The following is a 57,671-nucleotide window of genomic DNA, read 5'->3' on the forward strand; positions in this document are numbered from 1 at the left end:
GCAGACCTACATTTATTTTAGCACAGGAGTAACTTATATCTAAAGATCAGCCCTCCCCCTGCATAGCAGGGGGTTTATTTTTTACTGTCACACAATTATAATCCATGGATTTCTATTGCGGTGTTTACAGAAATCCATGGATTTTCCTTTATCACACGTAATGTCTGTGATACGATTTGATTAATAAACTTGTTTTGCATCCCCAGGAAGTTCTCTGACATGTTTTAAATATCCCATGCAGTTAGACGCCTCCGTCATGTCATAGAAAAAGCCAAGCTCACCTGACACAAATCCTGCCACCTCATGAAACAGGTTACACATTATTTCTACTGCTTCCCAGATATGTTCTGCCTCTGCATCCGCATATGTCTTTAAAAATCTCTCCCATTCTCCCTCTGACAACCACCGGTACATATCCTTACCGGCCTTTCCGATACTGCATGAAAAACCGGTCATAATTCCGATCTTCCAGGATAACAGTGTCACCAGCTGGGGCCGTATGTAATGATTGAGCATATCCTGCACATATGGGATCTCATTTCTCCATAATCCCTTGGCTACGTTATCAAGGCACCACCAGAATTCATTACAGGTACATAAAAATTCTGTCTGCGAGGGCTTTTTCACCCAATGGCTCTGGTCTGATGATTCCGGGATTACAGGCAGAATGTTATCTTTGTCCAATAAAATTTTGCAGAGCCGGTCGGCAGATATATCTTTTTGGGCACGATCCGGAATCATCACATGAAGATCCAGCCTGTTACCGTCTGAAAACTGTATTAACCACCCATAGCTTTCGTCCTTCTTATGGGGAAAAGCCGGGTTTTCATCTGGATACTGCATAAAAAGCCGTTCTCCAAAACGGTCGATCCATGGTGTATCTTTGATAAAAGACTCCGTCTCATTTACTATGTAAACCACATCATAATCCTGAAACAGATCCCGCACTGCATTTGGATTTGTTCTGGATCCGCCCATGTAAACTCCTCTGATTCTGTCATCAGCCTGAGCGATACCAAGAATCAGATCATACATTTCTTTTTCGGTTCTCATCATTTACCCCTCCTAAAATTACATCCCCATTCTGCTTTCAGACAATCAATCAGACCAGAGAATTTATTAATATGGTAATCTGCATATTCTAAAATCTTTATTCTTTCCGCCTCCGGTTTTACATCTAAATATTCGGAAAGAACCGTTTTCATTCCAGCTAATTTTGCCCCCTGCAGCTCATCAGAACCGCCATCGCCTGCAAATACGCTCCTATCCGGCGTAGTGCCCATTTGTTCCATGGCATATTGGTATATTCTGATGTCCGGCTTTAGCATTTTTACATTACATGAAAATATGGATAAATCAAACAATCCATAAAGCGGTGAATCTTTCCAATATTTACAGTCAATTACATCTGCATTACTGATCAGACATGTTTTAATACCCAGATCCCTAATAGCTTTTAACGTTTTCAGAATCTCCTGATCCACATTGACCAGGGCCCACCTCATTCGCTTCTCCCGTCTGTCCAAAAGCAATTCTTCCTGCTCTTTTGTTACAGAAAACGGGAGTGTTACCACGATACCCTCAATAATCTTCTGTTCTGTATGAACCTCCCCCAGAGCCCGTTTTTTGTAAAGAGCTGCCTCTTCTGAATAATGCTCCCATTCAGACGGACTAAGGTTTAAAACATCACATTCCATTGGTCTTTGATTATGTGGGACAATCAGTGTAAAAAACAAATCACAAAAAAGTACTTTGATCATTTGTCGCCTCCTAGTGTCTGCACAGGCAGGAGGGCAGACCTTCGTACTGTCCTCCTGAAATTATTACTTATTCTCCTCCAGCAGCTTTCTCACATTACCAGAAGTAATTGCTTCCACATTCCGTTTTACTTTCTCTTCGGGCCAGTCCCACCATCTTAAAGTAAGAAGTGCGTCAATTACTGGCTGATCAAAGCGGGGACGAATTGTTTTTGCAGGAACTCCTCCAACAATTGAATATGGTTCCACATCCTTTGTTACAACCGCTCTGGTTCCAATCACTGCACCATCACCAATATGTACTCCCTGCATAATAACCGCTTCATAACCAATCCACACATCGTTTCCGATTACAATATCACCTTTGTTGTCCCATGTATCCGTAATGCGTTCCACAGGGAGATCCCACTCATCAAAAAAGATACCAAAAGGATAAGATGACAGAGATCTCTGGGTGTGATTGGCGGAAGTAAATATAAATTTCGCTCCGCAGGCAATGGAACAGTACCTGCCAATAACCAAATGCTCATTGTTAACCGGATAATGATAAAGTACATTATTTTTTTCAAAATTCACAGGATTGTTTACATAATCATTATATATCGTGTAATCCCCAATTGTAATTGCCGGATCTTTTACTACATTCTTTAAGTATACCGTTTCTTTATCATGTTTTCTTGGATAAATTAAACCGCTATTCATACTTCTCCTTCCAGAATAACTTCCTGGCATTTTTATAAAATACCTTCTCTGCTCCATCCCTGCCGAAGATTTCAAGAACTGTGTCATAAAAGCCTTCATAGCGTTTATAGCTGTCCCTTCCAAACACAGACGCGTCCGTTCCGAACAGAATTTTTTCCGGTCCGCATTTTTTAATGGCTTTTATCATCTCTTCTTTGGAAACTAAAGTAGTATCCCCATAAAGGTTTGGACAGCTTGCGATTAATTCACTGGCTCTTTCCCTGTCACCGCCTAAATCCATATGTACAGCCACAAATGTGACATCAGGATTATCAGCTGCTGCTTCATACACATACTCTATATTGCTGTATCCATCCCTCTGGGTATGAATACAAAACGGTATGTTATGCTTTCTGCAGATCTCTATATATGGCTTATAATCAGCAGAAGAAAAAGGTACGCCTGCAGTTTTCGGGTGAACCTTCATTCCTCCCATACGCCCTTTATTTTCCAGCAGAAAACTGGAAATCCGTTCTTTATTCCGGTCAAATAGGGGACGAACCCAAAAAAGCAGCAAAAACCTGTCTCCATATGCGTTTATGTGCTTAAGGGCACAGCTGTTAAGAGCAATCGTATCCTTATCCGGAAATCTCTCACTTCCCTGTTCATCAAGAGAATTGAGACCGATATCAGAGATTACCGCCTGATCCACACCAAATCGGTTCATATCATTTAAAAGTTCTTCTAATCTGATTTCATAAGAACCATAGATCCCCATATGCACATGGGAATCTATGATCCTGTCAGTATTGTCCGACATCACGTTATGTTACGGCTAAATAAATCCGTCTCCTCTAAAAGGCTCTCGATCGTATCAAGATTTAAACGGTGTAGAAGCTCAATTACATAGGGATTTTCAGCCGGATGCTGATAGGTTGCTTTCTCTCCATATTCATTCACCAGCTCAGTTCCTTCCTCTTTCCCCAGAATCGATCTTGGTCCGCCTACGCAGCCGCCCACACAGCCCATTCCTTCATAAAAGTTGGCATCAATCTTTCCGTCCATAATATCCTGAATCATCTTTTTGCAGGCAGGTACTCCATCCGCCTGCTTTGTGCGGATCTGAATTTCCTTTTGAGGGCTGATTGCCTTCACGGTATGTTCCACTGCTTCGCTTACTCCGCCCTTTCTTGCATAGATTCGGCCTGCTTTAGAGGAATGATCCTTTTCACTTTCTTCCATCACTGCGGGATCAATTCCCAGAGCGTCAAAAATATTCTTTACTTCCTGGAACGTAAGAACATAATCCACTGCACCAGCTAAATCCTTTTCCCTTGCTTCAGCCTTTTTCGCAAGACAGGGACCAATAAATACAGTCAGCGCATCTGGATGAAGTGCCTTTACCACTTTGGCACAGGCAACCATGGGAGACACGGAACCAGGTACATGGGGAACCAGCTGATGATAAACCTTGCGGATCATACCGATCCACATGGGACAGCAGCAGCTTGTCAGCTGATAATCTCCGCTTCCCTTAATATTTTTATCAAATTCCAACGCTTCTTTTAGCGTCAGGATATCCGCAAATAAGGCAACTTCAAGCATTCCGTCAAATCCCACTTCTTTCAATGCACTTCTTAACTTTCCAGGTGTAACATCACTGGAAAACTGTCCTAAAAATGCCGGAGCTATCATGGCATAAACAGGCCCCTCTGCGCTCCTTACCGCTTTGAGAGCAGGAATGATATCGGTACTGGCCGCCAGCTTTTCTCTGACACAGCCGTCAATACATTTTTCGCAGCCCAGACATAATTCCGGTTCTACCACTATTCCATCTTTCTCAGCCTTAATCGCTCCAAACGGGCATCTTTTGACACATTCCTTTTGTTCCCCTTCTCCACAATCACAGTCACCTGTACGAATTACAATGGGATGCTTTTCGGGATTCAGCAGGCAATCCAGATGATAGGGATCATAAGTATTGCCGTTTTCTGTTTCCGCCGGATCAAAATTTCCTGACAGTGCCTCACTTACTGTACGCTCGTAAAGTTCTTTAAATGTCTTCATGAATTACCTCCCGCATGTATGCTTTCTGTTCTGTATCACATAATCTATTATCATTCCTTATTTCTTTCTTACTATTCCAGTAAACTCCTAATTACAATGGATGATTGAAATATAAATCTTTTGTGATTGCAAATAAAGAGTAATCACAGATTCCCATATTATTCTTGCCTGCCTGCCGCATGGTTCCCTCATACAACATTCCCGCTGCTTTCATAACTCTGCCGGAATTAGGATTATTGGTATCATGTCTTGCACATACCCGGTTGAGGCCAGCTTCTTCAAACAGAAATCCCATCACCGCCTTTAATGCTTCCGTCATAATACCTTTTTTCCAATACTCTTCGCCAATGCAGTATCCGATCTCTGCCTCTTCAATCTCTTCATTCATATGTACCACACTGATACTGCCAATGGCCTGATGGTTCTCCTTCCATTCAATACACCAGTTAAAATTCTTCGGATTTTCATAATCCTTCACCCATGCGTTAAGAATTTCCTCTGAATCCGCTACTGTCTCATGAACCGGCCATGTTAAAAATCTGGTGACATGACTGCTGTTTGCCCAGTTATAAAACATATCATGGGCATCCGCTCCGCAAAACGGGCGTATAACCAACCTTTCTGTTTCCAAAACAACCGTACCTGGGAAATTCATCGCAATTCCTCCTGACTGATTTCTTTCACTGGAAAAGTAATCCAAATATAGCTTTATCATATCATATTTATCAATAAGGGAAAACAAAAAAATCAGGGCAACATCTGCTGTCCTGATTCATTTCTGTTAAATAAAATACTCAATGGTATCTGCCGGTTTTCTCTGGGTTTCCCTGTTAAACAGGATGGTCGCCTCCCTTGTTTCCACCGGACCAAGTGCATAAGGTTCTTTTCCCGTACCATTCATCAATTCCCATGGAACCTTCCGGTTTCTGAGGCATGGCATATCGGTAATCAGCTCCAGGTTCTTCTGCTTAAACGGCTTTTTCCTGTAATAGGGATCAAACAGATAAACATAATCCTGATCAGAACCTGTTATCAGCACATAATGCCAGCAGCCATACATGACTCTGGCGACCACAGCACCACCCTGCTGAAGTCCATATATTATTTTACTGTTTTCTCCCAGATACACATCGCTCCCGGTTAAGTATTCACTTTGGACGGGAAACTTCTTTACTTTTCCAAACTGGTTAAACCAGTTGCTCATGAACATCATTGCCATCTGGGAAGTTCCATTTTTGCCGAATTCCCCTTTTGTATTGTAAGAATCCAGACAGAATAACATGATATGCTTGATAATATCAGGCGGTATTTCCTCCCTGCGGAAAAGAAAACTCATGGCATTCAGTAGTGTAGTGGGTCCGCAATCAAATTCTGTCACCTGATAGCTTAATGGGTTTTTCATAATTTCAGCCCTTTCCTGCAGCAATAAAAAGCATTATATTTAAAATCGTTAAGATCACACCTATGGCAACGAGAAGAATCTTATCCCGAAGTCCATTTTTATATTTACCCATGACACGTTCTGAGGACGTGAGATAAATCTGCAAAAATACGGTAATGGGGAGCTGCACACTTAAAAGCATCTGGCTGTATACCAGTCCCTTAAAAGGATCACGGATAAGGAAGATTACAAACGCAGCAATCACTAAAATCCACGTTACTCCAAACCTGGTATGAAGATCATCGGGATCATAAGGTTCCCCAAACATTCCAGCAAATATGGACCCTCCTGCCATACCTGCAGTGGTGGTAGATGCTATTCCTGAAAACAGCAGCGCAACCGCGAAAATAATACTTGCACCTGGTCCCACCAGTGGTTTTAGCATCTGTGCTGCCTGACCCAGCTCTGAGACATGCTCGCCTTTCGTGAAAAATGTGGTGGCTGCCAGTATAATCATCGCGCTGTTAATTGCCCAACCGATTATCATGGATAGTAACGTATCAGCAAATTCATATTTCAATTGAAGCTTCTGAATGGATTCATCCTCTAAATTCCACTGTCTGCTCTGAATAATTTCCGAATGAAGGAATAAATTATGAGGCATAACCACTGCCCCCAGCACTGACATGATAATCAGCATGGAACCTTTGGGAAACTCAATGGTAGTCCATCCCCTTACTGCCTGATTCCAGTCTACATTTACCAGACTAAGTTCATAAATAAATGACAATCCAATGATGGAAACAAAGCCAATGATCCATTTTTCCAGCTTCTGATAGGAATTGGTGAACAGCATCCATAAAATCAAAGCCAGTATGAGTACAGAGGCCAGCTTTACCGGAATCCGAAACAGCAGATTAAGGGCTATGGCCGCTCCAAGAATTTCCGCCATAGCGGTCGAAACGGCTGCCAGAACTGCAGTTGATAAAACAATCTTTGAAAGCCAGGGCTTTAAATGCTTGTGGGCTGCCTCAGCCAGGCAGTCTCCTGTTACAATTCCAAGGTGTGCCACATTGTGCTGGAGTATAATCAGCATAATGGTTGAAAGAGTGACCATCCAAAGCAGTGTGTATCCATAATCCGATCCTGCCGCGATATTGGAAGCCCAATTTCCCGGATCAATAAATCCAACCGTGACCAAAAGCCCCGGTCCCACATAATGAAGCAATTCCTTAAGTCCAAACTTTGGTTTGTGATGTTTTGTGTTTTCCTTTTTTAAAAAATCAAACATGCCAATTACCTCCCTTCTTTATCTCTGACTATATTTCTTTTTCATGTATCCGTATGGCATCTCTTGTAATTTTAGCCTGATATAATGCCTGATCAGCACTCATAAACAATCTGGCGGCATTCATCCCGCTCCCATATTGTGCAAGCCCAAAGCTGGCAGTCATCTGTAATTCCGGGTACTCCTTAAATTCTACTTTCTTTAACTGATCCTGAATTAAAACTGCCGTCTCATATGCTTCATTTATATCAGTATGATGAAAGATGATGCAGAATTCATCCCCGCCATACCGGTATACATTTGCCTTGATACAGTTGCTTTTTAACAGCTGCGCAAAAGCGATCAGGCATTTATCACCGGTCTGATGCCCCCAGCTGTCATTGATGTTTTTAAATTTATCAATATCCGTAATCCCAAATATATAATTATCCTGGGGATTGCAGTCTTCTAAATCTCTCATTGCATCATGGAGTGCTTTCCGGTTATAGATGCCTGTCAGCTCGTCCATCTTCAGCCGCTTTGTCAAAGTGATCCGTTCCTCTTCAATGCGGATACTGGCCCGGTTTTTCCGCTTCTCATAGTGAATTACCACCATACAGATCATGGATACGGAAAACATAATAAACAGCGCAATCAGAAAATTTCCCAGTCTGAGCGTACTTTGAAAAATGGTAGGCTTGTCCACATCCCAGGTGATAAACAGCTCAGATATCACCAGTAACGCCAGTCCACTGACAGAAGTAGAGAGTGTAACCAGATAGCTTGCATAAACTGTAGTTAAAATTATGGCTGTCACAAACACATAATACGTAACAGTGAATGCACTGTGGGCCGTAAACAGAGAAAAGCAGATAACTGTGTTAATTATGGATACTGTATAAATCTTAGCGGTCTGAGAAATTTTTTCTGATTTTACCACCATATGGTCTATCACTGCACACAATCCATTCACGCCGCTTGGTACCAGTATAAATTTGAAAACAAATTTGGGAACGGTTGTATTCAGCATGTCTGTATTCACCAGTATGAGACCCATAATGCATTCTACTGCCAGGGCAAATAGTACCATTCCGATGGATATCTTATAATGAAGGCTGAGCCAGTCTTTATCGATTCTGGTATATTCCTTTTGTATCTCATTTACTTGGGCGGTTTCATTGGGTTCGGCTGCCATAGGTTTCTCCTGCTAGTTTCGTTCCTTATATTCTGAAATTGTAACACCAGTCAGTAAAACCGTCAATTTCTTTCATGGCAGCCGGTTAAAAATTAGTTACGTATGAGCCAGCTCTGGAATCCGTAAGAAATCCCCTTCAACTTTGTCTAACGCGGATCCTTTTACATGCAGTACCGTATCGTTGTCTTTTATCTTTGAGCAGGTAAAACCCTGTTTATCAATTGGAGAAAATCCCAGAACCAGACTCTTTACCTCTCTGCCAAAGGCTGCTGCTATCCGGTCCAAATCCACCTTTTCCGGGGCAAAAACCTGCTGCAGATGCAGCTGGCCTTTCTTAAGCACGGCAAATACATAAGCCCCCTGCTCCGGAATAAAATAAATATCTTTACTCAAATAGTCCAGTGCATAAAACATGGTAAGTTCTTCATTGGTTTCCAACCACAGACTGCTCTGAGGGCAGCTTTCTTTCATCCCCCGCTTAAGCCTGAGAAGCTGATCATTTTCTCCGATCTGTATTTTTACAGCAGTTGCCTCCTGATCAATGGTCACGTCCTTTTCATATTCAAATTCATCTGACCTCCTGAAACCAAACTTAGGATAAAAATCCAGTACACTTTCATTGGCAAATAAAAACCAGCCTTCCGTCTTTCCTTCATAATCACGCTGAATTTCCTCCATCAGCTGCCTGATCAGCCCTTGATTGCGGCAGGCTTTGCTGGTCATAACCGTCCCCAGCTGAATGTAATGCCGCTGCACTCCATTTTCCCGGAACACCATGGGACTTACAGAAACATTTGCCAGGACCTCATCTTCCTTAAGAATGGAATAAGGGATATAATTATTCTTCCAGTAACCGTTCTGATACCAGTTTTCGAAATCCAGACCAAATATCTGCCCAGCCAGCCGGTTAAAACTATTTCTTGCCCTTTCGTCCTCCTGATATCCTTTTCTTAACACGTAACCATCTCTCATCTTATTTTTCTCCTTTTATGAACTTGCACTATTATAATGCCGTATTCCCTGCTTCCACACAAAAGCCGTCAATAGGGTAAAGCCTGCTGCAATCAGGATTCCCCAAACAGCTCCGGCAAACGTCAGCTCCCCTGTGAGAAACTGAACCGGTATGGTCGCCATGATCCCATAGGGCAGAATCACATAAAAAATCACTTTGTAGACTCCGTAGAACACAATTCCCGGCAGCTGCATACATAAGGTAAGCCCTGCTTCCTCCAGAATGATTGTGTTTCCACTAGTCAATATAAAAAACGTAAAAGACCGGATCAGTACCTCAACCAGATAATACAATACCGTCATAATCGCTACCCAGAACACATACCCCAGTACCAGGATGGGAGTAATCTTAATTCCTCCCTCTTTAATCCCGTAGGCAATAATCACTCCACTTAAAAACAGCAGTGGAACAGACCCCGGATTGACCCGTTCAAATGTCAGCCGCAGCAAAGGGCTCCCTGGTTTCGTCAGGTACAAATCCATATCTCCATTTTTAATCTTATCCGGAATGCTGTTAATCCCGAAAAAATAGATTATCATATTAATGGCATTAATCATGGAAAATGTTCCGATATAAAGAATCATCTGACCCTTCCCCCATGTGCCGATCCGGTTCACATTGGAATAAATCACCTCAAACACACAAAGCTGGACGAGAAAAACGCAGCTGTCCACAAAGAATGGACCAAAAAATCCCAGCCGGAACATCATTAAATTCTGCAGCCGCAAATTAATTAAGACTCTTACCATCCGTAAATTTCTTTTTATTCTGCTCCTCATATTCCCACCCCGTCATATTTAATCCTGTAATTTTGCCATGTAACATGAATGATTGCCTGAAGAACCACGCACCAGCAAAAAAGAACCAGAAGACCCATTCCCAGTTCCCCCTTAAGCCGCCCGATCAGCAGCATGGAGGGAAGATAGGTCACATAATAGAAAGGAAATGCTTTCATTATCCAAAGGAAATGCTCTGGCAGCAGCGTAAGCGGAATAATACTGCCTGTGACAAACGCCACCAGATTATCTTTTATCATAAGAAATAACCCGATTTCCTCATATTTTAAAGTCAGCAGCCCCAAATAGTAATTAAGCTGAGCCATGAAAAACAGCCCCAGCAGGATTAAAATACCTATCCCTGCCACAATCGCCGGATCTGGTGCAAAAACAAATCTGATCCGGAATATAAAAACCCAGATAACAGACGTAATGAAGTAAATAATAAGATGAAACAGCACCATCCCCATTTCCATGGCAACAAAATACCCCTGAATATTTACCGGAAGAACCATATATTTTGAAAAGGTCCCATTCCTGATTCTCTGGCTGATCTCCATGCTCACTTTAGAAGACATATCCAGCTGAGTGAGGAAAGAACTGATAATATAATAAGACATCATGCTGCTTAAGGTAAACCCCGCCACCTCATCTCTGCCTGCAAATATGGTTCCCCATAGCAAAGAGGCAAACAGAATCCTAGTTAATGAAAATAAAATCTGAATGACCGAGTCTCCCCGCCAGGCAAGCTGGGTCTTAATAAAAATTTTAAGTATTTCCAGATATTTACGCAAGCCCATCTCCCCCCTCCCGATAGATTCTCTCTACTATGGTTCCGATTTCCTCTTCTTCAACCGTTATGTCAGTGGGAAGCAGATTCATTAGTTCTCTCAGCAAACCTGCTGCATTTTCTTTTGGCACCATAATCACCTTTTTATAAGGTGTCTGTTCCAGAATCCGCGCTTCAAACTCCAGATTAGGCAGCAGCGTCGGTTCAGAAAAGGTAAAGGTTATTTTTTTAAATTTCTGAAACCGTTCAAACAGCTTTTCCGTGTCTCCATCATAGATCTTACAGCCATGATTGATGACGATTGACCGTTTGCACAAAGCCTTTATATCCTCCATGTAGTGGGAAGTGAGAATAATGGTGGTTCCCCGTCTTTCATTAATTTCTGCCAAAAATCCCCGGATCTGTTTTGACGCAACTGCATCCAGCCCTATAGTAGGCTCATCTAAGAATATAATCTTTGGATTGTGAAGCAGTGCAGCAATGAGTTCCATCTTCATCCTCTCTCCAAGAGACAGCGTCCTGACCTGAACATGCATCAGATCCTGTACCTGAAACAGTTTCACAAAATAATCCCTGGAACTCACATACTCCTCTTCCGGTAATCCATAGATTTCTTTAAACAGGCGAAGTGTATCTTCCACGGTCAGTTCAAAGAACAGCTGACTCTTCTGACCCATTACGACTGCATACTGCTGCTTAAATTCATGCTCCAGATCATTGGGATAATACCCCAGTACACTTACAGAACCACTGGTGGGTGCAATAATACCGGTGAGCATCTTCACAAGCGTTGTCTTGCCCGCTCCGTTTGGTCCAATCAGGCCTACAAATTCCCCTTCCCGGATGGTAAGATCCAGATTACCAACCGCCTGTTTTTCTTCATACTCCCGTCTGATCAGCCCCTTAATACTTCCAAGCATACCTGCCTGTTTCTTAAATCTTTTAAAATTTTTGGTTAACCCAGCCGTTTTAATAATTTCCATGTGTTTTCCCCTTCAATCAATAAAAAATGACCGCCGGTTCATCTGCCCCACAGGCATAATGCTTTAGCGATCTCAAATAAGACCTGCTTCCAGACAGATTAGGAAAAAAAGACAAAAAAAAGCATAACTTTACCGTTATGCTTTCAAAATGTCAGTCTGGTACAGACAAATATTTGGAAGGTATGCGCTTTTGCAGTGCAAAAGTCAAGCATTCAGTAAGGCAGATTTATCGGCATGACAGCCGAAAAAGGGCAGACTAATCACGTAAATCGTCTTCGTCTTTCCTTTTCAACTATTTAGTTAGTTGCGATCTCCAATACTGACACACGTAACATACACTTACCTCTCTTTTCTTTATAATAATCTGATATTACCTTATAATGTAATATATGTCAATCTTTATCAGGAATCACTTGTTTACTGGCTAGAAGAATGGTGGTATTACCAATGCGGAATTCCATTTCTACCCTCTCAAATCCGCCTTTTTTTAGCATGGCAATCTGATTTGTGACCGTACATGGTGTGTCATAATGGTAAAACTCCCCTTCTGGAATGCCCATCTCATCTCTGAGCCTTTTATACTCTGCAAAATGAAGATCTTCCTCTTCCTGATCTTCTACCATGTAATCGCATTCAATGTAGCATCCGTCACCTTTTAAGGCTTCAAAAATTTTCTGATATAACCCGATCTTTGCTTCATGCTTAAAATGATGCATTGTCTGAAATGAAATGGCACAATCAAATGTATTCCTTTTCAGATCAACATCAAAATAATTTCCGCATATTAAATTCAGTTTCCTGTCTGGAAAATTTTGTTTTAATTGATCAAGCATTTCACGGGTTATATCAATTCCTGTGACAGAAAGATCCGGAAATCTTTTAAAAATCTCATTCAACTCCAAACCTGTTCCACAGCCCAGATCCAGCAAATCTCTGCATGACTCAGTAAGAAGAGAAGGAATCAGTGCATAAGCCTGTTCACATCCTTCCACCCCAGAAAGCATATGCTCTTCATATTCATCAACCCGAGCTGCGAAAAAATCCTCCATCCGTTCCATATTAACCTCTCCTATCAACGTTTCAATTCCCTTACCATAAGAGTATCGCGGATGGGGGACTCACGCAACCTCAATCTTTTTTCTGAATCATTCAGCTCCTTATCATAACCTTCTTCGCTCCGGTACAAGCCTGTATATCCAGCTTTGTCGCTTTAAAAAATTCCCGGAATCTTTTGGAACTTGTAATAATCAGTTCAGGAATCTCATCTTTCATGGACAGCTGCTTTTCCGTCTTCTCCTTCCGAACTGTTCCGATCAGCTCCTTCACCTGTTCCCCAAATTCCAGATAAATCTTGTTGGCTTCTCTCCGTTCCCAAATCGTCTGGTGGATGGACAACATTTCTTCATGACTCCGGTAAAAGTCCTGATATATATACTCTGTTATGAACGGGGTATAAACTGCATACAGCTTCAATATACCAAGCAGACTGTAATACAGCCCATATTGTCCTGAATATCGTTCTCTTACGCCATGCTTTTCCGGCTGATAAAGACGCTCCTTTACAATTTCAATATAGTAATCACAAAAATCCCGCCAGAACAGATCATCAATTTCATGCCTTGCCTGACCAATTTCAAAATCGTCTAGAAGTTTTTTTACAACACCGGTAGTTTCACTAACCCGTTCCAACATCCACCGGTCAATCGGCAGCAGGGTCTCAGGATCAAATTCTTCCTTTTGTTCATAATCATTCAACTGCATAATTGTGAATTTCGCCGCATTATAAAGCTTCGTCAAAAATCTTCTGGAACCCTTCATTTCATCTTCACTGAAAAATGTATCTGTACCCAGTTTGTTGCTGGCTGCCCAATACCGGATTGCATCCGCCGAATAGGTTTCAATCAGTGCCAGGGGCGAATTAGATGAATTATTTTTTGATTTACTGATCTTCTCTCCGGGTTTTGCCAGTACAAACCCGCTGATCATAATGTCCTTCCAGGGGATTTCACCAGTGTGGTAGAGACTTTTTACAATGGTATAAAACGCCCAGGTACGAATGATTTCATGTGCCTGATTTCTCATTCCCATGGGCAGAATCTCTTTGCTTCTGTCAAAATCCTCACCATATCCGGCATTGATAAAAGGGGTTACGGAAGACGTTGCCCAGGTATCAAATACCGCTTCCTCCGGAAGAAACTGTGTGCATCCGCAGCTGCATGCTTTCCCTGGCATTTCTTCCAGTGGATTTACAGGGAGCTGGTCTTCTTCTGCAAATATAGGTTCTTTGCATTCCTTACAATACCAGACCGGAAATGGAACTCCGAAATACCTCTGTCTGGAAATACACCAGTCCCATTTTAAATTCTCAACCCATATCTGATATCGCTTTTTCATATGGGCGGGATGCCAGCTGATCTCATCCGCTGCCTTTAAAAATCTGTCTTTTTCCGTCAATACATCAATATACCACTGATTGGAAGGAATGATTTCCACTGCCTGGCCGCACCGCTCATGAACAGCCACGCTGTGAGAAACTGCCTCCTGCCTTACAAGCAGATCTCTGCTTTTTAATTCTTCCACCATTCTTTGCCTTGCCCGGTTGACTTCCAATCCCCCAATATAAGGAACCTCCCCGCTTATGGTTCCGTCCGGCAGAATTATTTTTTTATAAGGAAGCTGATGGGTCTGATACCAGGAAACATCTGTTGAATCACCAAAGGTTGCACACATAACAGCGCCCGTTCCTTTTTCCATGGATACCATCTCGTCTGCCATAATGGGTATTTCAAAATCATACAGGGGAACTGTGGCCATTTTCCCGATGAATTTGTGATATCTCTCATCCTGTGGATGAACGAAAATGCATACGCAGCCATACAGCAGTTCCGGTCTGGTAGTTGCAATCAGTAAATCTCCCAGAGAAGTTTTAAAATTCAGATAGTGAAAGCTGGATTCCAATTCCAGAGTATCAAGCTCTGCCTGTGCGATGGACGTCTGGCACTGGGTGCACCATAAAACAGGCGACTCTTTCCTGTAAGCCTTTTTCATCTTTACCAGATTAAGAAATGATCTCTGGGATATTTTCTGAGACAGAGAGGACACCGTCTGATAGCTTAAATCCCAGTCCACACTGAATCCCAGTTTCTGAAACAACCCCCTAAAATCAGTTTCATACGTTTCAATAGTCTCCACACAAATATTCCGGAACTGGCTTCTTGGCAGCTGTCCTGCCCGGATCTTCTTATCTCGTTCCACCAGCCGCTCCGTTGGAAGGCCGTTGTCATCAAATCCCAGGGGATAGAATACATCATACCCCTGCATGCGTTTAAACCTGGCTATTATTTCAGCCTGTGTATAGGAAAACACATGACCAATATGAAGCGTTCCGCTGACAGTGGGAGGTGGCGTGTCAATGGAATAAACCGGCCGTTCCTTTCCCTGTCCATACTTGTAAATTTGGTTTTCTTCCCAGAAAATCCTTAACTGTTTCTCTGATTTTTGAAAATCATACTTCTTATCCATGATGGATACCTCCTGTAATATTTACTACAAAACAGACAAAAAAATACGCCCCAAGCTATGCTTAGGGCGAATTAACGTGTCCGCGGTACCACCTAAATTCAGAAATAATTTTCTGCTCTCAATACAATACGGGAAGATTAAAGAACTTCTTCTGATATTGCTTCCCCTGATAACGGTGGGAATCTCCGTTGGAGTCTACTGAGATAAAATCTGTTCAATCCAAAGCTCAAAGGCTACTTCCATGCTTCCATCACGAAGATTTTCACCAGCCATCTTCTCTCTGTTCATCCGGAATCGCATGTACTCCTCCTCGTCAACGCTTTTGTCTGTGTTTGTTATTCTAATTTTAGCACAATTTTTTTTGGTGTCAACGGGAAAATAACTGTTTTTTTATATAATCAGAAAATATTTTCTCACAAACAGTTCAAATTACAATTAATGGATTTGCTTTTTTTCGCTCTCTATGGTATACTTATGTCAATTGGATATAAAAGAACCGTCTATTAGAGAAGGGCTTTTGCTGGTTTCACAGGATTTTGAAACCATTAAAAGCCCTTCTTTTTCAATAACGGCCCAATATATTCAAAAAATTTTACGAGGAGGATCACAATGAATACTATTACAGTGGAAAAACGTAATGAACAATTAAAAGCAAAACAATTGCGGAGAAAAGGCATTGTGCCTTGCTGCATTTTTGGTGGCAGTCTTCCCAACTCCATCTCAATTCAAATGGAGGAAAAAACTGCAGAAAAGCTGCTTCGCAAGCAGAGACTTGGAAGTAAAGTTCAGCTTAAATTAGAAGATCAGACAATCGTAACACAGATTAAGGACAGCAGCAGATGCTTTACAGATAGTAAAATCGAGCACATTAACTTTCAGGCTCTTGATCCAAAGACAAAGGTAAACAGCCTGGCACATGTTATCTTAGAAAATGCCGAATTTGTTACCGGAGTCTTAGATAAGATGCTGATGGAAGTCCCATATGCTTCTTTACCAGAAGACATGATTGATACCGTTACTGTAGACTTAGAGGGCAAGCCAATTGGTACCATCATAACAGTGGCTGATATTCCTGAATTTTTAAGTGACCGCATTGAGCTTCAGGTGGAAAAAGACAGCATTATTATCAGAATTTCTGAAAAGAAATATGCTGCTGCAAGAGATGCAGAGCAGGCAGCCCAATAACGGATACATAGAATAAGGGTGCTTCTATTAAGAGCCTTGATTGTCAATTTGCAATAAGACAAGAGAGGCTCTGTGTTTTATTTAAAAAAAGAGGTGTTAAAGGTGCCATATATAAATCAGTATTCCTCTTATCTGCAGGAAATAAATATTTTCTCCATTATAGTGAGACTGGGAATGTCTCTGATTGTCGGTGGTATATTGGGAACAGAGCGGGGGCTGCGAAATCGTCCTGCCGGTTTTATGACTTATGTACTGGTGTGTATCGGCTCCACAATGGTCATGCTTACCAATCAATATATTGCTGTCACTAATCCTGGAACTGACCCCACCCGGTTAGCCGCACAGGTCGTGAGCGGAATCGGCTTCCTGGGCGCCGGTACTATCATTGTTACCAGAAATGATGAAGTTCGGGGTCTTACCACTGCTGCCGGACTTTGGCTGGCGGCCGGACTTGGAATTGCCATTGGAACGGGCTTTTACTCCGGGGCTGTTATCGGTATGTTCTTTTCGGTCTTCGCATTGATTGTATTGAAAAAAGTAGATGTCTATATCAAACAGCACGCAAAAAGCATGGAGGTTTATCTGGAACATAATTCTCAATTTTCTCTGCGGAAACTATCCGATTTTGCATGTGAAAACCACTTTGTTCTGTATGACATGCAGCGGGGAAAAGTAAAAACATTGGAGGAAGAATTCGGAACACTTATTTTTACAGTTGGCACTTCCCAAAAGTTCAATCATTCTGATGTATTGGAAAAAATATATACATTAGAGGGAATTGAATACGTACGGGAGATTTCATAGATACAGGGAGGATCAGATGTCGGAAACAGAACAGCAGAATGTGGATGCAGCAGTTTTAGAAAAACAACTTGATTCAAATATAGACGATTCCATAAAATTGTATTTATTACAGGCAGGGGAAGCGCCTTTGCTGACCAGGGAAGAAGAATATAATCTTGCCAGGCTCTGCGCACAGGGCGATCAAAAGGCGAAAGAAACTCTTATTTGTTCGAATCTAAGGCTAGTAGTCAGTATTGCAAAAAAGCATGAAGCATATGTTCAGTCCCTAACCCTGCTTGACCTCATTCAGGAGGGCAATATCGGCCTTATGAAAGCTGTGGAACGTTATGATTATAAACTGGGATACCGTTTTTCCACCTACGCCACATGGTGGATTCGTCAGGCTGTCACCCGGGGAATCGCGGAACAGGACAGGACCATACGACTGCCGGTGCATTACAAAGAAGATGTTAACATGATCAATCAACTCCTGCGCCGGCTTGATCAGGAACAGGAATCTTTTACAACCAAGGATCTATCCGATATCACTGGACTTTCGGTTGATAAAATAGAGCGTATTATGATGGATTCTGCATCGATCGTATCGCTGGATACCCCCATTGGCGATGATAACGCAAGTTTTTTAGGTGATTTTATTGAGGACAAAACTATACTATCTCCGGAAGAACGTGTATCTGATATTATGTTGAGAGAAGAAATCAATAAGCAGTTACAATCTCTAAAACCAAGAGAGCAGATTGTGGTAAATATGAGATTTGGTCTTAACGGACATATGCCCCATACTCTGGAAGAGGTAGGAGACCATATCGGTGTTACAAGAGAACGAATCAGGCAGATTGAGGCCCGGGCCTTACGCACCCTTCGTCTCCCTAACCGCAGAAAATTTCTGGTTGATTTTATATAGACCTGATTATAAGGGCAGACAGTTTAGTGCTGTCTGCCCTTATATTATTATCTTTTATTAAACTTCCAACAGATAATTATTTTCTTCATTGGCCACTTCCAATGTCCTGACTTCAAATGTTTTACATCCCGATGAAATAAAGGGATCTGACTTTGCAATACTTGTGGCTTCTTCCAGATTATCAGCTAAGTATACAACCATCCCACCCGGATAGTCGCTGAACGGTCCGCAAAGCACTAGTTTCCCCTGGCTTTTCAGGCTTTTTAAATGCTCTACGTGTTCCTTAATTAATTCTTCATTTAAAGGCTTTTGATTTTTCATGAAATAAACGTACATGGCCTGTCTCCTTTCATTTACCGTTCCATTACAAAGTGTGCCAGCTGGACGTTCCCATCCATCTGAGTCCCATCAATTTTAAATGGAAATTTTTTTGTATAAAAATTAACGTTTTCTTCTTTATCCGCTGGTGTGATTAAAGTAATCTTTTTCCAGTCCGAATAATGATCTAGCATAAATTCAAGTGCCCGCGAGCCGATTCCCTTCCCCTGATATTGTGGAATCACACAAAGGCAGCCAAGATAATATTCACCGTTTCCCAAAACTTCTAAAGCAATGACACCAACAGCCTGATCATCACAGTAAATAATCTCTTTCGGGTACTTTTCCAGGGAATTCTCCATACTTTCTCTGGATCTTCCATAAGCGGGGCATTCCCCATATCTGACATAATCGTCGTAGAATGCTTCATTATAAATCTGAACTAATAAATCAGCATCTTCCTTTTCTGCTTTCCTATACGATAAATTCATAGGTTATGCCTCCTTTTACAAAAACTCTTTTTCATACTTTTTAAAAAATTGATAGTAAGCCTGTACATTAGACAGTTCCGTCCATTTTTTAATATCAACCGGATTCTCATCCATATCGTAAATCTTCGCCCCTCTCATAGAGAGAAGAAATGGAGAATGAGTCGCGATAATAAACTGGCAGTGGAAAAAACGCGCTGAATCTTCTAAGAATTTCAACAGTTCCTGCTGCCGTTCTGGTGATAAACTATTTTCCGGCTCGTCCAGTAAATACAGCCCATCTTCCTTAATCTTTTCACAAAAATACAGATAAGCACTTTCTCCATTGGAATGCTCCCTTACATTCCCCATCAGGTTCTTTCTGACATAACGGGACTGGGTATTACTCCGGGACATATTAACCTTCTTAAGCTTTTCATAATCATCCAAAGATTTCATCTGGAAACTGGAATACTTTGAGTCCAGATATTCATCAAACAGCTTTTCCCGTTTTTGATGTATCCCCTCATTTAGAGACCTTATATTAAGCATAAAGTCAAAAACATCATCACTGGTAATAATCCGGCTGTCTCTTGTGATTGGTTCTTCCACTTCATAAGAGCAAAGATCCGTATAGTCCTTAAAAAAATTCGACCGGTTGTAAAGGGCTTCCCGGGTAAGGCAAAGCTTTTCTGCAATCACATTTAAAGCTGTTGTCTTACCCGACCCATTGCCACCATATAAAATCGTAACCGGCTCAAAATCCAGCCTGGTCAGCTGATTTTTTGACAGAATCTGAAATGGATAAAAGGTATCATAACAAGTTCGTTTCAATCCCATAGTGAAGCTGTATTCTCTTTCTATACTGGGAAATGAAAATTGTGACAGATAAATCATTTGTAAACTCCCCCCTATGTTAGCTTTATCCACTATTGTACTATTTTACAGGTTAGATATCCACTCTTTTCTCAGATAAGATTCATAACCAATGACCCGTTCATCAATTCTGCGATGATAGCTGTAAGTGTAATTTTTAAAATGTTTCCCCCAGAAGCGGAGTGCGTTTGGATTTAATGTCTCGCAATCCACCCCCAGGTAACGGATCCCTTCCTTTTTGCACACATTGCAGACATAAGACAGCAGATCATCTGCCACATGGGTTCCCCGATATTCTTTTTTTACAAATGCACCGCAAATATTTTTCATGGATTCCGTTTCGCTGATAAATGTTTCTCCTTCATCTTGTATTGACATATATCCGATTACCGCTTCCTCTTTCAGGGCTGCAAATATACGGGATTGTTCTTCTGGAAAATGCATCTGATATTTCCGGATATCTGTTGGAAAAAAAATGGGAGAATCAGACATATGCTTTACTAATCCATATCTTAAATCAAGAATGCGTCTCTTATCCTCTCCAAACAGCTCTGTAAAAGTAAAATCATTCTGAAAAATATCCCTTATCTCAAATTCCTCCAAATCCATAACAGCATCGCTGCACCGGATACCAAAACCATTTAAAACCAGAGACCGGTCTACAAATGGATCATCCGCATACCTGCTCAGGGCAACACTGGTAACTTCCGCCTCTTTTAATAATAGCTCCATTGCCGCTTCCATCAGCATCGAGCAAAGCCTGCCCCTGTCATGACCGGAAAAGGCATTTCCGCCCAGTGGAGAATAGGCTCCCCTGCATGTTCCAAAGTACCCATCTATGGGTCCTGTAAATGCAAGGTACCCGGCCATTTCCCCTTCACACATAGCAACGACTCCGTAGTTTTTACGGAATAAACCGGCGATCAGGCCCCGTAACTGTTCCGTTACGTCAATTACCGGCAATTGCTTTATCTGTCTGCACTGATTTTCATATTCTCCTATTGCTAACCTCAATGCTTCTTCCACATGAACTTCTTCTGCTCTGATAATCTTCATTTACCATTCTCCCCTGCTTTTTTTATTCGATTTCTTTTTTATAACAGCTTGCTTCCGGCTTTCCTTAGCTGCCTGAAACTCAGATTCCTTTTGGATTTTCCAGTAATTTTTCCACCTTTTTTCTGTCAATGTCCCCTCTTTCAGTGCCTGGGCAACTGCACATCCCGGTTCCCCGTTATGGGTGCAGTTACTAAATCTGCACTGTATTATTAAATCATTGATATCAGTAAAGCTGAAATCGATACCGTCATCCACAACCCACATTCCCAGTTCCCGCATCCCCGGTGTATCAATAATCCTGGCTCCATTATCCATTACAAACAGCTGGCGGTGAGTTGTAGTATGATGCCCTTTTGAATCATCTTCTCTGATTTCTCCAGTTTCCATAAGCTCTTTTCCCAGCAGATAATTGGTGAAGGTGGATTTTCCCACCCCGGATGACCCCAGGAATACAGTGGTCTTTTCAGGCACCAGATAATTTTTTAACTGTTCCATGCCTTCCCCTGTCACAGCACTTACCACACAGACATCAACACCCAGCGCAATCTGATTTACCAGTTCCAGTTTTTCCTGGGTATCTTCTGCAATATCTGCTTTTGTAAGGACAATAACAGGCTGCCCCCCACTTTGCCACGAGACGGTCAGATAACGCTCCAGCCTTTTTAAATTAAAATCATAATTCAGAGACATTAAAATAAAAACATAATCAAAATTAGCAGCAACAATCTGCTCTCCCATTCCCACATCAGGATCTTTCCTTGAAAATGCAGTTTTTCGTTCCATTGTCTTAATAATCAGACAGTCTCCCAGAGGATTATACTCTAACTCTACATTGTCACCAACTGTTGGGAATTCTTCCTCGCAATGATCCGTATAATATATTCCCGCCTTTAACCTGGCATACAGATCTTCCCCGTTGGCTCTCACCTCATAACGTTCCCTGTGGACTGCCGTGATAAAACCATTCATTTTTTCTTTCAAAAACAACCTCTCTTCCTGATTTCCGTCAGCAAACAAATTGCCAACCATTAAAAAAGGGCATAAAAATGCCGCGGTAATAGCCCTTATGAGCTGTCACTGCGGTTGGCTTTCCAAAAAAAGGCACAAAAAAAACACATCTTATCGTGTGTTTAACAGAGTTAAGCGATATATAAGAGTCTAAAAGCGGCATACAAAACATGTCTGTTATCCATATGCCCAATATTCAGTTATTCGTTCATTACCTCTTTCACAAATAATGCATTTGACATATCACATTCTCCTTTCAAGACCTCTTATGGGTTATTTTGGTAATAATACTTCCAATTACACTTAAGATAACACATATTATCCCCATCGTCAATCATTACTTTTATATCTCCCACCAGAAACTGGCGGGAGATCACATTATTTATTAATTTTTATAAATCTTTTTTTGCCGATCCTCATGACATCGCCATTAATCAGAACACTGTTTATTTCGTCCTCATCCATTTTTTCACCATTGATCTGGATTCCGCCCTGTCTTATTAGGCGGATAAACTCACTTCTGCTTTTTATATATCCCAGTTCAATTAGTCCGGGTATGCTGTCATTTACCGTATCTTTCTCCAGATCCAGAAGCAATACTGGAATATCATTGGGAATTGCTTTTTTGCTAAACGCCATTTCATAGTAAGTGATTGCGTTTTGCACTTCTTCTGCATTGTGATATAAACCTGTAATAATTTTTGCTAATTGATACTTAATATCCCGGGGATTGACTCCCCTTATTAACTCAGCTTTCACTCTGTCGATTTCGTCAGGATGTTCATCGGTTGTCAGCTCGTAATACTTAATGATAAGATCATCCGGCACTTCCATCACCTTTTTAAACATCACTTCTGCCGGCTCACTCACTCCGATATAATTTCCCAGGCTTTTGCTCATTTTCTCTATGCCATCAAGTCCTTCAAGAATTGGCATAAATAATGCGATTTGCTGGTCAGTTCCCATAGACTTTTGAAGCGTTCGCCCCATCAAAATGTTAAAGGTCTGATCTGTCCCCCCTAATTCAATATCTGCTTTTATTTCTACAGAATCGTAAGCCTGCATCAGCGGGTAAAAAAATTCATGGATTCCAATGGGAACACCACTCTTATAACGGTTCTGAAAATCATCCCGTTCCAGCATCCTGGCAACCGTAGACGTTGCAGCCAGTTTTATCACATCTTCAAAATTCAGCTTTGAAAGCCATTCACTGTTGAATCTTACCATTGTTTTTTCTCTGTCCAGTATTTTAAATATCTGTTCACAGTAAGTCATTGCATTTTCCTTTACCTTTTCGTCGGTCAATGCCACTCTTCCTTTTGATTTCCCAGTGGGGTCCCCGATCCTGCCTGTAAAGTCTCCGATTATAATAACTGCCTGATGTCCAAGCTCCTGCATCTGTCTGATCTTTCTTAAAACCACAGCATGCCCCAGATGAATATCGGGTGCAGAAGGGTCAAGTCCTAATTTAATGATCAGCGGCTTTTCCTGTTTATAAGATTGTTCCAGTCTGGCAAGAAGCTCCTCCTCATTTACACACTGGTGAACTCCTTTGCAGATAATACGCATTTGCTCTTTTGGTGTTAACATAACTCAAATTCTCCTTATAATATTATTTTTAATATTTGCATGCCTGATAAGAAATCCAGAAAAAAGAGCTGAGTTAAATCAAATAAAAAAACTCCCGTCCTTCTGTTTCCAAAAGGACGAGAGTGACTCTCGTGTTACCACCTTAAGTTTATAGACAACTCACATTGTCTACCTCATCGGGTACGGCCGTGGCGATACCCTTGCACCTGATTACGGTGTGCTCTCCGTCGCAGCCTACTTCTTAAATCGGTTCGGTGCGCAGCTCCAAGATGTATTCACACTTTCTATCCATGAGCCTCTCATCAACCGGCATCTTTCTGTTTGGAATTGAAAATGCTACTCTTTCTTTTCATAGCCTTTTCTTATACTCAGAATTATAGTTAATTCTTTGTAATGCAAATATTTAATTGAACAAATATTATCATGCTTTTTTTGTTTCGTCAAGCCTCAGTTTGGCAACTGCATAACTGTTCCTGGGTCCATATCTGTATTATTTCTTCCCTGATATCATCATAATGCTTTCCTGTCAGTCCAAAATCCATCTCTTTGTAAGTCCATATGGAACAGCCAATCTGATACTTCTCAAATATGTCATGTACGTCACGGAACCATCGCAGTGTGTCCGGAACAGGTGCCTGGTCAATCACACCAAACTCCCCGCAGTACAGCTGAGTGCCAGCTTTTTGTGCAGCCAGAACTGCACCCTTCACCATTATCTCTAAAAACTCTTTTCCAATTGTCTCAGCCGTTGAGTTTAGGACTGCTTCCCCCTGTTCTCCAAGTGCGGCAGACTGTGTGCGGTAATACTCCATGCTTTCGGGATAAAAGACATCCTTTTGTGGATCCATCTGTTTGACCCAATGGGCCTTTTGGTGGGTAAACAAAAGAGGCTCATAAAAGTGAAAAGTAAAGATAATATTTTTATCTTCCGGTTTTTTCAGTAATTTTAATGTGCTTGCGCTGTTCCACTGTATTCCCCCATAAATAATGGGTACAAATGTATCAATTTTACGGATTGCCGTCACCGTTTTGTCGATCAGGTCATTCCAAAGCAACGCATTTTCCTTCTCTACAACCTCGTTGAGCAATTCAAAGGCTACGTTATCGTAGTTTTTAAATTCCGTTGCAATCCTGTGCCAAAGATCCACAAAACGTTCCTGTAAATAGGAATTATGAAACAAATCATTTTTCTCCCTGTTCCCTGCATCATTAAAATCATAGCCATACGCTTTGTGCAGATCAAGGATTACATCCAGCTTATTTGTCCTGCAGCAGTCACAAATGCTATGAACCAGCCGGTAACCTTCCTCTTTGGGATTGCCTTCCTGATCTTCCAGAACTTCGTAATCAATGGGAAGGCGGATATGATCAAATCCCCATGCTGCAATCTGCTCAATATCCGCTTTTCCTATAAATGTACTGTAATGCTGCATATTGTGAGTGCACTGAGATAAATATCCCCCTAAATTTAACCCTCTTTTCAGTTTCATATCGCTTCACTACCTTTCCTTTCAGATAATTTTATACTATCTGATCTGACAGGCAAATGATATCATTTTCTTTTCTTTTATGTTGTTTTCATGATATAATATCAAAAGAAAATAACGGTGCAATGGAGGGCTTTTCCCATGAATATAAAAAAAGAACTGGCATTTCAGGAATTTGTGAGAAGAGAAAATAATTTAATCCGCGCGCCTTATACACCCGAGCAGGAATTTTATTCTGTCATAAAATCAGGAAATACCACAAAAGTTCTGGAACTTTGCCAGGAATCTCTTTTATCAAAGAATGGACTTGGCATTCTTTCGTTTAATCACCTGCAAAATATAAAATACCATTTTGTTATTACTGCTGCACTGGTGGCCAGATATTGTATGGAGGGGGGAATGGAACTGTCAACAGCCTTCAGTCTCAGCGATTTTTATATACAAAAAGCGGATAGCTGTACGAAGCCGGAAGAAGTTGCCGCGGTGCATCCCATTATGTGTCTGGACTATGCAAAACGCATGAAATTTATAAGGAAAAATAAAGCGACCTCAAGACATGTAGCGGCATGCATTGACTATATCTGTGACAACCTCCATACCCGAATCACCATAGAAACACTTGCATCTGCCATCGGTTTAAACTCCTCCTATTTATCCCGCCTTTTCAAAAAAGAAGTAGGCATGACAGTGAGCCAGTATATCAGGGATAAAAAGATCGAGACTGCCAGTAATATGCTGATTTATTCTGACTACTCCCCTTCGCAGATCTCCTCTATATTGGCGTTTCCCAATCAAAGCTATTTTACAGAGATATTTCATAAGAAGACTGGAATGACTCCTTTAAAATATCGAAATCTTAACTTTCGCAATACAGAGATTGGAAATAAAGACTAAGCGCCTGTAGATATCTTTTTTCCAAGGATATCAATAAGCCTTTTCATCACTTTTCCAAAGAAACGTTTTACTGGATTTATATCCACATCAAAAAAGTAAGGAGCATCAATCCAGCCCTTATTTCTCCAGTAAATACGATCTGCATCTGATGTATATATTTTACTTCGCAGGCAGTTAAATAAAAATATATCATAGAATGTAGGTACTTTTTTATTGCTCTGCCCCATTTTTTCATATAGCTTTTTTGCCAGAATTTTTATTCTCTTCTGTCCTTTTGCATAAATGCGCTTATTAAACTTAAAAACACTTTTGGGCTCTCTGTTCTCAAAATACATAGGCGAAATAATCTGTACATCCCCCACCAGATCCATTGCCCAACCGGATACTGTCATTTTTAAGTACTTATAAACCTGTTTGCTCCCTCCTCCATCTGTGGTAACTACAATCAGTACCGGTTTCCCACAAAACTCCGGTCTGTGAAATAAATAAGACAAACGATCAATAAACAGTTTCATCTGACCCGTAACCTGATAGGCATAGACTGGACTGGATAGAATAATTGCATCTGCATTTTTCATCTTCTCTTTTATTGACCTGATCTCATCATCCTTACAGGGACATAATAATTCACTTTTTTGAAAGCAGATGGCGCAGCCCCTGCATTCTGAAATACTGGACTGGCTCAATTGTAAATACTCGAACTCAATCCCAGAATCATATTTCTTTAATTCATTCCAAATCTCCATGCAGACCTGATAACTGTCTTTCCTCCTGGGACTTCCTGATATAACCAGAACATTCATTTTCCGCTCCTTACTATCCAACGTTGGATATATAGATATTTTTTTTGCACCAAAACCATAGTTTCGTTTTGGTGCATGATTCACAATTTAACATTCATAATTCATAATTCATAAAGTTTGTTTCTTTAATCAGCGCTGCAATCTCATCTGTTTCCTGAATGATTTTGTCCAGATTGTCTAACATCAGTCTATGCCAGTTTATCTGGCTTTCTATGGTTGTAATCATATAATCCAAAGTAATTACTTCCATGGAACAGGGGTCTTGCTCCTTCTCTTTTCTCCAGTCATTAATCCGGTTTTTCTGTACTTTTAAATCACCCATATGGTTTTCCACGCATTGAATGATCTCTTCTTTCTGAAGACTGGCAATTATGGGATATAAAAGAAATTTTTCCGATGCTGCTCCCTGCAAAGGCCTGCCCATCTCCTTATATGCCAATATCTTAAGTACATCTCTGCCCTTTTGTGTTATTTCATAAATCTGCTTTTTCTTTTCTCCTTCTTCTGGTTTATCAATCATTCTGATATATCCGTCTTTTTCTAATTTCCTAATTGCATAATAGATAGAACCGGATTTTATGTTATTCCATTCCGACATGCGATTGAGACTGATAAACCTTTGAATTTCATATCCATGAGTCGGCTTAATACTAAAAAAGAAAAGAATAAATAATTGTACCATGAAAAGCACCTCATCTGTAATGATAAAGTCATTATATATCCAACATTGGATATAATCAAGTTTTTTATCAATATATTTTGGGTGGTGAGATACTTAATTCTCCGTTTCTTTTGCGGTTTCCTTCTCCAGATAAAATATTACCTCCAATAAAGATGGCAGAATGGTTTCTGTCATGCTTTGATATTTTATAGTTGGTTTTTTCATATCCGGTATGCAGATCACAGGAATCCGGGCAGAGTATGAAGCTTGTATACCGGCCTCACTATCTTCCAGTACAAGACATTTTTCAGGATCAACCTTTAATTTTTTACATGCCTTCAAAAATATATCCGGATTGGGTTTTCCCTTTTCAACTTCTGTACCAAATACCATTTCATCAAAACAGCCATCTATTCCATGTTGCACCAAAGCAAACAATGCTCTGTCTTTGGTACTGGATGATGCCAAAGCGATTTTGTATTTATTTTTCTTTAAATAATCCAACAGCTCTCTGACGCCTGGTTTTAATGAAACTCCTTTTATAAAATACTCTTTCTCCCGTGATAGCGTGTAATCCAGTCCTTCCTGTACAGAAATCGGAAGCTGATAAAGATCCACCAGAGTTTCCATATTACCCAGTTCTGTTTTTCCGCTATAGTTTTGCGCATAATTCTCTATGGTAAAAGAGTGTCCATATTTGTTTAGTAGCTCCTGGTATAATTGATATGATATCACTTCACTATCGATTAACAATCCGTCCAAATCAAAAATTACTGCTTCCATCATGCTCTGTTCCTCTCTCTTTTTAAATAATTTAATTCTCCTGCTGAAATCCGGGCAATGATAACAAGGACAGACGCCTGGTTCAGTGTGACTTCCACACGGTTATTGGAAATAATTCTGATCTCATTTGCAATGCCTACCATTCTTGATAATCGGAAATCGGAGGAACATGGAATCATTCCAATCATATCAAATGCCTCCGATTTGGATGCCTGGTTTAAAAATCCACAGCTGTTGGGAATCAGGGTTTCCCCGTCACACAGCAAAGTGGAACCATTGTAAATGCCACATTTCATATCTCTTTGTGAATCATAAAAATAAACGTAACAGTCAGCAAGGGTCTGATATTGTTCCAATATACGAATCCCAGTGTTGAGGGAAATTGTATTCTTAACGTTCCGGGATTCTGACTCAATTGCCTGAATCACTTTATAAGCCATTGGTTCTAAATCACCTAATAAAACAGTTTTCATAAACAACTCCTCTCTACCGTCTCACTCAGGCAAATTCCCTGCGGTAAACGAATGGAGCGGCTAAAATAACCAGCGCGCAAATGACCCATAAGACAGGCTCACAGATACATACAGCCAGATATCCCCACACAGGTACGATCATAAGGGAAAACCATACTTTTCCAATCAGTTCGATTACGCTGCATAGAAGTGGCAGCCCTGGATGAGCCATCCCCTGCAATGCGCTCCGCATAATTACAAGAAATGCCATTGGCGGAATCATTGGTATACTGATTTGAAGGTAAAGAACTGCACTGGAAACAACTTCCTGGCTGACACTCCCCGTAATGAGCTTTACTGCATTTTCCCCAAGCATAAATACAAACGTAACAGCAAACAGCCACCAGACGCCGTAGATAAGCAAGGCCGTCTTGATCCCTTTACCGATTCGTGTATTGCGATTGGCTCCATAATTCTGGCTGGAATAAGTAGCAATACTTGCCGCCAGAGCAAGCCCCGGATTATAGAATAGTTCAGCCAGACGGCGTGCTCCCATCTGGGCTGCTATATAGACACTGCCCAGTGCATTGATACTGCTTTGTAAAACGACACTGCCAATGTTATAAATGGTGCTCATAAGTGCCATACTGAGCCCTGTCCAGAGCATTTTAAAAACAAAGGCAGGCTTTACAAGGAAATCCTTTTTCTCAAAGCATAGTTCTCTATAATTTTTTACAATATAAAAAAAGCATAATACCCCACTGACTCCCTGCGCAAGCACAGTCGCTATCGCCGCCCCCTGTACTCCCATTGCCAGATTTCCCATAAACAGATAGTCCAGTCCTACATTCAGCACACTGCTAAAGAGTAAAAACAGCAGCGGCGTAAAGCTGTTGCCAACTGCCTGAAGTAAACTGAATTCCAGATTATACGCCATGGACAAAGGGATTCCCGCCAGAATAATGGTAAAGTAGTTAAGGGCTCCCTCCAGAGTATCCTCTGGTATCTGAAGTATTACTAAAAGTGAATGTCGGAACAACAAAAAAAGAGTAGTAAGGAGTACTGCAAAGACACAGGCGATGGTGACCATATAGCAGACAGCCTGCTTCATCTCCTTTTTTTCTCCTGCGCCAAAATACTTGCTCACAATCAGAGCCAGGCCATTATTTAATCCAAAAACAAAATTTGTAATAAGGCTGTATAATGCCGCCGTTGCACCAATTTCTGCCAAAGCCACATCCCCTAACAGATGACCTGCGATTGACGCATCCGCCAGACTATATAGCTGCTGCAATAAATTTCCGAAAAAAAGTGGCAGCGAAAAATAGAGAAGCAATTGAAACGGGCTGCCTTTCGTCATATCAAGAACGCGACTTTTGTAATTCATCTGCATAAAACTCCTCCTCCCCGACACATGACTGATGCAGCATCAGAAACCCACATTTTATCTGTATTTCCTACTCTCATTATATACATAAATAATACTTGCCGCTTTCACGGAAACGTCATATACTATAAAAAAAGCGACAAAAGAGGGGATCTAAATGATTCGAAACAGAAATTATGTTTCAACAGACAGCCACAGAAAGGAATTGCAGGATCAGGGCTTCCGGCTTTTTGACCTGCTTGCTAATGAAGGAGATATCCACCAATATTTTGCTGATTGCATCCCTTCCCACTGGCATTTGGAATTAGAAGTTTTTATTTTACTGCAAGGCAGTGTTCTGATTCAGATTGGAGACAATTCTTATTACGTGGAAGCTGGCGAAGGTTGCTTTATCAATACTGGTGTTCTGCATTCCTTTACTGCGATTGTGCCTTCTCCCTGTATCTATCATTCTTTTGTATTTGACTCTGGTATTGTAGGCGGTACGCCGGGAAGTGTTTTTGATACGATGTATGTACGTCCTTTATTAAATGCAGGACCAGATTTTTTGAAATTCGGAAGAGAGGCTGAAGATAAATCGTTTTTTCAGCAGTTTGAAATTGCCTTTAATGCCTGCGCGGAGGAGAAACCCGGTTATGAATTTGAAGTCCGGGAAGCAATTTCAAAAATACTGCTTTATACAAAGGAAAAGCATCAGACTATGCCCTCACGCAGAGTGCCGACGATTCAGGAATCCCGTTTGAAGCAAATGTTGGAATGGATTGACGAAAATCTAAGAAATGTGATGACGGTAAAAGAAATTGCGGATACAGCAAATATCTGTACAAGAGAATGCCAGCGCATATTCAGCCGGTATCTCCATTACAGCCCGATGGCGTATATTCAGCGGAGGCGGCTGTTTAAAGCCGCAGAGCAGCTTTCAACCACAGATGCCCCCATAACTGATATTGCTTTTGACTGTGGTTTCTCAAGCCCCAGTTATTTCACCAAGCAGTTTAAAGATCTGGTTGGTGCCACCCCCAAAGAATACCGCACTGCAATACAGGAAAACCGGCTCTGATACATGGTTTTAAATCAAATAATAGCCGGCAGTACTAATGACCGTTCCCAATATTATCGACATAACAACCATGGGAACCATCGATTTTTTATCTTCCCTGGCCACAAGGATGATAACCGGTAAGGCTAAGCCAAATCCAATCATACCACCTTTCATCCACCATACAATTCCATATAAATTAAGGTTAAATATCACAAAAGGTAGAATCAGATAAAATACAAATGCAGAAGCGATGGAATACTTATCAAGCTTCATTTTTATCATCGGCAGCACATCAAGTATTCCTGCCACAATCCCAATCAGCAACGTCAAAAAGAATTCTCTCATACGGTTACCTCCTCACCAGCTCCGGCAACCACTCTCATTGCGGAGGAACCCAAAAGATCTTTAATAAATCTATGGATTACATCTGGCGAGCGGTACTTGGGCAGCTGTGCGAAAATAAGGGACATCTGATCCATCTCATCCATTGCCTGAGTGAAACTAAAGATGGATTTTTCGTCCGCTATGGACATATTGCTATACTCTAATTTATTGGGTTCCAACCGTTTTGTATGTATGGCGTATCCTACCCGCTTCTTGCAATTACATTTACCAGTCTGAGACAAACCGCAATATTCACTCAAAAATTCTCCAACCTGTTTTCGAGTGCGTGAAAGGCGCTGGCGATATGCTTCTGGTGAAATTTCCAGAATTTCAGCGCAAATCTTACTGTCAACTCTAAACATAACACCAAGTACATAAATCAGACGGCTTTCCGCATCCAGGCACTGAAGCATAACATTTGTGCAGGAATGTTTTAATTCATCAGCCAGAAGATTCTCGTCCACATTTTGGGTTAATTGATTTGTATTATGGATGAACCCATTATCAATATCCTGCCCATAAAATTCAAAACTGAGCTGATGCTGTGCAAACATAGACTTTTTGTAATTGATTAAATAATTTGCGGCGATGCGGTACACCCAGGTAGAAAATGCACTTTCTTTCCGGAATGAAGAAAGCTGAGTGATAACTTTAATAATAATTTCCTGGGTTGCATCCTCAGCATCAAAAGGCATTCCAAGCATTCGAAGAGACAGGTTATAGATCATATCCTTCACACTTAGGATTAATTCTTCCAGTGCCTCCCTGTCTCCTTCAACCGCCTTGTCAAATAAATCAAATATTTCGTTTTGCATGACTTGTTCCTCCTTAATTTTATGTGTCTATTATTAGACAACCAGAACTTAGCATTTGTGACAAAATATTTTAATTTTTTGTAGAAGTATTCTAAGGCGCTGCAAACAACCCAGTTCCTCTTCCTGTCAATTTTTTATGGCCCTACATTTCCGCATCATTTTCCTCTTCGTATGCATCCTCCATTTTCACCGAATCTTCCATCTGCTCCTCAAGGAATTTCACACGTACAACCGCCTGAGGCCAGTTAATGGTAATCTGACTGTGTCTGCCTTTTTCCTTTGCTTCACCCACAATAATTTGCAATAGTTCTTCCATAACAGTCTTAGTAAGGTATCCGCCTCTCCAATGAAATGTTAATACTTTCCCCTTTTTAATTGCCTGTTGGCAGCGTTTTTTAATATCCTCCAATTTGGTGAAAGAAAGTTTCTTATCCTTATAGAAGAAATGATCTCCATCGCCACACACCGGGACCTTATATATCACAGGCTCATGATCCTTAAAGATCCCTTTATCATCCAGGTTAAAATAGTCATACCTCAGTTCTTTCTTTCCTAATGTATTATCAAATGTGGCATCCAGATGATACCACACCCCATTAATCCGAATCACGTTCCAGGCGTGTCTGTATTTGATGTTCTTTTCCGGATTATTCTCAGAAATAACAACAATACAGGGAATAGAAAGCCGGTCACAAAGGATCTTAACCGACTTTGCAATTCCCTCACAAACGCCCACGCCCTGCCCCAACGGCCCCAGGATTTCATGGGAATACTGCTTTTTCAGTTTATCATAAGTAACATTTTCACAGATAAAATCATGAATGTATTGTTCCTTCTCCCAATCACTTTTATCTTTCACCACCCTGGCAAGCTTCTCCACTCTGGCGGTCATTGCCACCTGATGTTCTTTAATTTTATTCTTATCAAATAAATAAACCGGCTTCATCTTTACAAGTGACGAGTTATCGTAAAAGGAATATTGAAAAGTAGAAGCATAAAATATCTCCGGACAATCCAATCTCAACTTAAAAAAGATATCGCTCAGCTCAGCCCCATCGATTCTTTGCACATCAAAGCTCTGTGAAAGTGACTCCAGTCCGCTCTTAATGACCTGGTAAATTCTTTGTTGCTGTTTATTCATCTGACTATAGTAATATGGTTCCATTTAATAAATCTCCTCTTCTATCTCAACCCCCATACGCACTACCTCCAGCAAAGCTCTTTCAACGTCTGTAAATATAGATCTTTATCCCACCTCTGAACAATGTCTATCTTGGAAAACTCTCCCTTACCCTGGGTAATCTTATACCCCTTGTAACCAGCCCTGATTGCCTCACTGAATATTTCAAGACAAGTGCTTTCCAGATACTCCAGATCCCCATAGCAAACATCTTCAAATTGTTCTTTCATAAAATTAAGCAGCTCTTCATCTGTAATCTCATCCTGCATTTCATTCTTATACAGAAAGAATATTTCCTGGAGTCGGATCAACGTATCCAAATAGTTATCCTGAGAAATATATGCAGAATCGCAAAATATATATATAATCTGTGGAATCACGCTCTGTCCGAATTCAACTCTGCGTTCTGCTTTCAGCGTATGGTTTTTCTCTTCAATCAAAAGTTCCGTATCTTCCTCCGATAATTGAAGCCCATATTTTGATGTATACTGGTTCGTTTCCTGTATCTGCTTCATCCACTGCTGCCGGTTCATGACCTCAAGCCAATTTTGCTCATCCATATACATACCTCCATTCGTGTAAGTAGTATATCCCTTTTGGGCTAAATTTTGTAGTCTTGAGTTTCAACCGTTTTCATGGTAAAATATAAGTGTAGAGAGGAGATGATCCTCTCTACAAACGCGTCTACTGCATGCTCTTATGATACAAGTCAGAAAAATACATTCCATTCTTTAATAGTTCATTAAATGTTCCCTGCTCAACAATACGGCCATCGTTAAACACCATAATCCGGTCAAAATTTATGATGGAAGTTAGTCGGTGTGCAATTGCTATGACCGTTTTATCCGACAAGAGTCTCATTACCTCTTCCATGACAGCCTCTTCCGTTATATTATCCAAGGCAGAAGTCGCTTCATCCATAATAACAATATTATTTTTTTGAAACCACAGCCGGGCTAATGCCAGCCTCTGCCTTTCACCTCCAGATAATATCATCCCACGTTCACCGATAAGAGTATCAATTCCACTATCCATTTTTGACACTGAATCAGCTAACTTCATTTTCTTTAATATTTCGTGGATGTATTGGTCATCCTCGTTCTGGTTATGAACAATATTTTCTCTGACCGTACCGTCAAATACCGGAGCTTCCTGTGATATATAGCTTACATTTTTATACAGACTTTCCAGGTTTATGTCCCTTAATTCACTACCATCAATCTGAATACTGCCATGATCATATTTTAATAATCCCAATAAGAGTTTAATTAATGTTGTTTTTCCGGAACCACTGCTCCCCACAAGCGCTATTTTTTCCCCCTTGTTAATCTCAACATTCAAATTATTAATAACTTTCTTGTTATTATATTGAAAGCAAAGATTTGTTATCCTGATATCACCTTGTTCTACTTCAACACGCTTTCCTCTCTCTAATTGTTCATCCTCTTTCATGTTAAGAATTTTTTCAAATCTGCAGTATGTAGCCTTATCCAGTTTATACTGGACAGTTAATACATTAAAGACCGCGATTGGTGTATAGGCATTTTCAACCAGAGAAATAAGTGCCACTGAGGTTCCTATAGATACAGATTGATTCAACCAGGCGTATACAAGGATTCCTACATTTAGAAATGCCACAAGTATTGCAAATATGGTGAAGAATGCTTCATGGATCATATTCATCTTTACTTTAGATTTTATAATCTCATTTTTCGACTTTACTGCCTTTTCTATTTCATAAGGGAATCGGCAGCTCATTCGGAATGTCACCATCTCCATAAATCCACGGACCAGATAATGATTCATCATTTCTTCATTGCACAAGATTTTTTCTTTGATTGAATATAGTAACTTCAAAAGTAAATTCGTTGTGATAAATACAAAAACATAACCGAACAATATTAAATAAGTGATAAACGGGTTCAATTTCCATATAAAAAAGATGCTGAATAAAATGGTTGGGATCAATTGCCTGAAAACGCTCAACCAATAATCAAAAACAATTCCTTTTCCTGCATTTGCCCCATTCTCAATGCTTTGTGTAAGCTTCCCTGTACCCAAAGATTGATACTCAATATACTGGATTTTACTAACCTTTTTTAAGGCCTGTACTTTAAAATCTAAATAAATACCATTTCGAAGCTTTTGCTTCGGATATTCGTCAAAATAATTTAACAAGTAAAAACTAATTAATACAATTCCATATACCAGAATAGTATTTAATCTGATTGTGTGATCATTGAACTCATCAATTATTTTTTGAAAATATTTTATTTTATAGTTCGTTAAAAATGCAATTAATAAACCTGTTATAACGTATAAGGCAATCGCCTTTTTATTCTCTTTTATGATTTCTTTTATTTGGCTCATTCCTGTACTCCTTTTTTATTTAAACTGAATGGAAAAAGGGTCAGTACAGTTGAGACTGTTAACATATTTCAAAATTTACCTCAGCACAATCTGCTAACAGATTATATCAACTGTACTGAGTAGTTACCTCGGATGCTTTTCAAAAGGATTCACCGCCTGTCTTTGTTAATTATATTCTTTTACCTGGAAGCTGATTTATAAGATTTTATAACATTCTCTATTTTTTATATAAGATTTTTCTTTAAGTAATTACCACAACTTTTAAGGATGGCGGAATTTAGTCATGCACAGGTATTTGCATAATTCAATTGTTTCTGTTTCGGTTTCTAAATTCATACCGATCCCCCTTCACACTTATTTTCTTTTCTCTAAAGCAATTATAGCACGTTCATATAATCCCATCTCATACTCATCCATAAGTCCTAACAGAAGTTTTCTGTTTTTTTCCAAGTAGAAAACTGCTTCCTTAGCACTCATATTTAGTATTGCGGAAAATTTTCTTTCTAATTGACGTATAGTATCTATTGGAAACCCATATTCTACTAGAAATAACCCCAATTCGGTTGTAATGCCAAGTTCATAAAATCGAATAATGCCAGACAAATTGAATTCATCCATTTTATATCCTTTTATTATTCCCGCTTGTTGATACAGAGATTCAAATAAACACAACAATTTAGGAACTTCATATTCAATAATAGTTCTTATTTGATCAAATGTATTTACATATGCGACATCAATTTTTTCTTCTGACGAATTGATTTCATCTTTTTCTAACTGCTTTATATGATACTCAAGAACACCCATTGTTCCGTTTATGCTATATGTTGCCAACACTGCATTATATACAGTTCCTTTATTAATTTCTAAAATGCCTGTTTCAACAAATGTTTCCAGCAAAGGTTTCATTAATTTCTTAGTCAAAAAATAGTTAATGTTATGGGAATTATTGATAAGTCCATTAAATTTGTCAAAGTTACTAGATATCATAATATATTTCAAATAACGTTCTTGCTGATCCCTTGGATATAATCTGTTTTTTATAAAAATTGCATTAGGTAAAATCTGTTTATCAAAATTATCTTCTCTCTCAGATTTTATTTTTTTATTTTTTTCAGACAAATCTTCAATTTTAGAATTGTCAATATCTGTTTTTAAAATATTTATATCATCAAATGTTTGAAAATTAAGTTGCATTTCGTCTGTCTTTTCTATATTTCGTTGTTTTGGATCAGCATAAAAAACTCGTCCAATTGAATGATGATAGTAACGTCCAGCTCTTCCCTTTATGTTTTTTAATGCAAATGCTGTCATGGGTGTATTTCCAACACTATTATTAATTACAACAACATTTTTTGCATTTGTATTGACACCTTCTATAATTGTCGATGTACAAAATAGGAAATTAAAATCTTCATTATTAAACATTTTAAGAATTTCATTCTGTATATATTTAGGAAATTTACCATGATGAATACCTATACCATTTTCTAAAGCCTTTATTAGACTCCAATATGTCACACTATTTTTATTACTTCCATATTTTACATTATACTTTCTTTTTAAATGATTAATAAATGCTTGCGGTATTCTGCTTTCTTTGCAGTTAATAGAATCAACAATTACTTTTGTGTATTGCATAGATCTATTTGGAGTTGAGCAATAAAATATTGCTTGTCCTAATTTATTCTCGTACAAATATTTTGCAATTCCACTAACTTTTTCTTTTGTAGTTGGACTTGCATGATCATATAATTGTATTTTAGACTCACCTAACACAGGATGAAATAATACACTGTTCATTTTCCATGCATCAATTTCAATTCGCACCGTCGGTTCAAATTCCACTTGGAAAGTAGTTATATTATTCAATAATATAAATTTTTTCATTCCACTTTTAACATTATCTAAATTCAAGTATGGACCTGCTAAATAATACTCTTTCACTTGCTTGGCCAGTAAATATAACGCAATCCGAAACGCCTTTGCTCTCCCCCCCTTATCCTCTTTTGTTTCGATTATTTCCTCAATATTCTTTACACTGTCTTCATTTTTATCAAAATCTTCATCAATTTTATATACCTCATCAAAAAAGAAAAAGTCTATTATTAAATTTCCGTTATCTGCCAATAACTTTAATGTTCTTTCTGGGGTAAGTATAAAAATATATTTATTATCACTGCTAACCCCAGAATACACATTGTTAATAACCTTATAATCCAACCGAAAAGTCTGAATTAGATTATTTATACTTTCTGTATTCTCATTCAACAAAGCAATTGTTGGAAATACTAAAAGTATATTCTTATATCTATCTCTATTCAAATATATTATTTCTCTTAATAAAAATGTTTTCCCAAAAGAGGTAGGTGCACTCACTAACATTCTTTTATTTTCAAGAATCATAAACCTATCAACAACTTGCTTTTGTCTTTTATCCAAAAGATTATTACTAAACACTCTAGATCTGTAATAATTTTGAATCGTTTCATGTTTAATATCATACAAATCATCCTCTGAAAATTCAAACGCAGATATTTTATTTTTTCCTTTAATATATCCAAACATTCTTAACTTTTCAGATGCTTCAAATATAACACTTCTATACAACTCATTTTTCATATATTCATCATTATCAGAAATATAACATACTAAATCTCGTATCTGCTTTTCTGCATTATCATTACCATCCTCAAACTCGTTTATTAAATCAACCAATTTGTACAAGTATTCCATACTATATTGCCTCCCTCTTTAGTTCTATAATCTTTTTTCTCAAATAATTTACATCTTTAATGGGAAATATGTAAAATACTACTTCATAAGGTAATTCAACCTCAATTGAAAACAATTCATCATCAAACTTTTTTCTTATTTCTTCCACTTCACTAATAATATGCTCTTTTAGTTTTTCTTCATTGGCATAAATATCTTTTGTATAAGCAATCAAACAAGGGATTTTTATTTTTACATTATTAAGGTTTAAGTAATTAACTAGCTCATTTATTTTCTTCTCTGATGAATAATTAAATTTTTGGGCTTCAAAACAGATTTTATTTATCTGTCTAAGCATTTTTTTAAGTTCCTCTGTATCACACTTATCAGCGATAAAAAAGGCTGTATCTGCAAAATAATTTTTTTTAAATTTATCATTTAAGTCATCAACAATACTTTTTTTACAATAATCTTTTTTTCCTGCCTTAGCTTGTCCTAACCAGATACAGATATCTGAATTTTCTTTAGTAAAATACAGTGCATCATATCCTGTTATTTCTTTTTTACTCTTTATTTCAGTATGCTTAGCTCTAATTACTAATTTTTCTGCATTTGGTGCATAAGCTTGAATAAAAATATCAAGCAAGACTTCTCCCAATGTTCCATCTGTATCTGCATTTAATCGTTTTGGAAGTCTTTGACTATACGCATATTTTGCAGCTTCTCGTAAATCTTCAAGAATTTCAAGATCTTCATGAAGCTCTAAAACTTCCGATTCAGAAAATGCATAAAAAATCATATCGTCAATAACTAATTTTACAACATCATCCATAGATGTTGCCTCTGCTTTATGCGTGTAACCTCGATAAATATAATTGTGAGTCTGCGGAGAATAATCAATTATAACTGCTTTTAGTTGACTCGTAATCAATTCATCATAGATCTTTCTGTAATTTTTATTCATATTATTTATCCCCCCCCCAGATTTTAGACCTATATGTCAACAAATACATTTCCATATTTAAGTCATTCAATTATGAAATATGAATTTATTCCTTTAGAACCATTTAAACAATCTCACAATCCAATACATTGCATTTTATAACTGTTACATCCGTTGTAAAAATTATATTACATCCTAGCTTAGCCATTAAAGCTGTGCTAATTCCTGCCTAACTTTATTAAGTTATTCTTCTTCATGTTTCGGTCTATAAGTATTTTCCATAATTTTTTATAACTCACAGGCATAAATTATTTCTCCAATTATGCAATCAAAAATACATTTTCAAACAAAGACACTTATAGTTCTATTATATCAAAACAATTTTAAGATTCAACAAAATTATATATTCGCATACTTCATACTTATATACCCTCCGTAATGTGAATAACTGCACTCCTATGTAATACCATAAACGGATTTTACACTTATTTTAAAGCGCATTTTCTGAAATATGGCTACACTTTTTACAGTCATTGGCTTCAATAATTACATAAAATAATCATTTGGGCTATAGAAAGTGTAGCCAAATGCAAAAATCCTTAAATTTTCTTTCTAGTAAAAAAAATGATGTCTACGGGTCTATTGGAAATTATATGGCAAGCGCAGAAAGCCTTACCATGTACAAAAAACGGTAGTTATTCTGTTGATGTTGAAACTAGAGGCATTGCAGGCACTTGCCGATTATAATACAGATTCCTACGATATAAGCGTGTTAAAAAACACTTTTTCAGAAGTATATGATGTATGGTGCAAACGAAAATATAAAGAGATTTCAAAATCTAAGATAAACGGTTATTAAGCTACCTATGGTATTTTCACCTTTTTATATAATATGCGATATGCAGATATTAAACTTTTTCACCTTCATCAGGTGATGGACGATAGCGAGAAAAATTATCCTACTCTTAGAAAGCTAAAAGTTTTATAGGGGCAACTTTTTGAATATGTGGTCATTAATGAGATTGTTACAATGGGGCGTAATATTGTTGAATACGTGAAAATAAAAGATGCTGGCAATCCAAATAAATATGATCGCACACTCTTTAGCAATGATGAAATAGATCTGTTTGGAAAAATGTAGAATATAACGAATATATGCAGTCTGTCCTTATGCTTATATATTCTGGAGTTTGGAAAACCGATGTTTACTTATCATAAAAATGGTTTTATGTACAAGACAGCAAAACCGATGCGGGAATAAGAGTAGTTCCCATTGCCGATAAAACTTACAAGTTCTCTGAATACTGGTATAACAACAATGAATGTGAGTATTTATTAAGTACTACTGAAGAAAAATATTTTTTTATCAAAATTATTATGACTGTTATTTGACTATGACATTAAAAGAATTAAATATAGATCACACGCCACATGACACCCGCCATAACTGCATCAGTCTGCTTGATACTATGAAAGTTAATCCCACCACTATAAAAATTGCTGGTCTTTCTGGTGCCCAGATACTGACGAACGTGTTTATACTTACTTAGATATTAGCGTACTTTTAGATACCCTAAACTTAATTTAGTGTTCTCTGTGTGTTCCCTACAACAATTTTTTAAGGGTTTTTGTGGTTGTTTTTCCGTTGCCCTATAATAAAAAATGAGATTAAAAAAACCCAGCAAATATAAGCATTTGCTGGGTTTTTGAATATTTTGGATTGTATATCTTATTATCTCTTTGAGAACTGCGGCGCACGACGAGCTGCCTTTAAGCCGTATTTCTTTCTTTCTTTCATTCTTGGATCTCTTGTTAAATACCCTGCTTTTTTAAGAACTGGACGGAATTCGATGTCAGCTTTCAGTAAAGCTCTAGCGATACCGTGTCTTACAGCACCAGCCTGTCCGGTGAAACCACCGCCGTGAACGTTTACTAAAACGTCGAACTTATCTACTGTCTCTGTTGCTGTTAATGGCTGACGAACTACAACCTTTAATGTCTCAAGACCGAAGTACTGATCGATGTCTCTCTTATTGATAGTGATCTTACCTGTACCTGGTACTAAATATACTCTAGCGATAGATTTTTTTCTTCTACCTGTTCCGTAAAATTTTGCATTAGCCATGATAACTTCCTCCTTTCAGCACCTCTGATTAAAATTTGAATTCTAAAACTTCTGGTTTCTGAGCAGCGTTATCATGTTCTGCGCCAGCGTATACGTGAAGTTTTGTTATCATGCTTCTTCCTAAAGGTCCCTTTGGAAGCATTCCCTTAACTGCTAATTCAATAACTCTTTCAGGCTTTTTAGCCATCATTTCTCTTAAAGTTGTTTCTTTCATACCGCCAACATAGTCAGAATGGCTGTAGTAAATCTTCTGATCTAATTTCTTACCGGTAACTTCAATCTTATCTGCGTTTACTACGATTACATAATCACCGCAATCCATATGTGGTGTGTAAATCGGTTTGTTTTTTCCTCTTAATACTTTAGCTACTTCTGAAGCCAAGCGTCCTAATGTATATCCTGTAGCGTCAACTACGTACCATTTTCTTTCAATTGTTGCTGGACTAGCCATAAAAGTCTTCATTGGACAACCTCCTGTAAATTATGGTGTTTTTAAGCATTATGGTGTGAATAATCGTCACCATTTCTCGAAAAGCTGAAAACAACTTTCCAAAAGTTATATTACAAAATGCTCATTCCGGGGCTTGGCTTGAACATTTTCGTCTAACGTCACAGTTATACATTATATTACATTTCCACCTGTGTGTCAACCTTTTTTCCTGTAAAAGCAGGGGTTTTTTCCTTTAAAATCAAGGCTTTGCAGGCTGACTTCCAGTTACCATCCATCCATTCCCTGATTCGTCAGAATGAAAACTGTAAAATCCGTATGCTCTGCCTGGAATAATCCGATTCTTTCGTTCCTCATCTTTTACCAATACCGTATGAGCTCCGTTTCTCACCGCCTGATGCACCACGCGGATCAATAGCCGTTCAAAATCTTCTTCCTTGCATCTGTGAATTACCAGACTTGCTTCCTTATGAGATGGAATCCGATGCTGATAAAGAGTATAGCTCCACTCCTTATTTTCACCCTTAATTTCTTTCTCAAGTTCTTTTTCATACTCAAGGCTTACCAGAGTAAGACCTTTCGCTGCTGCTTTTGGCCCTGCTGCGTTCCGGTCCCTGGCATCTATGATCTCTTCCACATGCTGGGGGGGATAAACTCCCATACCTACCTTCATCAGGGTCCCCGCAATGATTCTTACCATGTTATATAAAAATCCATTGCCCTTGATCCGGATTGTTATGAGATCATCAGACTTTAGAACCTCAAGGCTATAAATAGTACGCACCGTCTCCTCTGCCTGTCCTCTGGCAGTACAGAAGCTTTTAAAATCATGTTCTCCCACCAGATAGGCCGAAGCTTCTCTCATCTTCTCCACATCAAGAGGAAAATAGCAGAAATAGCTGTACAGCCGCATGGTGGGAATTTCGATCTTACGGTTCATGATCTTATAATCATATGTTTTAACGCAGTTCTGTTTCCTGGGGTGGTAGGTCTCCGATACCTCTTCCGAGTGAAGTACCCGTATGTCATCTGGCAGCCTTTGGTTCAAGGCAAAACAGATCTTGTCTGCAGGCATTCGGTTTTCTGTATCAAACACTGCCACATTTCCCTCCGAATGCACTCCGGAATCTGTCCTGCTGGCACCTGTTACAATGATCGGCTCCTTTAATAAGTCTGTCAGAGTCCGGTTTAAAACTTCCTCAATGGTGATTCCATTGTTCTGAATCTGCCAGCCGCAGTAATTGGTTCCGTCGTAGGCAACGATCATCTTAACCCGTTTCATAAATCCTCCTTGTTCTTAAAAGATCTGCACTCTCAGGATCCGGAGACCTATGATGACGGCAAGGTAAAGGACATACACCAGATAGGTGACCCTGTCCTGATTTCCGTACTTAAGAGGCTTCATCTTCGTCCTGCCTTCTCCGCCACGGTAGCATCTTGCTTCCATCGCCATAGCCAGGTCTGTGGCACGGCGAAAAGCTGAGATAAAAAGAGGAACCAGAAGGGGGATCATGTTTTTCGCTTTCTGGATCAGATTCCCGGTCTCAAAGTCTGCACCTCTTGCCATCTGTGCTTTCATGATCTTATCTGTCTCTTCAACCAGAATGGGAATAAACCGCAGTGCAATGGACATCATCATAGATACCTCATGAACCGGGACATGGAAACGGTTTAAGAAATCAAGACTCTTTTCCAGACCGTCCGTCAGCTGGTTGGGTGTGGTGGTCAGCGTCATGATGGAAGATCCTACAACCAGATAGATTAACCGGATCCCCATAAATCCAGCCACAATCAATCCTTCCTTTGTAATCTTTAAAAATCCCAAAGATACAACTGCCGTTCCTGGAGTCAGAAACAGATTGAAGCTGACGCTGATCAGCAGCAGAAATACAATTGCTTTTAAGCCTCTGACCATGAACTTAAGAGGAACATTACTGAGCTTAATGGCCGCTGCAAGAAATACAGTCGCAATCACATAAGCCCAGATATCATTTGCAATAAATAGGGATATGATAAAAACCATGGTCCCAAACAGCTTTGTCCGGGGATCCAGCTTATGAAGAATGGATTCCACCGGATAATACTGCCCTAATGTAATATCTTTCAGCATAATATCTCCCTGTCTATTTTCCCAGAAGCCTTATAATCTCGTCTCTGGCCTCTTCAATTGTTGTAATGCTGGTATCAATGGGAACACCGTGGGATTTCAGGGTTTGAACCACATATGTGATCTCAGGAGCTGCCAGACCCATTGCTTCCAGTTCTTTATAATGCTGAAATACTTCCTTTGGTGTATCATCAAACACTTTTTCTCCATGATTCATGACAAGAATCCGGTCTACGTACCGTGCCACATCCTCCATACTGTGAGACACCAGAATAATTGTCATATTCCGTTCCTCATGGAGACGCTTGATCTGATCCAGAATCTCATCTCTTCCTTTTGGATCCAGTCCTGCTGTTGGCTCATCAAGAATCAGAACATCAGGATTCATGGCGAGAACACCTGCGATTGCAACCCGCCGCTTCTGCCCCCCGGAAAGTTCGAAGGGAGACCGCTTATAGTAGCTTTCATCAAGTCCTACCATGGTAAGGGCTTCCTTTGCCCGTTTCCCAGCTTCTTCCTTATTGAGACCCTGATTTTTAGGGCCGAAACAGACATCGGTATATACATCAATTTCGAAAAGCTGATGCTCGGGATACTGAAATACCAGTCCAACATGACTTCTCAGCGCCCGCATATCATAGCCTTCCTCATAAATATTTCTTCCATTATAATATAGTTTTCCGTCGGTAGCACGGAGCAGTCCGTTTAAATGCTGGATTAAGGTTGATTTTCCCGAACCGGTATGTCCGATCAGGCCAACGAATTCCCCAGCCTCTATCTCCAGGTTCACATCCTTTAATGCATGCTGTTCAAAAGCCGTGCCTTTTCCATATACATAATTAATATGCTCTGCTTTAATTGCCATGGCTTCCTCCGTTCTCCAGAATCACTTCTCCTGGGAAACGCTCTGCAAACCGCGGTAAAAGATTCTCCATCAGTTCATCAAGTGTCAATATCCCATCAGGCAAATCCAGGCCTTTCTGCTTTAACTCATAAGCAAGTTCTGTGACCTGCGGAACATCCAGACGGTAGGACTTTAGTTTCTCCACCTGTGAGAATATCTCACGTGGCGTACCGTCCATTACAACCTTACCCTCATCCATAACAATCACTCTGTCAGCGCCTGTTACCTCTTCCATGTAATGGGTGATAAGAAGAACTGTAATTCCCTCTTTCCGGTTCAGTTCGTGAACGGTTTTCACTACCTCTTTTCGTCCGTTAGGATCTAGCATGGCTGTAGGCTCATCTAAGACGATACACTGGGGTCTCATTGCCATTACGCCGGCTATTGCAACACGCTGCTTCTGACCGCCAGAAAGCCTGTTAGGAGACTTTAAGCGGTATGCTGCCATACCTACGCTTTTTAAGCTTTCGTCCACCCGTTTCCAGATCTCCTCTGTAGGAACACCCAGATTTTCAGGACCGAATCCCACATCCTCTTCAACAATATTTCCTATAATCTGATTATCCGGGTTTTGAAAAACCATTCCTGTCTTTTTACGGACTTCCCATAGATTTTCTTCCCTGGAAGTATCTAAATCCTGAATCCATACCGTACCCTCAGTGGGCAGCAATATGGCATTCAGCTGTTTGGCAAAGGTAGATTTCCCTGATCCGTTATGGCCAAGGATCGCAATGAACTGACCCTGTTCCAGATCCAGGCTCACACCGTCGATGGCACGTTTAATTTCTTCAATATTTTCTTCTTCATCTTTTCTGATATAATCAAATATCAGTTTCGACGTTTTTATTATTCCCATAGCAAGCCTTTCTTTAAAAGTGATACACCCGTATGCCACATAATTTTAGTTGAATATTGCATAACAGTCAAGCGTCGGCAGGTATCTTTTGCAAAAACCAAGGATTAAAAGCGAAAATTGGCAAAAAAACGTTTCACCTAAGAAAAAAAAGATAGATGGTACAGATGCTTCCATCCATACCATCTACCTGCTTTATTGTACCCATAAGCCTGATTCATTAACCTTATAATTTCCATCTACCGTTGTATTGGTTGCCAGGCTTCCGTCTCCATTCAGATAATACCATTTTCCGGGAACCGGCTGAATCCATCCGATGGCCATATCACCGTCGGTATTAAAGTAATACCAGATTCCATTAAGCTCCTGCCAGCCAGTCTTCATAGCGGCTTCTGAGTCCATGTAGTACCATTTCTCATCAACCTTCTGCCAGCCGGTTACAGCGTAGCCATCCTGCTTAAAATAATACCATTTGCCGCTGATCATTTTCCAGCCGTCAGTCACATAGTTGCCATCTTCTGCGCGGTACTTCTTACCATCCTGGTAAGTTGCCCATACGCCCAACGTCTCGCCCAATTCCTGTACTACTGAATCATCAGAGGTAGTGATATCTCCCTCTTTTAAATAATCATCCTGAGATGAATCCTTTAAAATAGCCTTTACTGTATAGTAATATTTATAACCGCTGTTCATATAAGGAAGAAGATCAGCTGATGTGGAAGATGTGGTCAGGCTTTTAATCCAGATTCCGCCCTCCTGATATAACACCACCTGGTATCTGGAAGCGAAAGGAACCTTTTTCCAGGATGCCTTGGTCTTAGCAGTATCACTCCAGCCTGCCTTTTCCGGGGCTTCCAGCTTTGCTACAGGAACATAGGAGAAAGTAACGACAGTCTCTCCGTCCTGACTATTCACAGAAAGGAGATTGGCACCTTTTACAGTACAGTCTGATCTCTCATAAGAACCAGCGATATGAATGGTACCCTTTACTTTTTTTCCAGGCTCCCATTTATCCTCTTTGATGCTCCATTCCGGACTTTCTTCTGAATAATTCACTTTTACAGTTGGCATATTAATTCCATCTGTCCATGAACTCTTACTGCCATTCTCCACGTAAATCCTTAAGCTTCCTGACGCTGATGCCGTTATTCCGGTACCAAGAATCATGATCATGCATAAAAGCAGAAACCATATTCCTTTCCCTTTTCTCCAATTCATCAATCTCTACTTCCTTTCTTCCCTACTTTCTCCAGATTCCCTCTCCATCTACAGTAAAACCGCTGATGTTCGTGTTGACTGCCTTTGATCCTTCACCTGGATAAAAATAAAACCAGTTGCCGTCAATCTGCTTCCAGCCTTCCTGCATAACGCCCTTGGAATCAGCATAATACCACTTATTGTTATAGGAGATCCAACCAGTTATCAGAGCACCCTCAACTCCACTTGTTGTGGATGGGTTTAAATAATACCATTTGTTATCGGATTTGTACCAGCCTGTCAGCATTGCTCCATCATTATTAAAAAAATAGGTTTTGTCGCCTTTTTGCTGCCAGCCAGTGAGCATGATACCGCTGCCGTCAAATAGATACCATATATTATTGATTTTAGACCAGTTATTCTTTAAATAACTTCCATCTGGGTATCGATAGCTCCAGGTGTTTCCGTTCTTAATCCAGCCTACTGCACCGGTAGATGCAGTGCCGCTGTCCTGTCCGCTGCCGTCTGATACCTTCTCCTGAGGTACATATACCTCACCGGACTCGGTCCAGTCACTATTCTTTCCGTATTTATCCTCTGTACTGCTGTATGGCACTGTACGTACTTTAAAACTGTAGGTGCCTGCTTTGGTCATATAGGGATAAAAATTATAAGAAGTCGCTTTCAGTTTCTCTACCTTCTTAATAATGGAGCTTCCGCGGTATAAATATACATCATAAGCTCCAGAGCCGTTATCTGGTGCACTCCATCTGGCATTGCCAAAACCGGAATCCTTCCAGTCTGCATCTTCCGGAGATTCATAGGTACCTTTCACCGGTTTAAACGTAAATGTTACATATAAAGTATCCGTGCCTGAACGGTTTGAGGAAACATAGGTACCGCCTTTAATCGAGATATTACTCGACTGATAGCCTCCTTTAAATGCATACTCATCAGCATTCGTAGCATGCAACGTCACCTTCATCTTCGGTTCAGAACCAATCTTCATTTCCTTGCTGTCGGATGTAATCCAGTCCAAGTCTGACACTTCGTATCTGTTGTTGTTGGTGTAAACATAATTACCACTTTCCGATGTTGTAGAAAAAGATGTCTCAGAAGGCAGAGTCTCTCCAGTGGAAATGTCTTCAAGTCCTACGTTAATGGTTACAGACGTTATAGTTTTCACGGTAGCAGCCATTGTCTCAAATGGTATACTGGCCATCAATACCCCCAGTGCAGAGACGATAGTCACCAGTCTCTTTAAACGCTTCATACTTAATACCTCCCGTTTTTATTTTAGCGGATTATAACAATAGAACCATAATATTCTACAATTTACATTATAGCCCTGAAAGCAATTGTCCGTCAACTTACGATATTCTTTCTTTATTCTTGCGTTTCTTAACTGGGGGAAAAATAAAAAAACCGATAAGGAATCGCTTCCTTACCGGGATTTTATTATTAATTATACAAGCTCAAGAAGTACTTCCATTGCTGCATCACCTTTACGCTGGCCGATCTTAACGATACGTGTGTAACCACCGTTACGGGATACATACTTTGGTGCAACCTCATCAAACAGCTTCTTTGGAAGATCAACAGACTTTGTATTCTTCTTTCTTCCTGCAGCTTCAGACGGAACTTCTGTTACATCGTAAAGGACCTTTAACATCTGTCTTCTTGCATGAAGTCTGGAAGGAAGATCTTTCTTGATTTCTTTCTCTACTTCATCATAAACAGTTACTTTCTTGCCGTTTACAACATCTTTTACTCTCTTGCCGTCTTTATCTTTACGTGCAACCTTAGCTGTTACCTTAACAGTTTCAAAGTTATCTTTCTCTTTTACTGCTAAAGCGATCAGGCCTTCTGCAACTTTGCGGATTTCCTTAGCTCTTGCTTCTGTTGTCACGATCTTGCCATTATAGATTAATGCAGTTACCTGGCTTCTGATTAATGCTTTTCTCTGACTGGAAGTTTTTCCCAGTTTTCTATATCCTGCCATCTCAATATTCCTCCATTTGTGGAACACGGATACATGCTTCTTCGGTCTTACTGTATCAGTGCTTAATCTCCATAAATCAACTGCTTAAGCGAATCAATTATGCATTGGTATCATCGCTCGGATTCAGCTGTAAGCCTAATTCCTTCAACTTTGCCAACACTTCTTCTAAAGACTTGCGGCCTAAGTTACGTACCTTCATCATATCTTCAGAAGTTCTGTTGCACAGTTCTTCTACCGTATTGATTCCGGCTCTCTTAAGACAATTATAAGAACGAACGGAAAGCTCCAGTTCATCTATATTCATCTCAAGAACTTTTTCCTTCTCATTATCTTCCTTCTCCACCATAACTTCTGCAGTTTTGGCGTTCTCAGATAAATCAATGAAAAGGTTCAAATGCTCACTCAGTACCTTTGCAGCCAGGCTGACTGCTTCATCTGGTGCCAGAGTTCCATTTGTAAATACATCTAAAGTCAGCTTATCGTAATCGGTAACCTGACCTACTCGGGTGTTTTCTACCGTCATATTGACGCGTTCTACTGGTGTATAAATAGAATCAACAGCTATCACACCTATCGGTAAATCTTCACTCTTATTCTTGTCTGCACTCACATAGCCACGGCCTTTTGTGATAGTAAGCTCCATATAGAACTTACTGTCTGTACCACCGCTAAGTGTAGCGATAACCTGATCCGGGTTCATGATCTCGATATCGGGATCAGCCTGGATATCAGCAGCTGTTACCACACCTTCGCCTTCAAACTCGATGTATGCAACTTTTGCTTCGTTGGTATCGCTGTTGTTTTTAATAGATAAGCTCTTGATGTTCATAATGATCTCAGTCACATCTTCCTTAACACCAGGAATAGAACTGAATTCATGCAAAACGCCGTCGATTTTTACCTGGCTGACTGCAGCGCCCGGTAAGGAAGAAAGCATGATTCTTCTTAAGGAATTACCTAAAGTCGTGCCATAACCTCTTTCAAGCGGTTCAACTACAAACTTGCCATATTTTTTATCTTCTGAGATTTCAGCAATCTCAATGTTTGGTTTTTCAAAATCGAACACTAATAGCCCCTCCTTTTGGGTATTTTGTATCGAGGGTCTTATACTCAAACCTTGCCCGGAAGCATAACGCCCCCGGGCGAAAGCCAGCTTCTATCAACAGACTTTCAATTATTTGGAGTACAACTCGACGATAAGCATTTCATTCACTGGAACATCAATCTCATCTCTTGTTGGTAACTCTTTAACAGTACCACGTAAATTCTCATGGTCAACATCAAGCCATGCCGGAACCATACGGCCAGCTGTTGTTTCCTGAACACTTTTAAATCTTGCATTGGATTTGCATTTTTCTTTTACTTCGATTACATCGCCAACTTTTACGATGAAGGAAGGAATGTTTACGCACTTACCATTTACAAGAATGCTTTTATGGTCAACCATCTGTCTGGTCTCTCTTCTTGTTCTACCGAATCCCATACGGAAAACTACATTGTCAAGTCTTCTTTCAAGAAGAATCATCAGGTTTTCGCCAACCAGACCATTCATTCTTTCAGCCTTGGCATAATAGTTACGGAAAGGTTTCTCAAGCACGCCGTAGATGAATTTAGCTTTCTGCTTTTCTCTCAGCTGAATGCCGTACTCACTCATCTTTCTGTTTGCTCTTTTTAATTCTCTCTTTGATTTTTTATCTATTCCTAAATAGATCGGATCAAGACCAAGGGATCTACATCTTTTAAGAACAGGAACTCTATCAACTGCCACTGTAATTACCTCCTAATTAGACTCTTCTACGTTTTGGTGGACGACATCCGTTATGTGGTACAGGAGTTACGTCCTTGATGCTGGTTACTTCTAAACCGCATGCCTGAAGTGCACGAATAGCTGCTTCACGGCCTGAACCAGGACCTTTAACCATAACGTCTACTGATTTTAAACCATGTACAAGAGCTGCTTTAGTAGCAGTTTCTGCCGCCATCTGAGCTGCATATGGAGTAGATTTCCTTGAACCTCTAAATCCCAGACCACCAGCACTTGCCCATGATAATGCATTACCCTGTGTATCAGTTAATGTCACAATTGTGTTATTAAAAGATGACTGGATATGTGCTTGTCCGCGTTCAACGTTTTTCTTTACGCGCTTTTTTGTCACTTTTTTAGTAGTGGACACTTTTTTAGCCATTTTAAACTAACCTACTTTCTTTATAGTTGCTCCGCCCTGCCCGCAGCCGCGTAACGCAGGGTACGAAATCTGAATCCTGTTATTCCTGTTTTTAAAACATGTAACGTGATTCGCTGTTAAATTTAGTATCTTACTTTTTCTTGTTTGCTACAGTCTTTCTTGGACCCTTACGAGTTCTTGCGTTAGTCTTGGTTTTCTGACCACGAACTGGAAGACTCTTTCTATGACGGATTCCGCGATAGCATCCGATTTCCTGAAGTCTCTTGATGTTCATAGCGATTTCTCTACGTAAATCACCTTCAACAGTCTGGGATTCAGTAATTACTTCTGCAATTCTCTTTACTTCGTCATCGGTTAAGTCCTTAACACGAGTGTCAGGATTAACGCCAGCAGTTGTAAGAATACGGTTTGAACTGGTTCTACCGATACCGTAGATGTAAGTTAAACCGATCTCAACACGTTTTTCTCTTGGTAAATCAACACCTGAAATACGAGCCATGTGTGTAGTACACCTCCATTAATTATTTTAACCTTGTCTCTGCTTATGCTTAGGATTTTCACAGATTACTCTGATACTGCCTTTTCTTTTGATGATTTTGCATTTTTCGCAAATCGGCTTGACTGATGATCTAACCTTCACAGCAATTCTCCTTTCCGTTATGCGCCCTTTCACATGCAAAGGTAAGTTCCCTGCACCTGATTCTTCTATATAAATCCGGCGGCAAAGGAGCGTCCTTCCAAAAGAGCTTTCTGAGTATACCCGCAGTGTGTTTTTATCTTAAAACCAGTGCTGCCCTCATGGGCATAATACACCCAGTATTTCAACAAAGTCGCTATAGCATTATAACACTGTTTCTTTTAAAATGCAAGCGGTTTTTCCTATATATTTATTAACCCTTTGCCCTGGCGTGTCGCGCTCCTGATGTGGAACGCGCCGGACCTGGACGCTTTATTTATCTCGCCAGATGATTCTTCCCTTGCTTAAATCATAAGGGGACATCTCAATGGTTACCTTATCACCTGGTAAAATACGAATGTAGTTCATGCGAAGTTTTCCGCTTATGTGAGCTAATACCTGATGCCCGTTTTCCAGTTCAACCTGGAACATGGCATTGGGAAGCTTCTCCACAACGGTGCCTTCAATTTCAATAACATCTGCTTTTGACATAAAGCTTACCTCCTAACAACCTGATCTTCTCTTTTGAAACATCGGATGAAATGTTTGATCTCTTCATCAGTGACTCTTTTATTTTCCCGGATTTTATCTCCTGGGGACTGTTTCTCCCACAAAAGGGGGATTACATGCTTTTTCTTTTTTTTCTTGGGGCAGTCAAGACGTCTTATTTTTCCGTCCACCAGATATATATATTCGCCTTCCTCACGCAATATGAAGAAAAACTCTCCTTTGTCGTGCCCTGCCGTGGATTTTACCAATAAACCGGTGTATTCACTCATCGGTCTATTCCCCGCAGACAGAGGAAACCAGACTTAATATCTCCGGCTCACCTTCTGTGATAAGAACCGTGTTCTCATAATGAGCGGACAGCTTTCCGTCTTCTGTTACTACGGTCCAGTCATCATCAAGCCAGACTACCTCCAATGTCCCCTCATTAATCATGGGCTCGATGGCAAGTGTCATGCCTGGTCTTAATTTGATTCCCCGTCTTCTTGTGGAAAAATTCGGTATTTCAGGATCCTCGTGTAGATGGGAACCGATTCCGTGGCCGACTAAATCCCGGACAACGCCATATCCGAACTTTTCTGCATATTTCTGGATTGCTGCAGATATTTCACCTAAATGATTGCCAGATTTTGCATATTTAATCCCTTCAAAGAAACATTGTTTCGTCACTTCCATGAGTTGGCCCGCTTCAGGAGTGATCTCTCCGATCCCGTAAGTCCTTGCTGCATCAGAATGAAATCCTTTGTAAATAACTCCTGCATCAAGACTTACAATATCTCCTTCTCTCAGGATACGCTTCTTACTTGGAATCCCGTGAACCACTTCATCATTGACTGATACACAGATGGAGGCAGGATAACCATTATAATTTAAGAAAGAAGGTATACAGCCATAGCTTCTTATGATCTCTTCACCCAGATGGTCAATATCCCAGGTCGTCATTCCCGGCTTCAAGGCCTTCTTAAGTTCTTCATGAGTGATGCAAAGAATTCTTCCAGCCTCTCTCATAAGTTCTATTTCTCTTGCAGATTTAATCGTAACTGACATAAACTATGCTCCTAGGATGTCAGTGATATCGGAGAACACTTTATTTAATTCCTGTGTTCCGTCAACATTCACCAGCACGCCGGCTTCTTTATAATAATCAATCAATGGTCTGGTCTGATCATGGTAAACCGCCAAACGTTTTTTTACGGTTTCCGGCTTATCATCATCTCTTAAGACAAGTTCTGAACCACAGACATCGCATATTCCCGCAACCTTACTGGGGTTATACACAATATGATATGTAGCTCCGCAGGATATGCAGGCACGTCTTCCTGACATTCTGCTGATAATATTCTCATCGGGAACGTCAACGTTTATCGCAAAGTCTATCTTCTGTCCCATTTCAGTAATGGCTTTCTGAAGGCTTTCTGCCTGGGGAATGGTTCTTGGAAATCCGTCCAGTACGTAACCGTTTTTGCAGTCTTCCTGCTGTATACGGTCCATCAGCATACCGATGGTAAGTTCATCCGGTACAAGAGCTCCCTGATCCATATATTCCTTTGCTTTTCTACCCAGCTGTGTTCCTTCTTTTATGTTGGAACGGAAAATATCTCCGGTAGAAACATGAGGAATCTGATATTTCTCAGCAATTTTTTTAGCCTGGGTACCTTTGCCGGCACCAGGGGCACCTAACATGATGATTTTCATCAACAGTCCCTCCATTAATATAAGGTTTAAATAGCACAAATCCCAAGGAAAAACACGCCACGGCGTGCTTCCCTTGGTTTGCTTTCTAATCGTTTAAAAATCCTTTATAGTAACGCACAAGCATCTGGGACTCAATCGCCTTTAATGTCTCCAGCACAACACTGACAATAATGATCAGGGATGTACCACCGAAGGAAAGACGGCTTACACTGAATAAACCGGAAACCATAATCGGAATGATACAGACGATAGTCAGACCGCATGCTCCTATAAATACGATATAGTTTAAAATTGAATTAAGGTAATCACTGGTTGGTTTACCTGGGCGGATACCCGGGATAAAACCACCGGACTTTTTCATATTATTTGCTACTTCAAGGGGATTAAATGTAATTGAAGTATAGAAATATGCAAACACGATGATAAGCGCGATATAAACCACAAGACCAATTGTATAAGCCGGTCTTTCAGGTTTAAACCAGTTGGAAGAACTGAGTGCGGCTAAAATATGTCCGCCAATGCTTTCGTAGTTAATCCTGCTTCCCATAAACTGGGAGATCACTACGGGGAATGACATGATGGAGGAAGCGAAAATAACCGGGATAACACCGGCGGTATTTACCTTCAGCGGAATGTTGGTTGCTTGTCCGCCTACCATCTTGCGTCCCTGCATCTTTTTGGAGTACTGCACAGGAATTCTTCTTTCACCATCCTGAAGGATGATGACGAATACAACGATAGCGACAATCACTGCAATAATAATGATCGCTGCAACAGCAGCTACTGCAACTGACTTACCAGACATAAATCTGGTATAAAGTGTAGATGCATCGGAAGGGAAACTGGAAATGATGTTAAATAAAAGGACAATGGAAATACCATTTCCCACACCATTTTCTGTAATACGCTCACCGATCCACATCAGGAGCGCACTACCTGCCGTCATGGTAACCACTGCAATGATAACGCTTAATGCATTATATTCTCTTAACAGTCCCTGGCCTCCGAATCCCATCGCCATAGCGATAGATTCGATTAAGGCCAGAGCAACTGTAACATAGCGGGTGTATTCTGCAATCTTCTTTCTTCCATCTTCACCGTCCTGCTGCATTTCCTCAAGTTTGGGAATTGCAATGGTAAGGAGCTGCATGATAATGGAAGATGTGATGTAGGGGGTAATGCTCAGCGCAAAGACGGACATATTGGTAAAGGAACTACCTGTCACTGCGTTAAAAAATCCAAACGCATCGTTATTATTCTGAGCAAAAAAATCTTTGAAAAAGCTTGTTTCAACTCCTGGAATCGGCAGCTGTGAGCCGATTCTGGTAACCACCAGCATCAGGAACGTATAGATGAGTTTCTTTCTTACGTCCTTGATCTTGAATGCATTACGGAGTGTTTTTAACATATTAGATCACCTCGCAGGTTCCACCTAAAGCCTCGATTTTGGTTTTTGCGCCTTCGCTGAAAGCACCTACCTTTACTGTAAGCTTTTTGGTTAATTCTCCATTTCCAAGGATCTTAACTCCATCACGCGGATTCTTAACGATACCGCTCTCTAATAAAGTCTCAACAGTCACTACTGTACCGTTGTCGAATGCTTCTAAAGCGCCTACATTAATGCCAATGATTTCTTTTGTATTTCTATTTTTAAAGCCTCTCTTCGGAATACGTCTGTATAAAGGCATCTGACCACCTTCGAAACCTGGTCTGGTAGCTCCGGAACGAGCCTTCTGTCCTTTATGACCTTTACCTGCTGTCTTACCGTTACCTGAACCGTGACCGCGGCCTCTTCTGAAGTTATCGCTGTGTTTGGAACCCAACGCAGGCTGTAAATTTGATAAATCCATCGCTTGCACCTCCTTACTGTTTTCTCTTAAATCTCTTCAACTTTTACTAAATGACGCACGCTAGCGATCATACCTCTGACTGCACCATTGTCCGGCATCTCAACTGTTTTGTGAAGCTTCTTTAAGCCTAATGCTAAAACGGTTGCTTTGTGCTTCGGTATAGCGCCGATCGGGGATTTCACCAATGTGATTTTTAATTTATCTGCCATCTTCTTATCCTCCTTAGCCTAAAATCTCTTCAACAGATTTGCCGCGAAGTCTTGCAACTTCCTCAGGAGTTTTTAACTGAGTTAATCCTTCGATTGTAGCTAATACTACATTCGTCTTATTATTGGAACCTAAGGACTTTGTACGGATGTTCTTAATACCTGCAAGCTCTACAACTGCACGGGCAGGACCTCCCGCGATAACTCCTGTACCTTCGTTAGCTCTCTTAAGAAGTACGGAAGCACTTCCAAAGTTTCCAACCAGATCATGAGGGATACTGTTGTTCTCATCAATCGGAACAGAAACCATATTCTTTACAGCAGCCTCTTTTCCTTTACGGATTGCTTCTGGAACTTCTCCGGCTTTGCCAAGACCAGCACCAACATGGCCGTTGCCATCGCCTACGACTACTAAAGCAGAGAATCTCATGGTACGTCCACCCTTAACGGTTTTAGATACACGCTTGATAGCAACCACCTTGTCGTTTAATTCTAACTGATTTGCATCAATATTTGTATGTTTCACGCTGTGTTCTCCTCTCTACTAGAATTCCAGACCAGCTTCTCTGGCTGCGTCTGCTAATGCCTGAATCTTACCCTGATATATAAATCCGCCTCTGTCAAAGACAACTTCTTTAATACCTTTTTCAATTGCTCTCTTTGCAACTACGGTACCGATATATGCTGCAGCATCAACGTTGTTAGTTTTCTCTAATTCTGCCTTTACTTCTTTTTCTACTGAAGAAGCAGCAACTAAAGTTTTACCAACTGTATCGTCAATAATTTGAGCATACATATGATTATTACTTCTAAACACAGCTAAACGTGGTCTCTCTGCAGTACCTGCAAGACGATTACGTAATCTGTTGTGCTTCTTAACGCGGATTTCGCTTTTTGACTGTTTGCTAACCATCTTTACACTCTCCTTAATTATTTCTTACCAGTCTTACCAACTTTACGTCTGATCACTTCATCAGCATACTTGATTCCCTTGCCCTTATACGGCTCAGGTCTTCTCTTATCTCTGATTTCAGCAGCGTACTGGCCAACTTTTTCTTTATCAATACCTCTAACGAAGATGATGTTCTGACCTTCCATGGTAGCTTCAATACCTTCTGGATCTTCCATTTCTACCGGATGAGAATAGCCAAGGGAAAGAACAAGCTTATTACCCTGCTTCTGAGCTCTGTAACCAACACCGTTGATTTCAAGCTTTTTCTCATATCCTGCAGTAACACCAACGATCATGTTGTTGACTAAGGTTCTTGTAAGACCGTGTAAAGATTTCATCTTCTTTAAATCGTTTGGTCTTGTTACAACGATATGACCATCTTCTTCTTTGATTGTCATCTCTGTAGGT

The 57,671-nt window shown here is 40.0% G+C and carries 63 protein-coding genes and 2 other annotated features (1 of these 65 running past the window's edge); of the genes, 5 read left to right on the top strand and 58 right to left on the bottom strand.

All coding sequences use genetic code 11. From position 1 onward, the window contains the following. Positions 1 to 180: 180 nt before the first annotated feature. The 15 genes from BXY41_RS23855 to BXY41_RS23925 all read right to left on the bottom strand — a co-directional run bounded on the left by BXY41_RS23855 (position 181) and on the right by BXY41_RS23925 (position 15,431). Complete coding sequence (locus BXY41_RS23855; RefSeq protein WP_341457884.1) at positions 181 to 1,056, bottom strand: aminoglycoside 6-adenylyltransferase; 876 nt, start codon at positions 1,054 to 1,056, stop codon at positions 181 to 183. After that, positions 1,053 to 1,760, bottom strand: coding sequence for an HAD family hydrolase (locus BXY41_RS23860; protein ID WP_104439392.1), 708 nt, complete (start codon positions 1,758 to 1,760; stop codon positions 1,053 to 1,055). The genes BXY41_RS23855 and BXY41_RS23860 overlap by 4 nt, the downstream gene beginning before the upstream one ends. A 63-nt stretch (positions 1,761 to 1,823) precedes the next feature. Then, on the bottom strand, positions 1,824 to 2,459 hold the full coding sequence (locus tag BXY41_RS23865; protein WP_104439393.1) for a CatB-related O-acetyltransferase: 636 nt from the start codon (positions 2,457 to 2,459) through the stop codon (positions 1,824 to 1,826). After that, positions 2,452 to 3,258 carry an amidohydrolase family protein gene (locus tag BXY41_RS23870; RefSeq protein ID WP_104439394.1) on the bottom strand — a complete coding sequence of 269 codons (807 nt, stop codon included), beginning with the start codon at positions 3,256 to 3,258 and terminating at the stop codon, positions 2,452 to 2,454. The genes BXY41_RS23865 and BXY41_RS23870 overlap by 8 nt, the downstream gene beginning before the upstream one ends. Continuing rightward, complete coding sequence (locus BXY41_RS23875) at positions 3,258 to 4,505, bottom strand: [Fe-Fe] hydrogenase large subunit C-terminal domain-containing protein (RefSeq protein WP_104439395.1); 1,248 nt, start codon at positions 4,503 to 4,505, stop codon at positions 3,258 to 3,260. Before BXY41_RS23875 ends, BXY41_RS23870 begins: the two co-directional genes overlap by 1 nt. A 91-nt stretch (positions 4,506 to 4,596) precedes the next feature. Continuing rightward, on the bottom strand, positions 4,597 to 5,160 hold the full coding sequence (locus tag BXY41_RS23880; protein WP_104439396.1) for a GNAT family N-acetyltransferase: 564 nt from the start codon (positions 5,158 to 5,160) through the stop codon (positions 4,597 to 4,599). 126 nt (positions 5,161 to 5,286) lie between these two features. Then, a complete protein-coding gene (locus tag BXY41_RS23885; RefSeq protein WP_104439397.1) occupies positions 5,287 to 5,907 on the bottom strand; it encodes a C39 family peptidase in 621 nt (206 codons plus the stop codon). A gap of 4 nt (positions 5,908 to 5,911) precedes the next feature. Then, positions 5,912 to 7,177: an Nramp family divalent metal transporter gene (locus BXY41_RS23890; RefSeq protein WP_104439398.1), complete on the bottom strand. Its 1,266-nt coding sequence runs from the start codon at positions 7,175 to 7,177 to the stop codon at positions 5,912 to 5,914. 28 nt (positions 7,178 to 7,205) lie between these two features. Further along, a complete protein-coding gene (locus tag BXY41_RS23895; RefSeq protein ID WP_104439399.1) occupies positions 7,206 to 8,348 on the bottom strand; it encodes a GGDEF domain-containing protein in 1,143 nt (380 codons plus the stop codon). Between the two features lie 96 nt (positions 8,349 to 8,444). Continuing rightward, complete coding sequence (locus BXY41_RS23900) at positions 8,445 to 9,320, bottom strand: GNAT family N-acetyltransferase (RefSeq protein WP_104439400.1); 876 nt, start codon at positions 9,318 to 9,320, stop codon at positions 8,445 to 8,447. Positions 9,321 to 9,335: 15 nt separating this feature from the next. Continuing rightward, on the bottom strand, positions 9,336 to 10,139 hold the full coding sequence (locus BXY41_RS23905; protein WP_104439401.1) for an ABC transporter permease: 804 nt from the start codon (positions 10,137 to 10,139) through the stop codon (positions 9,336 to 9,338). Then, positions 10,136 to 10,936 (bottom strand): ABC transporter permease, encoded by an 801-nt coding sequence (locus BXY41_RS23910; RefSeq protein ID WP_242980352.1) that lies wholly within the window; start codon positions 10,934 to 10,936, stop codon positions 10,136 to 10,138. Before BXY41_RS23910 ends, BXY41_RS23905 begins: the two co-directional genes overlap by 4 nt. Continuing rightward, positions 10,923 to 11,909 (bottom strand): ABC transporter ATP-binding protein, encoded by a 987-nt coding sequence (locus BXY41_RS23915; protein WP_104439402.1) that lies wholly within the window; start codon positions 11,907 to 11,909, stop codon positions 10,923 to 10,925. Before BXY41_RS23915 ends, BXY41_RS23910 begins: the two co-directional genes overlap by 14 nt. 392 nt (positions 11,910 to 12,301) lie before the next feature. Continuing rightward, on the bottom strand, positions 12,302 to 12,967 hold the full coding sequence (locus BXY41_RS23920; protein ID WP_104439403.1) for a class I SAM-dependent methyltransferase: 666 nt from the start codon (positions 12,965 to 12,967) through the stop codon (positions 12,302 to 12,304). Positions 12,968 to 13,058: 91 nt separating this feature from the next. After that, positions 13,059 to 15,431 (bottom strand): valine--tRNA ligase, encoded by a 2,373-nt coding sequence (locus BXY41_RS23925; RefSeq protein ID WP_185140393.1) that lies wholly within the window; start codon positions 15,429 to 15,431, stop codon positions 13,059 to 13,061. Between the two features lie 59 nt (positions 15,432 to 15,490). Further along, positions 15,491 to 15,757, bottom strand: a binding site (T-box leader). Between the two features lie 283 nt (positions 15,758 to 16,040). Between BXY41_RS23925 and BXY41_RS23930 the strand changes: the two genes are divergently transcribed. The 3 genes from BXY41_RS23930 to BXY41_RS23940 all read left to right on the top strand — a co-directional run bounded on the left by BXY41_RS23930 (position 16,041) and on the right by BXY41_RS23940 (position 18,324). Further along, complete coding sequence (locus BXY41_RS23930) at positions 16,041 to 16,616, top strand: 50S ribosomal protein L25/general stress protein Ctc (protein ID WP_104439405.1); 576 nt, start codon at positions 16,041 to 16,043, stop codon at positions 16,614 to 16,616. A gap of 102 nt (positions 16,617 to 16,718) precedes the next feature. Then, the gene (locus tag BXY41_RS23935; protein ID WP_242980354.1) at positions 16,719 to 17,420 is read left to right on the top strand and encodes an MgtC/SapB family protein; all 702 of its coding nucleotides are present in this window, start codon (positions 16,719 to 16,721) and stop codon (positions 17,418 to 17,420) included. A gap of 16 nt (positions 17,421 to 17,436) precedes the next feature. Next, positions 17,437 to 18,324 (top strand): sigma-70 family RNA polymerase sigma factor, encoded by an 888-nt coding sequence (locus tag BXY41_RS23940; protein WP_104439406.1) that lies wholly within the window; start codon positions 17,437 to 17,439, stop codon positions 18,322 to 18,324. Between the two features lie 57 nt (positions 18,325 to 18,381). Here the strand turns inward: BXY41_RS23940 and BXY41_RS23945 are convergent, their stop codons facing one another. The 7 genes from BXY41_RS23945 to BXY41_RS23975 all read right to left on the bottom strand — a co-directional run bounded on the left by BXY41_RS23945 (position 18,382) and on the right by BXY41_RS23975 (position 25,129). Beyond that, complete coding sequence (locus BXY41_RS23945; protein WP_104439407.1) at positions 18,382 to 18,660, bottom strand: YciI family protein; 279 nt, start codon at positions 18,658 to 18,660, stop codon at positions 18,382 to 18,384. A gap of 17 nt (positions 18,661 to 18,677) precedes the next feature. After that, entirely contained in the window at positions 18,678 to 19,133 is a 456-nt protein-coding gene (locus BXY41_RS23950; protein WP_104439408.1) for a GNAT family N-acetyltransferase, read from the bottom strand. A 15-nt stretch (positions 19,134 to 19,148) separates the two neighbouring features. After that, positions 19,149 to 20,006, bottom strand: coding sequence for an AAA family ATPase (locus BXY41_RS23955; RefSeq protein WP_104439409.1), 858 nt, complete (start codon positions 20,004 to 20,006; stop codon positions 19,149 to 19,151). Between the two features lie 45 nt (positions 20,007 to 20,051). Further along, positions 20,052 to 21,041 (bottom strand): GNAT family N-acetyltransferase, encoded by a 990-nt coding sequence (locus BXY41_RS23960; RefSeq protein WP_104439410.1) that lies wholly within the window; start codon positions 21,039 to 21,041, stop codon positions 20,052 to 20,054. Next, on the bottom strand, positions 21,042 to 22,022 hold the full coding sequence (gene rsgA, locus BXY41_RS23965; RefSeq protein WP_242980362.1) for a ribosome small subunit-dependent GTPase A: 981 nt from the start codon (positions 22,020 to 22,022) through the stop codon (positions 21,042 to 21,044). Positions 22,023 to 22,427: 405 nt separating this feature from the next. Beyond that, on the bottom strand, positions 22,428 to 23,639 hold the full coding sequence (tyrS, locus tag BXY41_RS23970) for a tyrosine--tRNA ligase (RefSeq protein ID WP_104439412.1): 1,212 nt from the start codon (positions 23,637 to 23,639) through the stop codon (positions 22,428 to 22,430). Between the two features lie 109 nt (positions 23,640 to 23,748). Continuing rightward, positions 23,749 to 24,001 (bottom strand) — a binding site (T-box leader). A 78-nt stretch (positions 24,002 to 24,079) separates the two neighbouring features. Further along, positions 24,080 to 25,129 carry a glycoside hydrolase family 5 protein gene (locus tag BXY41_RS23975; protein ID WP_104439413.1) on the bottom strand — a complete coding sequence of 350 codons (1,050 nt, stop codon included), beginning with the start codon at positions 25,127 to 25,129 and terminating at the stop codon, positions 24,080 to 24,082. A 138-nt stretch (positions 25,130 to 25,267) separates the two neighbouring features. Here BXY41_RS23975 and BXY41_RS23980 point away from each other — a divergent pair, with 138 nt between their 5' ends. Next, the gene (locus tag BXY41_RS23980; RefSeq protein ID WP_104439414.1) at positions 25,268 to 26,020 is read left to right on the top strand and encodes an AraC family transcriptional regulator; all 753 of its coding nucleotides are present in this window, start codon (positions 25,268 to 25,270) and stop codon (positions 26,018 to 26,020) included. Here BXY41_RS23980 and BXY41_RS23985 read toward each other — a convergent pair. The 5 genes from BXY41_RS23985 to BXY41_RS24005 all read right to left on the bottom strand — a co-directional run bounded on the left by BXY41_RS23985 (position 26,017) and on the right by BXY41_RS24005 (position 30,106). Next, positions 26,017 to 26,823, bottom strand: coding sequence for a flavodoxin family protein (locus BXY41_RS23985; RefSeq protein WP_104439415.1), 807 nt, complete (start codon positions 26,821 to 26,823; stop codon positions 26,017 to 26,019). The genes BXY41_RS23980 and BXY41_RS23985 overlap by 4 nt on opposite strands. Before the next feature lie 94 nt (positions 26,824 to 26,917). Then, positions 26,918 to 27,505 (bottom strand): PadR family transcriptional regulator, encoded by a 588-nt coding sequence (locus BXY41_RS23990; RefSeq protein WP_104439416.1) that lies wholly within the window; start codon positions 27,503 to 27,505, stop codon positions 26,918 to 26,920. 93 nt (positions 27,506 to 27,598) lie between these two features. Continuing rightward, a complete protein-coding gene (locus BXY41_RS23995) occupies positions 27,599 to 28,270 on the bottom strand; it encodes an HAD family hydrolase (protein WP_104439417.1) in 672 nt (223 codons plus the stop codon). Further along, a complete protein-coding gene (locus tag BXY41_RS24000) occupies positions 28,267 to 28,740 on the bottom strand; it encodes a hypothetical protein (protein ID WP_104439418.1) in 474 nt (157 codons plus the stop codon). The genes BXY41_RS23995 and BXY41_RS24000 overlap by 4 nt, the downstream gene beginning before the upstream one ends. Positions 28,741 to 28,765: 25 nt before the next feature. Beyond that, complete coding sequence (locus BXY41_RS24005; protein ID WP_242980370.1) at positions 28,766 to 30,106, bottom strand: MATE family efflux transporter; 1,341 nt, start codon at positions 30,104 to 30,106, stop codon at positions 28,766 to 28,768. A 157-nt stretch (positions 30,107 to 30,263) separates the two neighbouring features. Between BXY41_RS24005 and BXY41_RS24010 the strand changes: the two genes are divergently transcribed. After that, positions 30,264 to 31,166 (top strand): AraC family transcriptional regulator, encoded by a 903-nt coding sequence (locus BXY41_RS24010; RefSeq protein WP_104439420.1) that lies wholly within the window; start codon positions 30,264 to 30,266, stop codon positions 31,164 to 31,166. Positions 31,167 to 31,175: 9 nt separating this feature from the next. Here the strand turns inward: BXY41_RS24010 and BXY41_RS24015 are convergent, their stop codons facing one another. The 31 genes from BXY41_RS24015 to rplF all read right to left on the bottom strand — a co-directional run. Beyond that, on the bottom strand, positions 31,176 to 31,493 hold the full coding sequence (locus BXY41_RS24015) for a hypothetical protein (RefSeq protein WP_104439421.1): 318 nt from the start codon (positions 31,491 to 31,493) through the stop codon (positions 31,176 to 31,178). Beyond that, a complete protein-coding gene (locus BXY41_RS24020) occupies positions 31,490 to 32,347 on the bottom strand; it encodes an RNA polymerase sigma factor (protein WP_104439422.1) in 858 nt (285 codons plus the stop codon). Before BXY41_RS24020 ends, BXY41_RS24015 begins: the two co-directional genes overlap by 4 nt. A gap of 142 nt (positions 32,348 to 32,489) precedes the next feature. Continuing rightward, positions 32,490 to 33,512, bottom strand: coding sequence for a transglutaminase domain-containing protein (locus BXY41_RS24025; RefSeq protein WP_104439423.1), 1,023 nt, complete (start codon positions 33,510 to 33,512; stop codon positions 32,490 to 32,492). A 38-nt stretch (positions 33,513 to 33,550) separates the two neighbouring features. Continuing rightward, on the bottom strand, positions 33,551 to 34,087 hold the full coding sequence (locus tag BXY41_RS24030; RefSeq protein WP_104439424.1) for a DUF6323 family protein: 537 nt from the start codon (positions 34,085 to 34,087) through the stop codon (positions 33,551 to 33,553). A 124-nt stretch (positions 34,088 to 34,211) separates the two neighbouring features. After that, positions 34,212 to 35,897 carry an ABC transporter ATP-binding protein gene (locus BXY41_RS24035; RefSeq protein WP_104439425.1) on the bottom strand — a complete coding sequence of 562 codons (1,686 nt, stop codon included), beginning with the start codon at positions 35,895 to 35,897 and terminating at the stop codon, positions 34,212 to 34,214. A 354-nt stretch (positions 35,898 to 36,251) separates the two neighbouring features. After that, positions 36,252 to 38,633, bottom strand: a complete 2,382-nt coding sequence (locus BXY41_RS24040) for a DEAD/DEAH box helicase (RefSeq protein ID WP_104439426.1) — start codon at positions 38,631 to 38,633, stop codon at positions 36,252 to 36,254. 1 nt (position 38,634) lies between these two features. Further along, positions 38,635 to 39,576, bottom strand: coding sequence for a Hachiman antiphage defense system protein HamA (locus BXY41_RS24045; RefSeq protein WP_104439427.1), 942 nt, complete (start codon positions 39,574 to 39,576; stop codon positions 38,635 to 38,637). Between the two features lie 1,711 nt (positions 39,577 to 41,287). Continuing rightward, positions 41,288 to 41,680 (bottom strand): 30S ribosomal protein S9, encoded by a 393-nt coding sequence (rpsI, locus tag BXY41_RS24055; RefSeq protein WP_104439428.1) that lies wholly within the window; start codon positions 41,678 to 41,680, stop codon positions 41,288 to 41,290. 28 nt (positions 41,681 to 41,708) lie between these two features. Beyond that, the gene (rplM, locus tag BXY41_RS24060; RefSeq protein ID WP_104439429.1) at positions 41,709 to 42,143 is read right to left on the bottom strand and encodes a 50S ribosomal protein L13; all 435 of its coding nucleotides are present in this window, start codon (positions 42,141 to 42,143) and stop codon (positions 41,709 to 41,711) included. 226 nt (positions 42,144 to 42,369) lie between these two features. Further along, positions 42,370 to 43,410: a tRNA pseudouridine(38-40) synthase TruA gene (gene truA, locus BXY41_RS24065; protein ID WP_104439430.1), complete on the bottom strand. Its 1,041-nt coding sequence runs from the start codon at positions 43,408 to 43,410 to the stop codon at positions 42,370 to 42,372. Positions 43,411 to 43,425: 15 nt separating this feature from the next. Continuing rightward, the gene (locus BXY41_RS24070) at positions 43,426 to 44,238 is read right to left on the bottom strand and encodes an energy-coupling factor transporter transmembrane component T family protein (RefSeq protein ID WP_104439431.1); all 813 of its coding nucleotides are present in this window, start codon (positions 44,236 to 44,238) and stop codon (positions 43,426 to 43,428) included. Between the two features lie 13 nt (positions 44,239 to 44,251). Then, positions 44,252 to 45,100 carry an energy-coupling factor transporter ATPase gene (locus tag BXY41_RS24075; protein ID WP_104439432.1) on the bottom strand — a complete coding sequence of 283 codons (849 nt, stop codon included), beginning with the start codon at positions 45,098 to 45,100 and terminating at the stop codon, positions 44,252 to 44,254. Next, entirely contained in the window at positions 45,090 to 45,995 is a 906-nt protein-coding gene (locus tag BXY41_RS24080; protein WP_104439433.1) for an energy-coupling factor transporter ATPase, read from the bottom strand. The genes BXY41_RS24075 and BXY41_RS24080 overlap by 11 nt, the downstream gene beginning before the upstream one ends. A gap of 192 nt (positions 45,996 to 46,187) precedes the next feature. Continuing rightward, positions 46,188 to 47,210: an N-acetylmuramoyl-L-alanine amidase family protein gene (locus tag BXY41_RS24085; protein ID WP_104439434.1), complete on the bottom strand. Its 1,023-nt coding sequence runs from the start codon at positions 47,208 to 47,210 to the stop codon at positions 46,188 to 46,190. A 22-nt stretch (positions 47,211 to 47,232) separates the two neighbouring features. Continuing rightward, complete coding sequence (locus tag BXY41_RS24090) at positions 47,233 to 48,462, bottom strand: PspC-like choline-binding domain-containing protein (RefSeq protein ID WP_104439435.1); 1,230 nt, start codon at positions 48,460 to 48,462, stop codon at positions 47,233 to 47,235. Positions 48,463 to 48,654: 192 nt separating this feature from the next. After that, positions 48,655 to 49,191, bottom strand: coding sequence for a bL17 family ribosomal protein (locus tag BXY41_RS24095; protein ID WP_104439436.1), 537 nt, complete (start codon positions 49,189 to 49,191; stop codon positions 48,655 to 48,657). A gap of 97 nt (positions 49,192 to 49,288) precedes the next feature. Then, entirely contained in the window at positions 49,289 to 50,257 is a 969-nt protein-coding gene (locus BXY41_RS24100) for a DNA-directed RNA polymerase subunit alpha (protein WP_097002521.1), read from the bottom strand. Positions 50,258 to 50,365: 108 nt separating this feature from the next. Next, entirely contained in the window at positions 50,366 to 50,959 is a 594-nt protein-coding gene (rpsD, locus tag BXY41_RS24105) for a 30S ribosomal protein S4 (protein ID WP_104439437.1), read from the bottom strand. A gap of 16 nt (positions 50,960 to 50,975) precedes the next feature. Then, the gene (rpsK, locus tag BXY41_RS24110) at positions 50,976 to 51,377 is read right to left on the bottom strand and encodes a 30S ribosomal protein S11 (RefSeq protein WP_006771855.1); all 402 of its coding nucleotides are present in this window, start codon (positions 51,375 to 51,377) and stop codon (positions 50,976 to 50,978) included. 130 nt (positions 51,378 to 51,507) lie between these two features. After that, positions 51,508 to 51,876, bottom strand: a complete 369-nt coding sequence (gene rpsM / locus BXY41_RS24115; protein ID WP_104439438.1) for a 30S ribosomal protein S13 — start codon at positions 51,874 to 51,876, stop codon at positions 51,508 to 51,510. A gap of 27 nt (positions 51,877 to 51,903) precedes the next feature. Continuing rightward, on the bottom strand, positions 51,904 to 52,017 hold the full coding sequence (rpmJ, locus tag BXY41_RS24120) for a 50S ribosomal protein L36 (protein WP_003497809.1): 114 nt from the start codon (positions 52,015 to 52,017) through the stop codon (positions 51,904 to 51,906). Between the two features lie 309 nt (positions 52,018 to 52,326). Further along, complete coding sequence (gene infA / locus BXY41_RS24125) at positions 52,327 to 52,545, bottom strand: translation initiation factor IF-1 (protein ID WP_013274317.1); 219 nt, start codon at positions 52,543 to 52,545, stop codon at positions 52,327 to 52,329. A gap of 5 nt (positions 52,546 to 52,550) precedes the next feature. Next, positions 52,551 to 52,832 carry a KOW domain-containing RNA-binding protein gene (locus tag BXY41_RS24130; RefSeq protein ID WP_104439439.1) on the bottom strand — a complete coding sequence of 94 codons (282 nt, stop codon included), beginning with the start codon at positions 52,830 to 52,832 and terminating at the stop codon, positions 52,551 to 52,553. Positions 52,833 to 52,836: 4 nt separating this feature from the next. Further along, positions 52,837 to 53,607, bottom strand: coding sequence for a type I methionyl aminopeptidase (gene map / locus BXY41_RS24135; RefSeq protein ID WP_104439440.1), 771 nt, complete (start codon positions 53,605 to 53,607; stop codon positions 52,837 to 52,839). Positions 53,608 to 53,610: 3 nt separating this feature from the next. Beyond that, positions 53,611 to 54,255 (bottom strand): adenylate kinase, encoded by a 645-nt coding sequence (locus tag BXY41_RS24140; RefSeq protein WP_104439441.1) that lies wholly within the window; start codon positions 54,253 to 54,255, stop codon positions 53,611 to 53,613. Positions 54,256 to 54,340: 85 nt separating this feature from the next. After that, positions 54,341 to 55,663: a preprotein translocase subunit SecY gene (secY, locus tag BXY41_RS24145; protein WP_104439442.1), complete on the bottom strand. Its 1,323-nt coding sequence runs from the start codon at positions 55,661 to 55,663 to the stop codon at positions 54,341 to 54,343. Between the two features lies 1 nt (position 55,664). After that, positions 55,665 to 56,105, bottom strand: coding sequence for a 50S ribosomal protein L15 (gene rplO / locus BXY41_RS24150; protein WP_104439443.1), 441 nt, complete (start codon positions 56,103 to 56,105; stop codon positions 55,665 to 55,667). Between the two features lie 26 nt (positions 56,106 to 56,131). Beyond that, a complete protein-coding gene (rpmD, locus tag BXY41_RS24155; RefSeq protein WP_104439444.1) occupies positions 56,132 to 56,314 on the bottom strand; it encodes a 50S ribosomal protein L30 in 183 nt (60 codons plus the stop codon). 13 nt (positions 56,315 to 56,327) lie between these two features. Further along, a complete protein-coding gene (gene rpsE / locus BXY41_RS24160) occupies positions 56,328 to 56,837 on the bottom strand; it encodes a 30S ribosomal protein S5 (protein WP_104439445.1) in 510 nt (169 codons plus the stop codon). Between the two features lie 18 nt (positions 56,838 to 56,855). Continuing rightward, the gene (gene rplR / locus BXY41_RS24165) at positions 56,856 to 57,224 is read right to left on the bottom strand and encodes a 50S ribosomal protein L18 (protein WP_104439446.1); all 369 of its coding nucleotides are present in this window, start codon (positions 57,222 to 57,224) and stop codon (positions 56,856 to 56,858) included. Between the two features lie 17 nt (positions 57,225 to 57,241). Next, on the bottom strand, positions 57,242 to 57,671 hold the 3' portion of the coding sequence (rplF, locus tag BXY41_RS24170; RefSeq protein ID WP_104439447.1) for a 50S ribosomal protein L6. The gene runs 113 nt beyond the window's last position; 430 of the gene's 543 nt are visible here — the last part of the coding sequence; the start codon falls outside the window, past its right edge; the stop codon is at positions 57,242 to 57,244.

Origin of the sequence: Lacrimispora xylanisolvens, from assembly GCF_002934545.1 — a bacterium.
GTDB classification, from domain to species: domain Bacteria; phylum Bacillota; class Clostridia; order Lachnospirales; family Lachnospiraceae; genus Lacrimispora; species Lacrimispora xylanisolvens.

Coding starts and splice junctions, on each gene's coding strand:
- BXY41_RS23955 (WP_104439409.1), bottom strand. CDS start 20,006: ATGATTTATCTGTCACAATTTTCATTTCCCAGTATAGAAAGAGAATAC.
- BXY41_RS23920 (WP_104439403.1), bottom strand. CDS start 12,967: ATGGAACGGATGGAGGATTTTTTCGCAGCTCGGGTTGATGAATATGAA.
- BXY41_RS23855 (WP_341457884.1), bottom strand. CDS start 1,056: ATGATGAGAACCGAAAAAGAAATGTATGATCTGATTCTTGGTATCGCT.
- BXY41_RS23910 (WP_242980352.1), bottom strand. CDS start 10,936: ATGGGCTTGCGTAAATATCTGGAAATACTTAAAATTTTTATTAAGACC.
- truA (WP_104439430.1), bottom strand. CDS start 43,410: ATGAAACGGGTTAAGATGATCGTTGCCTACGACGGAACCAATTACTGC.
- rpsK (WP_006771855.1), bottom strand. CDS start 51,377: ATGGCTAAAAAAGTGTCCACTACTAAAAAAGTGACAAAAAAGCGCGTA.
- BXY41_RS24015 (WP_104439421.1), bottom strand. CDS start 31,493: ATGAGAGAATTCTTTTTGACGTTGCTGATTGGGATTGTGGCAGGAATA.
- rpmD (WP_104439444.1), bottom strand. CDS start 56,314: ATGGCAGATAAATTAAAAATCACATTGGTGAAATCCCCGATCGGCGCT.
- BXY41_RS23995 (WP_104439417.1), bottom strand. CDS start 28,270: ATGATGGAAGCAGTAATTTTTGATTTGGACGGATTGTTAATCGATAGT.
- BXY41_RS24080 (WP_104439433.1), bottom strand. CDS start 45,995: ATGGGAATAATAAAAACGTCGAAACTGATATTTGATTATATCAGAAAA.
- rpsI (WP_104439428.1), bottom strand. CDS start 41,680: ATGGCTAATGCAAAATTTTACGGAACAGGTAGAAGAAAAAAATCTATC.
- BXY41_RS24040 (WP_104439426.1), bottom strand. CDS start 38,633: ATGGAATACTTGTACAAATTGGTTGATTTAATAAACGAGTTTGAGGAT.
- rplR (WP_104439446.1), bottom strand. CDS start 57,224: ATGGTTAGCAAACAGTCAAAAAGCGAAATCCGCGTTAAGAAGCACAAC.
- BXY41_RS24085 (WP_104439434.1), bottom strand. CDS start 47,210: ATGAATTGGAGAAAAGGGAAAGGAATATGGTTTCTGCTTTTATGCATG.
- BXY41_RS24035 (WP_104439425.1), bottom strand. CDS start 35,897: ATGAGCCAAATAAAAGAAATCATAAAAGAGAATAAAAAGGCGATTGCC.
- BXY41_RS23990 (WP_104439416.1), bottom strand. CDS start 27,505: ATGGTACAATTATTTATTCTTTTCTTTTTTAGTATTAAGCCGACTCAT.
- rpsM (WP_104439438.1), bottom strand. CDS start 51,876: ATGGCTCGTATTTCAGGTGTTGATTTACCAAGAGAAAAACGTGTTGAG.
- BXY41_RS23900 (WP_104439400.1), bottom strand. CDS start 9,320: ATGAGAGATGGTTACGTGTTAAGAAAAGGATATCAGGAGGACGAAAGG.
- BXY41_RS24095 (WP_104439436.1), bottom strand. CDS start 49,191: ATGGCAGGATATAGAAAACTGGGAAAAACTTCCAGTCAGAGAAAAGCA.
- BXY41_RS23980 (WP_104439414.1), top strand. CDS start 25,268: ATGAATATAAAAAAAGAACTGGCATTTCAGGAATTTGTGAGAAGAGAA.
- BXY41_RS23940 (WP_104439406.1), top strand. CDS start 17,437: ATGTCGGAAACAGAACAGCAGAATGTGGATGCAGCAGTTTTAGAAAAA.
- BXY41_RS23870 (WP_104439394.1), bottom strand. CDS start 3,258: ATGTCGGACAATACTGACAGGATCATAGATTCCCATGTGCATATGGGG.
- BXY41_RS24020 (WP_104439422.1), bottom strand. CDS start 32,347: ATGCAAAACGAAATATTTGATTTATTTGACAAGGCGGTTGAAGGAGAC.
- BXY41_RS24030 (WP_104439424.1), bottom strand. CDS start 34,087: ATGGATGAGCAAAATTGGCTTGAGGTCATGAACCGGCAGCAGTGGATG.
- BXY41_RS24025 (WP_104439423.1), bottom strand. CDS start 33,512: ATGGAACCATATTACTATAGTCAGATGAATAAACAGCAACAAAGAATT.
- BXY41_RS23950 (WP_104439408.1), bottom strand. CDS start 19,133: ATGAATTTATCGTATAGGAAAGCAGAAAAGGAAGATGCTGATTTATTA.
- BXY41_RS23875 (WP_104439395.1), bottom strand. CDS start 4,505: ATGAAGACATTTAAAGAACTTTACGAGCGTACAGTAAGTGAGGCACTG.
- map (WP_104439440.1), bottom strand. CDS start 53,607: ATGTCAGTTACGATTAAATCTGCAAGAGAAATAGAACTTATGAGAGAG.
- BXY41_RS23865 (WP_104439393.1), bottom strand. CDS start 2,459: ATGAATAGCGGTTTAATTTATCCAAGAAAACATGATAAAGAAACGGTA.
- BXY41_RS23930 (WP_104439405.1), top strand. CDS start 16,041: ATGAATACTATTACAGTGGAAAAACGTAATGAACAATTAAAAGCAAAA.
- tyrS (WP_104439412.1), bottom strand. CDS start 23,639: ATGTTAACACCAAAAGAGCAAATGCGTATTATCTGCAAAGGAGTTCAC.
- BXY41_RS24005 (WP_242980370.1), bottom strand. CDS start 30,106: ATGAATTACAAAAGTCGCGTTCTTGATATGACGAAAGGCAGCCCGTTT.
- BXY41_RS24075 (WP_104439432.1), bottom strand. CDS start 45,100: ATGGCAATTAAAGCAGAGCATATTAATTATGTATATGGAAAAGGCACG.
- BXY41_RS23925 (WP_185140393.1), bottom strand. CDS start 15,431: ATGGATAAGAAGTATGATTTTCAAAAATCAGAGAAACAGTTAAGGATT.
- BXY41_RS23885 (WP_104439397.1), bottom strand. CDS start 5,907: ATGAAAAACCCATTAAGCTATCAGGTGACAGAATTTGATTGCGGACCC.
- infA (WP_013274317.1), bottom strand. CDS start 52,545: ATGTCAAAAGCAGATGTTATTGAAATTGAAGGCACCGTTGTGGAGAAG.
- secY (WP_104439442.1), bottom strand. CDS start 55,663: ATGTTAAAAACACTCCGTAATGCATTCAAGATCAAGGACGTAAGAAAG.
- BXY41_RS24140 (WP_104439441.1), bottom strand. CDS start 54,255: ATGAAAATCATCATGTTAGGTGCCCCTGGTGCCGGCAAAGGTACCCAG.
- BXY41_RS24045 (WP_104439427.1), bottom strand. CDS start 39,576: ATGAATAAAAATTACAGAAAGATCTATGATGAATTGATTACGAGTCAA.
- BXY41_RS23860 (WP_104439392.1), bottom strand. CDS start 1,760: ATGATCAAAGTACTTTTTTGTGATTTGTTTTTTACACTGATTGTCCCA.
- BXY41_RS24070 (WP_104439431.1), bottom strand. CDS start 44,238: ATGCTGAAAGATATTACATTAGGGCAGTATTATCCGGTGGAATCCATT.
- BXY41_RS23975 (WP_104439413.1), bottom strand. CDS start 25,129: ATGAAACTGAAAAGAGGGTTAAATTTAGGGGGATATTTATCTCAGTGC.
- BXY41_RS23945 (WP_104439407.1), bottom strand. CDS start 18,660: ATGTACGTTTATTTCATGAAAAATCAAAAGCCTTTAAATGAAGAATTA.
- BXY41_RS24010 (WP_104439420.1), top strand. CDS start 30,264: ATGATTCGAAACAGAAATTATGTTTCAACAGACAGCCACAGAAAGGAA.
- BXY41_RS23915 (WP_104439402.1), bottom strand. CDS start 11,909: ATGGAAATTATTAAAACGGCTGGGTTAACCAAAAATTTTAAAAGATTT.
- BXY41_RS24000 (WP_104439418.1), bottom strand. CDS start 28,740: ATGAAAACTGTTTTATTAGGTGATTTAGAACCAATGGCTTATAAAGTG.
- BXY41_RS23905 (WP_104439401.1), bottom strand. CDS start 10,139: ATGAGGAGCAGAATAAAAAGAAATTTACGGATGGTAAGAGTCTTAATT.
- BXY41_RS24090 (WP_104439435.1), bottom strand. CDS start 48,462: ATGAAGCGTTTAAAGAGACTGGTGACTATCGTCTCTGCACTGGGGGTA.
- BXY41_RS23880 (WP_104439396.1), bottom strand. CDS start 5,160: ATGAATTTCCCAGGTACGGTTGTTTTGGAAACAGAAAGGTTGGTTATA.
- BXY41_RS23985 (WP_104439415.1), bottom strand. CDS start 26,823: ATGAATGTTCTGGTTATATCAGGAAGTCCCAGGAGGAAAGACAGTTAT.
- rplM (WP_104439429.1), bottom strand. CDS start 42,143: ATGAAGACTTTTATGGCTAGTCCAGCAACAATTGAAAGAAAATGGTAC.
- BXY41_RS24130 (WP_104439439.1), bottom strand. CDS start 52,832: ATGAGTGAATACACCGGTTTATTGGTAAAATCCACGGCAGGGCACGAC.
- BXY41_RS23890 (WP_104439398.1), bottom strand. CDS start 7,177: ATGTTTGATTTTTTAAAAAAGGAAAACACAAAACATCACAAACCAAAG.
- BXY41_RS23895 (WP_104439399.1), bottom strand. CDS start 8,348: ATGGCAGCCGAACCCAATGAAACCGCCCAAGTAAATGAGATACAAAAG.
- BXY41_RS23960 (WP_104439410.1), bottom strand. CDS start 21,041: ATGAAGATTATCAGAGCAGAAGAAGTTCATGTGGAAGAAGCATTGAGG.
- rplO (WP_104439443.1), bottom strand. CDS start 56,105: ATGGATTTATCAAATTTACAGCCTGCGTTGGGTTCCAAACACAGCGAT.